Origin of the sequence: Quadrisphaera sp. RL12-1S (assembly GCF_014270065.1) — a bacterium.
GTDB lineage: Bacteria > Actinomycetota > Actinomycetes > Actinomycetales > Quadrisphaeraceae > Quadrisphaera.
Genome location: NZ_JACNME010000001.1, coordinates 457409 through 513585, shown reverse-complemented (window position 1 = coordinate 513585; position 56177 = coordinate 457409). Strand labels below are relative to the sequence as shown.

Genomic DNA, 56177 nt, shown 5'->3' with positions numbered 1-56177 from the left:
CGTCGCGGGACCGGACCGCCTCCGCTGGCTCGACTCCCTCACCTCCCAGCGCCTCCTGGACCTGCCGCCGCGGACGTCGGTGGAGTCGCTGCTGCTCAGCCCCGAGGGGCGGGTGGAGCACGCCCTGCACGTCGTCGACGACGGCGAGGCCACCTGGCTGGTGCTCGAGCCGGGCGAGGGCGCGCCCGCCGCGGCGTGGCTCGACTCGATGCGCTTCATGCTGCGCGTGGAGGTCGCCGACGTCACGGACGACTGGGCCGTGCTCGGGGAGCCGGTGGGCCGCGAGTCGCTGCCCGGCGAGCCCCTGGCGTGGGTGGACCCGTGGCCGCGCACGTCGCCGTCGTCCACCCGCTACGGACCCGCGGACGACGAGCACCCCGGCGCCGAGCGGCCCTGGCGCGAGGTGCTGGTGCCCCGCGCCGAGCTCGTGGCCGCCGTCGGCGACCGGCCGCTGGCCGGCACCTGGGCCTCCGAGGCTCTGCGCGTGGCCGCGTGGCGGCCGCGCCTGGGCGCGGAGACCGACGAGCGCACCATCCCGCACGAGGTGGACTGGCTGCGCACGGGCGTCCACCTCTCCAAGGGCTGCTACCGCGGCCAGGAGACGGTGGCCAAGGTCCACAACCTGGGCCGGCCGCCGCGGCGCTTGGTGGTGCTCCACCTCGACGGGTCGGGCGCGGCGCTGCCGGCCCCGGGCTCGGAGGTGGTCGACGTCGACCGCGGCCGCGCCGTGGGACGCCTCACGAGCGCCGTCCGCCACCACGAGCTGGGACCGGTGGCCCTGGCCCTGGTGAAGCGCAGCACCCCCGTCGACGCCCGCCTGTCCGTGGACGGCGTGGCGGCGGCGCAGGAGGTCGTCGTCGACCCCGACGCCGCGCCGGCGCACGCCCGCCCGCAGCTGGCGGCGCCCCGCCGCCCCGCGCCGTGAGGGGCTAGGAGGCGCGGGCCGGGACCTGCTCGGTCGAGGTCCGCGGGGCCGGGAGGGCCAGCGGGAGGACGGCGAGCCGGGCGCCCTCGCCGGCGGCCGGGACCGCGTGCGCGTCGCGCCGACCGGGCTCCGCCGGGCGCTCGGCGCGGGACACGACCGCGCCCACCACCAGGCTCACGGCCACCGACCCCAGCGCCCAGGCGCCTGCCACCACCAGGACGTCCACGCCCGTCACCCCCCGCTCCTCCAGGTCACCCCTGACTCCTTGCCGAGAGTAAGCAAGAGATGACTCTGAGTGCGGGAGGTGGTGGTCGGTCCTCGGTCGTGTCGCACGACGTGTCGCAGATCGCACCGGAGGGGAGCGTCGCGCACCGGCCTGCGGCCTGCGCGTCGCGACCGCGCCGGTAGTCTCGGCGGGTGAGCACCGAGGCCCTGGAGATCTTCTACCTCTGCCTGCTCGTGCTGAGCAGCGTCGTGATCATCTGGTTCTCCTTCTACGTGGTCTTCCGCCTCTTCAAGGGCCAGCGCTGAGCGGGGCCGCGCCGATGCCCCTCGAGATCGACGGCTCGCTGCCGGCGTCCCTGGTCCCCCTGCAGTGGCTGGTCGGCCACTGGGCGGGCGCCGGGGTCATCGCCACCCCGGAGACCGGCGAGGCCCAGGTCGGCCAGGAGGTCGACGTCGTGGCCGACCCGCGCGGGTTCCTCACCTGGACCTCGCGCGTGTGGCGCCTGGACGCGGAGGGCCGACGCACCGACCCCCTGGACACCGAGACCGGCTACTGGCGCACGTCGGCGGAGCAGTCCTCGCCGGGCAAGCCGGGCGTCGACGTCGAGATGCTGCTCGCCCACCCCACCGGCGTGGTCGAGGTGCTCGTCGGCCGCATGCTCGGGACGCGCGTCGAGATGGTCACCGACGCGGTGGTCCGCACCTCCGGCGCGAGCGACTACACCGCCGGCAAGCGCACCTTCGGCCAGGTCGAGGGAGACCTGCTGTGGGTGCTCGACGTCGCCAGCTCCACCGAGCAGCTGCACCCCCGCCTGTCGGCGAGGCTGCGGCGCGTCAGCTGACGCGCCGCAGCCCCACCGGGCCCGCCTCAGGAGGCGAGCCGCCCCAGCTCCACCACCACCGCGCTGTCCGGGTGGTGCGTGCTGGCGAGGTCGGGCGCGACCGCGCCCGGCACCAGCCTCACGGGGCTGGTGAGGAGCCTGGCCCAGCCGCAGCCGGTCCAGACGTGCGTCGCCTCCGCCGCCCAGGAGCCGCACGAGACGGCCACCCGCTCGGGGTCGGGCAGGGACGGGTCGAGGAAGAGGTCACCCGGTTCAGCTCCGGGGCCACGCCGCCACGGTGTCATCCCGGAATGGTGCGGTCGGCCTGCTCCGCGGCGGCGCTGACACGCGGGGCGGTGCCAGCGCCTCCTGGCCGGCCCCGGCGCGTCGCCTGCGGCGCGCCGCCGCGAAGCCCCGACCTGTGACCTGCCGCGCGGCTACTCTCGGTGCATGACGCTGGACTACCGGCCGGGCGGGCGCCGACGGCTCGACCACGTCCTCGACCCGGCGTTCTGCGACGAGCTGGCCGAGGTCGACGAAGCGGTGCTGCGCGCCCGCCGCGACGACGCGCAACAGGAGGAGGCCGACCTCTCCTACGTGCGGCGCCTCCTGCAGGGCCGCCTGGACCTGCTCGAGGCCGAGCGGGCCCACCGCAGCGGTGAGCGGCCCTCCCCGGGACGGGGGTCCGCCCGCAGCGACGCGGAGCTGGCCGAGGCGCTGTCCCGGATCCTCGCCGACGACACCCGCAGCACCCGCGGCATCGGCAGGTTCCTCTCGGTGGAGCCCAGCCGGGTCGGCGAGCACCGCCGCGAGGCGGAGCTCGCCGTGGCCGACGTGCGCACCAGCGCCCCCGCGGAGCTGTCCGACCCGGCCCTCGCCGAGGCCATCGACCACCTGCGGGGCATCGAGCACCGGCTGTCCACCACCCGCCGGCGCGTGCAGCAGGTGGAGAGCCGGCTCACCGAGGAGCTGGGCCGGCGCCTGCGCCTGGCCTGACCCTGGCCTGACCCCGGCCAGACCCCGGCCTGACCTCGGCCCGGAGCGGCGGTCGCCTCAGGAGGCCGTCTCGGCCAGCGGGGGCTCGACGGCCGCGCGGGGCGCGGGCGCCGCCGCGCCGACGGCGTGCCCCTGCACCGCCCCGAAGCCGAGCACCCGCGCCAGCTCCACCTGCGCGGGGGTGTCCACCCCCTCCGCCAGCGCCAGCACGCCGAGGTCCTTGGCGATCTCCACGACCCCGCCCAGCAGCCGCGCGCACGCGGGCTCCTCGATGCGCCGCACCAGCGACCTGTCCACCTTGAGCGAGTCCACGGGGAAGCTGACCAGGTAGTCCAGCGAGGCGTAGCCGGTGCCGAAGTCGTCCACGGCCACCCGCACGCCCTGCTCGCGGAGCACCGCCAGGCGCCGCGCGATGCCCTCCCGGTCCGAGAGCCACGACCCCTCGGTGATCTCCAGCACCAGCGCCGTGCCCGGCAGCTGGGCCCCCTGCAGCGCCTCCAGCACCACCTCGGGCAGGTCGGGCCGCAGCAGCGTGCTGGCCGACGCGTTCACGGAGACCGACGCGGCCGGGTCCACCACCCCGCTGGAGCGCCAGCGGGCGCACTCGACCAGCGCCAGGCGCAGCACCGCCTCGTCGACGTCCCGGACCACGCCCAGCCGCTCCGCCAGCGGCACCAGGCGGTCGGCGCCGAGCGTCCCCCGCTCGGGGTGCTGCCAGCGCGCCAGCGCCTCGTGGCCGGACACGCGGTCGTCGGCGCAGGTGGCGCCGAGCCGCACGATCGGCTGGTAGTGGGGGACCACCTCGCCGCCGGCCAGGGCGTCCGGCAGCCGTGCGGCGAGCGCGCGCTCGTCGTGGCGGACGGCCAGCAGGTGCGGCGTCGCGCGCAGGGCGGGAACCCGGCGGCGCACCGCCTCGGCCAGGGCCAGCTCCGCGTCGCCCAGCTGGGACGTGGCCGTCATCGCGACGGCGGCGGCGTCATCGGGGTCGTCGTCGGGGCGGCCGGGCAGGAGCACCTCGCCGACGCGCCCGCGCAGCCTCACCTGCCCGCCGGGCACGTCGAAGGGCTGCGACAGCGCCGCGAGCAGGCCCTGCGCGGTGGTGGACGGCGTGCTCCCGGGCTCGGCCGCCTCCGGGGGCACCCACGCCTGCGCGGCCGCGGCCGCTGCCGCGCCTCCCGCGGGACCCGGCGCCGTCCCCCCGCCGTCGGCGGTGCGCTCGGTGACGTCGGCCGGGGCCAGCACCGCGAAGCCGTCCCCGCTGGTGCGGTAGGTGCGCGCGCCGGGCGGGGCGGCCCGCTCGAGGCGCTGCGCCACCGCCGCCAGGGCGCGGTCCCCGGTGGCGTGCCCGCGGGTGGCGTTGACGTCCGCGAAGGCCTCCAGGTCCACCACGCACAGCACGGCCGGGGGGCTGGTGGGGTCGGCGAGGCGCCCCGCCAGGGCCTGCAGCAGCGAGCGTCGCGTGCCCAGCCCCGTCAGCGGGTCCACCGCGGGGCCGCGGCGGGCGCTGCGCGCCGAGAGCCACTGGCGCAGGACCAGCAGCGCCACCGTCGCGGCGGACGCGGCCACCAGCACGGGCGTCGGCTCGTCGGCCGTGGTCCACCGCGACAGGCCGGGCAGCACCACCAGCGTCACCCCGGCGCCCAGCACGGCCAGCGTGGCGGGGAAGCGCCGCCCGGACGGCGCCACGGGACGCCCGAGCGCCCGCATCGAGGGGTGCCAGGCGGCGGCGACGAACCCCGACCACGTCACCACCAGCGCCGCGTCGGCCGCAGACCCGGGCGCGTACCCCGTGCCGAGGGCGGCCACGATCGTCGCGACGTGCCAGGCGAGCAGGCCGCCCGCCGTGACCAGCAGCAGCCGGACGGCGGTGGAGCGGAGCCGCCCGGTCACCACGGCCCACGCCGCGGCCGCCGCGACCACCACCACGCCGGCCGCCTGCACGGCGAGCCAGGCCTCGGCCGTCGCCCCCGCACCGCGGGGGCCGCTGTGGAGCACCGACACCAGGGTCAGCGAGGAGGACGCCGCCGCGATGGCCAGCAGGGACACGTCCACGGCGTCGACCGCGGCGTCCTGCTCGCGCTGGCGGCCCACGAGCGCCACCACCCGGCCGAGCGCGAGGAAGGAGGCGGTGCAGGCCACGGCCACCACCGCGCCACCGGCGTCCAGCACCACGGCCCACCACGCGGCCCCGTAGAGCACCGCCGCGCCGAGCAGCACCAGCCACACCACGGGACGCGCCGGGCGGTTGCGCACCAGCCCCCCGAGCACCCCGGCCACGCCCACCAGCTGGACGACGGCGAGCACGTCGACGGCGGTGGACGGCGGCAGCAGGGCCACCGCCACCGTCCCCACGGCCACGGCGGCGACCCCGGCGGCGACCCCGGCGGAGGCCCCCGCGACCGCCAGCCGTGGATGCGCGCCCGTCACCCCCTGACTGTCCCGCACGGACGGCCTGCCGTCACCGCCGCACGCCCGATCCGCGATGCTGCACGGGTGACCCCGTCGCTGGACCTCTCGCTCGCCGGGCTCGCCGCACCGCTCGCCGCCGTGGTGCGGGGCCCCCTCGTGGAGTCGGTGCACCTGGGCCACGTGGTCCTCACCGGGCCCGACGGCGAGGCCGTCGCCGGCCTCGGGGACCCCCACGCGCGGGTGTGGCCGCGCTCCAGCCTCAAGCCGCTGCAGGCCGTCGCGGCGCTGCAGTGCGGGCTCGACCTCGCCGGCGACGACGACCGCTCCCGCCGCCTGCTCGCGCTGGCGTGCTCCAGCCACAGCGGCGAGCAGCGCCACCTCGACGGCGTGCTGGAGCTCCTCGCCGGTGCCGGCCTGGCGCCGTCAGCGCTGCGGAACACCCCCGACGTGCCGTACGGCGCCGAGGCGTCCGCCGCCTGGCGCGCCGCGGGGAACGGTCCTCAGCCGCTGGCGCAGAACTGCTCGGGCAAGCACGCGGCGATGCTCGCCGCGTGCGTCGCGGCCGGCTGGGACACCGGCACCTACCTCGACGCCGGCCACCCGCTGCAGCGCCAGGTCCGCGCGACGGTCGCGGACCTGGGCTCGAGCGCCCACAACCTGACCACGGTCGACGGGTGCGGGGCGCCGCTGCACTCGCTGCCCCTGTCGGGCCTGGCGCGGGCCTTCGGCCGCCTCGCCGCAGCCCCCGAGCGGGCGCCCGGCAGCCCCGAGGCGGCGGTGGCGCGCGCCATGGGCAGCCACCCCGAGATGGTCGGCGGCGCGGGCCGCGACGTCACGGCGCTCCTGGCGGGGGTGCCCGGCCTCGTGGCCAAGGACGGCGCCGACGGCGTGTACGCGGTGGGGCTGCCCGACGGGCGGGGCGCGGCGCTCAAGGTGCTGGACGGCTCCGACCGCCCCCGGCCCGCGGTGGTGGTGGCCCTGCTGAGGCTGCTCGGCGTCGACGCACCCGTGCTCGACGAGGTCGGCCGGGTGCCGGTGCTCGGGCACGGCCGCCCGGTGGGCGCGGTCAGGGCGCTGCTGCCCGACCCGCTGCCCGCGGCACCGCCGCCGCCGGCGCGGGCCCTGCCGGACGGCCTCCTGTGAGGGCGGTGGTGCAGCGCGCCTCCTCGGGGCGCGTGGTGGTGGACGGCCAGGAGGTGGCCGCCCTCGACGGGCCCGGCCTCGTGGTGCTCGTGGGCGTCTCGGTCGAGGACGGACCCGACGACGCCGCCCAGGTGGCCCGCAAGGTGGCCGACCTGCGGGTGCTGCGCGGGGAGCTGTCCGCCGTCGACGCCGGCGCCCCCGTCATCGTCGTCAGCCAGTTCACGCTGCTCGCCGACACCCGCAAGGGCCGGCGCCCCACCTGGGCGGGAGCGGCCCGCGGCGACGTGGCCGAGCCGCTGGTCGCCGCCGTGGTCGGGGCCCTGCGCGAGCGCGGCCTGAGGGTCGGCACGGGGGTTTTCGGGGCCGACATGGCGGTGGAGCTGGTGAACGACGGTCCGGTCACGATCCTGCTCGACACGCGCTCTCCGGCCTGAGCCGGCGCCCCGCGGCGCCTACGATCGGGGGGTGGACCTCATCGGCGCCGGTCAGGGCATCATCCTCCTCGTGCTCGGCCTCGCCGCGCTCGCCCTGGAGGTGTGGGCGCTGGTCCAGGCCATCAGGTTCCGCAAGGACGCCTACCCGGCGGCCGGCAAGCAGACCAAGGTGCTCTGGGTGACGCTGACCGCGGTCGGCGCCGCCGTCGGCTTCGTGTCGTTCCAGAACCCGCTCGGCTTCCTGTCGATCATCGCGGTGGCGATCGCCGCGATCTTCCTCGTCAGCGTGCTCCCCGCGCTGCGCTCGGTGCAGGGCCCGGGCGGGCGCACCTCCAACGGCCCCTACGGGGGCTGGTGACCGGCTCCGCGGAGCAGGCGGGCTGCTAGAGGCCCACCGCCGGCGCGTCCACCGAGACCTCCCCGAGCCGCCAGCGCGCGGGCCGGCCCCGCACGGGCCAGCCGTCGCCGCGGACCCGGGCCACCGCCGCGGCGAACCGCTGCCGCGCGCCGAACACCGCCAGCGGCGCCTCCCTCGCCCACGCGTCGTCCAGGGCCGCCAGCCACGCGTGCACCGGCTCACCCGGCACGTTCCGCTCGATGAGCGCCTTGGGGAGCCGCTCGGCCACCACGCCGGGGCGCTCCAGACCGGCCAGGCGCAGCGACAGCACCAGGGAGCGCGGCGCGCCGTCGTCGTCGACGACGACCCACGCGGCCCGGCGCCCGACCTCGTCGCACGTGGCGTCCAGCAGGACCCCGCCCGGCGCCAGCCGGGACGCGACGAGCCGCCAGGCGGGCGCCACCTCCTCGACCGGGTACTGGCGCAGCACGTTGGCCGCCCGCACCACCACCGGGCGCCGACCGCCCAGCACGCCCGGCGCCCCCAGCTCGAAGCCGCCCCGCGCGAACCGCACCCCCGTCCCGTTCAGGCCGGCCCGCCGGAGCCCCTCGGCGGCGGCCCGCACGCGCTCGGGGTCGATCTCGAGCCCGACCACCTCGACGTCGGGCCGCACCACCCGCAGGCGCGCGGCGAGCTCCGCCGTGGTGGTGTGGGAGGCGCCGTAGCCCAGGTCGACGACGAGGGGGTCGTCCGCGGAGCGCAGCAGCGCGGCCCCGGGCCCGGTGAGCCACCTGTCGAGGCGCCGCAGCCGGTTGGTGCCCGTGGTCCCGCGGGTGGGCCTGCCCACGGGGTGCCGCGGAGCGGGCGAGGCGGGCACGCGCACGCATGCTGCCAGGGGGCGGCCGGCGAGCTGAGGCGGGCAGGGGTGCGCACGGGGTGGTCCGGTCGGGCTCGACCGGTTGGGCGCGGGAGCCGCGCGTGGGTACCGTCGCGCCGTGCCCTCCCGCCGCAGCCGCCAGCGCGCCGCTGCCGGTGCACCGCCCCGCCGCGTGGCCATGGTGAGCATGCACACCTCCCCGCTCGACCAGCCGGGCACCGGTGACGCGGGCGGTCTCAACGTCTACGTGGTGGAGCTGGCCCGCGAGCTGGCCCGCCGCGGCACCGAGGTGGAGGTCTTCACCCGCGCGCGCTCCTCGGCGGCCCCGCCCGAGGTCGAGCTGGCACCCGGTGTGCTGGTGCGCCACGTGGCCGCCGGTCCCTTCGAGGGCCTCGCCAAGGAGGACCTGCCCGCGCAGATGTGCACCTTCGCGGCGGGGGTGCTGCGCACCGAGGCCCGCCGCGAGGCCGGCTGGTACGACCTCGTGCACTCCCACTACTGGCTGTCCGGCCAGGTGGCGGACCTGGCCGCTGACCGCTGGGGGGTGCCCCTGGTCCACTCCTCCCACACCCTCGCCAAGGTCAAGAACGCCCACCTCGCCGCCGGTGACCTGCCCGAGCCGGCCTCCCGGGTCATCGGGGAGGAGCAGGTGGTGGCCGCGGCCGACCGGCTCATCGCCAACACCGACGACGAGGCGCGAGACCTCGTGCAGCGCTACGGCGCGGCGCCCGACCGGGTGGACGTGGTGCCGCCCGGCGTCGACCTGGACAGGTTCTCGCCCGGTCCGGGTGCCGACCGCGGCCGCGGCGCCGCACGCGCGCGGCTGGGGCTCGACCCCGACGCCCTCGTGCTCGTCTTCGCCGGGCGCGTCCAGCCGCTCAAGGCCCCCGACGTGCTGCTGCGCGCCGCCGCGGAGCTGCTGCGCCGCGAGGGGGCCGCGCTGCGGCACCGGCTGGTGGTGGCGGTGGTGGGTGGCAGGTCCGGCGTCGGCGGCCATGCCCAGGACCTCGAGGGCCTCGCGAGCCACCTGGGCCTGGCGGGCGTCCCGGGCGTGCCCGACGTCGTGAGGTTCGAGCCGCCCGCCTCGCGGGACGTGCTGCCGGAGTGGTTCCGGGCCGCCGACCTCGTGGCCGTCCCCAGCTACAACGAGTCCTTCGGCCTGGTGGCCCTGGAGGCGCAGGCGTGCGGGACCCCCGTGGTGGCCGCGCGCGTGGGCGGACTGGTCACCGCGGTGGCCGACGGGACCTCCGGGGTCCTCGTGGACGGGCACGACCCGCGCTCGTGGGCCGCTGCCCTGCAGCAGCTGGCCGCCGACCCCGGCGAGCGGGAGCGGCTGGCGGCCGGCGCGCGCACCCACGCGGAGCGGTTCGGCTGGGGCGCCAGCGCCGAGGGGGTGCTGCGCAGCTACGCCGCCGCGCTCGACCGGCGCCGCCGCGCGAGCGCCTGAGCAGCGGCCCGGCGCAGGACGGCCGGCGCAGGACCGGCGCCGCGCGGGCCCGGCTAGGGTCGCGCCCATGAGCACCCTGCTGCTGCTGCGCCACGGCGAGAGCGAGTGGAACGCCCTGAACCTCTTTACGGGGTGGGTGGACGTCCCGCTGTCGGAGAAGGGACGCGCCGAGGCCGCGCGCGGCGGAGAGCTGCTGGCCGAGTCGGGCCTGCTGCCCGACGTCGTCCACACCTCGCTGCTGCGCCGCGCCATCACCACCGCGCACCTCGCCCTGGACGCCGCCGACCGCCACTGGATCCCGGTGCGCCGCTCCTGGCGCCTCAACGAGCGCCACTACGGCGCCCTGCAGGGCAAGGACAAGAAGCAGACCCTCGCCGAGTTCGGCGAGGAGCAGTTCATGACCTGGCGCCGCTCCTACGACGTGCCGCCGCCGCCCATCGAGCGCGGCAGCGAGTTCAGCCAGGACGCCGACCCCCGCTACGCGGACCTGGGGGCTGACGCGCCGCTGACCGAGTGCCTCGCCGACGTCGTGGACCGGATGCTGCCGTACTGGCACGAGTCCGTGGTGCCGGACCTGCAGGCCGGGAAGACCGTGCTGCTGGCCGCGCACGGGAACTCGCTGCGGGCGCTGGTCAAGCACCTCGACGGCATCTCCGACGCCGACATCGCCGGCCTCAACATCCCCACCGGCATCCCGCTGCTCTACGACCTCGACGCCGACCTGCGCCCCACCACCCCCGGCGGGCGCTACCTCGACCCGGAGGCCGCGGCGACCGCCGCCGCCGCGGTGGCCAACCAGGGCCGCTGACCCCGCTGACCCCCTGACGACGACGACGAGACCCCCGGCCGCTGCGGCCGGGGGTCTCGTCGTGCGGGGGAGCGGGCGCCTCAGCCCTCGGCGACCGCCGGGTCGAGGGGACCGTCGACGTCGCCGGTGACGAGGTAGCCGATGCGCTTGGCCAGCGAGACCGCGTGGTCGCCGTAGCGCTCGAAGAACCGGCTCGCCAGCGTCACGTCGGCGGTGGTCTCGGGGCTGGCGGTCCACCCCTCGCCGGACAGGGCGGCGAAGACCTGGCGGTGCAGGTCGTCGAGGGCGTCGTCGTCCTTCACCAGCTCGGCGGCCAGGGCGAGGTCGCGCGTGGCGATGACGCGGCCGGCCTTGGAGGCGATGCGCTGGGCGGTGGCGCCCATCTCCGCGAAGACCAGCTCGAGGTCGCCCGGGATGGCGGTGTGGGGGTAGCGCAGGCGCGCCAGCAGGGCGATGTGGCGGGCGAGGTCGCCCATGCGCTCGAGGCTGGAGCTCATGCGCAGCGAGGCCACCACCACGCGCAGGTCGGTGGCGACCGGGGCCTGCCGGGCCAGGATGGCGACGGCGCGCTCGTCGAGCTCGCGCTGGGCCTCGTCGATCTGGACGTCGGCGGCGATGACGCTCTCGGCCAGCCGCAGGTCGCCGGCCAGCAGGGCGCGGGTGGCGCTGCCCATGGCGGCGCCGACGAGGCCGCACATCTCCTGCAGGCGCTCGGCGAGCTGGTCGAGCTCGGAGTGGAAGAGGTCGCGCACGGGTGTGCTCTCCTGACGCTGGGGCTTCCCGGCGCAGCCGCGCGCGGGGTGACCCGCAAGAGACTGGCGCGGTGCGGTGAACGGCGCCAGGTGGTCCGGTGAACAGCGGGCCAACCGGCCACCCGGGCGGCCCTGCGGGACGGCGGTCGGCGGCCGCGGACACCCGCCCGGCCCTACGCTGGCGCCCGTGCAGGCCTCCGTCGTGGCGGCCGCCCTGCTGGGGCTGGTCGTGGGCTGCCTGGTCGCCCTCGCCGTCCGCCGCGACGAGACCGGGGTCTCCCAGGCACCGCCCCCGGGTCCCGGCGACCTCCCCGCCGGGGTCCCGGAGCTGCTGGCCGTCCTCGGCGGCCCCGCGGTGGTGCTGGACGTCTCCGACGCGGTGGTGCGCGCCTCCCCGGCCGCCCACGCCGTCGGGCTGGTGCGCCGCGGCGCCGTCACCGACCCCGACGTGCTGGCCGCCGTGCGCGCCGTGCGCGCCGATGGCGAGGTCCGCGAGGTGGACGTCGACCTGCGGGTCCCGGCCGGCGGGACCGCCCGGCGGGCCCTGTCGGTGCGGGTCGCGCCGCTCGGCCCGCTCCACGTGGTGGTGCTCGGCAGCGACCGCACCGAGGCGCGCCGCCTGGAGCAGGTCCGCCGCGACTTCGTGGTGAACGTCGGCCACGAGCTGAAGACGCCCGTGGGCGCCATGTCCGTGCTGGCGGAGGCGATGGCCGACGCCGCCGACGACCCCGAGGCCGTGCGCCGCTTCTCGGCGCGCATGGGGGTGGAGGCCCGCCGCCTCGCCGTCCTCGTCCACGACGTCGTGGAGCTGTCGCGCCTGCAGGACGGCGAGCCCCTGGCCGCCGCCGTCCGGGTGGACGTGGACGCCGTGGTCGCCGAGGCCGTGGACCGGTGCAGTACCACCGCGGGCTCGCGGGGCATCGCGCTGGAGGTCGGCCCGGAGACGGCCGCGGAGGTGGTGGGCGACGCGGAGCTGCTCACCACGGCCGTGCGCAACCTCGTGGACAACGCCATCCGCTACTCCGACGCGGGCACCCGCGTGGCGGTGGGCGTGCGCGTCGACGAGGCCGCCGGCACGGTCGAGGTGGCCGTCAGCGACCAGGGCCTCGGCATCGCCCCCGCGGACCGGGAGCGGATCTTCGAGCGGTTCTACCGCGTCGACCCGGCCCGCTCGCGCCAGACCGGTGGCACCGGTCTGGGGCTGAGCATCGTCAAGCACGTCGTCGCCGGCCACGGCGGCGACGTGCAGCTGTGGAGCCAGGAGGGCCAGGGCTCCACGTTCACGCTGAGGGTGCCGCAGGCACCCCCGCGTCGGCCCGCTCGCGCGGACGCCGACACCGAGCAGGAGGAGTTCTCAGGATGACGAGGGTGCTGCTGGTCGAGGACGAGGAGTCGTTCAGCGACCCCCTGTCGTACCTGCTCCGCCGCGAGGGGTACGAGGTGGAGGTGGCCGCGGACGGCCCGTCCGCCCTGGCCGCCTTCGACCGCAGCGGGGCCGACCTCGTGCTGCTCGACCTCATGCTCCCGGGCGTCCCCGGGACGGAGGTCTGCCGGCAGCTGAGGGTCCGCAGCGCCGTGCCGGTCATCATGCTCACCGCCAAGGACTCCGAGGTCGACGTGGTGGTGGGCCTCGAGCTGGGCGCCGACGACTACGTCACCAAGCCGTACTCGGCCCGCGAGCTGCTCGCCCGGGTGCGGGCGGTGCTGCGGCGCCGCAGCGAGCCGGAGGACCTCCTGCCCTCCGCCGTGGAGGTGGGCCCGGTGCGCATGGACGTGGACCGCCACGTCGTCACGGTGCGCGGCGAGGCGGTCCGGCTCCCGCTCAAGGAGTTCGAGCTGCTCGAGCTGCTGCTGCGCAACGCCGGCCGCGTGCTGACCCGCGGCCAGCTCATCGACAGGGTCTGGGGCTCGGACTACGTGGGCGACACCAAGACCCTCGACGTCCACGTCAAGCGCCTGCGCGCCAAGGTCGAGGAGGACCCCTCGGACCCGCGCTTCCTGGTGACCGTCCGCGGACTGGGCTACAAGGTCGAGGCCCCGGGCGCCTGACGGCGCCCGGGGCCCTCCCCGGCGGTGCTGGTGGTGCTGGCGGCGGCTCAGCCCTGCGTGGGCGTGCCGCTGGAGGTCTCGCTGGCGGCGCCGGTGGCGCTGCGACCGGAGCTGGCCGAGGCCGACGGGGAGCCGGTGCGGGTGCCGGTGGCGGACGGCGAGCCCGTCACCAGCGGGGTCGGCGAGCTCGTGGGCGTGGGGGTGGGCACGTACTGGGCGTACTGCTCCAGCGTGCCGTCCAGCACGGGCACGGCGAGGTCCGCCGAGTCGCTGCCCGCCGTCACCTTCATGGTGACGACCTGGCCGGGCGGCGTGGCGAGCGACGACGTCGTCACGGTCCGCTCCCCGGCCGGCCCGACGTCGTAGGTGCTGGCCGGCTGGACCTCGAAGGTCCCGGACAGGGCGGAGGCGTCTCCGGTGCCGGCGATCTGCACGCTGACCGCGTCGCTCCCGGAGTTGACGATCCGCGCGACCAGGGACGCGGGTCCCTCGCCGTCAGCGGCCACGAAGAGGCCGGCCACGTGCACCGTGCCGAGCGAGACCGCGGCGGCGGCCCCGGGGGCGTAGCTCTGCGCGGTCTGCTGGGCGTTGGTGTAGGTGCAGCCGGTGGCGGCGGTCAGGGAGGCCAGCGCCAGCGCGCTCGCGGCCAGGGCGCGTCGTGGGAGGTGCACGCCGCGGAGCCTACCGGCGCCGCGCGGCCGCGCCCGGCCCAGCACGCCGGTGGCGGCCCTGTCAAGCCTGCAGGCGGGGACCTCCTCCGCGCCCCAAGACCACCCGCACGGCCCTGACCTGCGGGAACGAGCCTCTCGGGCTGCCGGACCACCGCCGCGCCGTGGTAGGATCGAGGTCGCGAAAGGGGATCTGCTGATGGCATTCAAGGTCGGCGAGACGGTCGTCTACCCCCACCACGGGGCCGCCCTCATCGAAGAGATCAAGAACCGCACGATCCGTGGCGAGGACAAGGTCTACCTCCGCCTCAAGGTCGCCCAGGGCGACCTGACCATCGAGGTCCCGGCGGAGAACTGCGACCTCGTCGGCGTCCGCGACGTCGTGGACCGCGCCGGTGTCGACAGGGTCTTCGGGGTGCTGCGCCAGCCGTACACCGAGGAGCCGACCAACTGGTCGCGCCGCTACAAGGCCAACCTGGAGAAGCTCGCCTCGGGCGACGTCATCAAGGTGGCCGAGGTCGTCCGCGACCTCTACCGCCGCGACCAGGACCGCGGCCTGTCCGCGGGTGAGAAGCGCATGCTCGCCAAGGCGCGCCAGATCCTCGTCTCCGAGCTCGCGCTCGCGGAGAAGACCGAGGAGTCGCGCGCAGAGGCCCTCCTCGACGAGGTCCTCGCCAGCTGAGCACGGGCTGCGTCCTCGTCGCCGCCGGGTCCGGGACCCGGCTGGCGGCGGGGTCACCGAAGGCGTTCGTCGTCCTCGACGGACGCCCCCTGCTCGTCCACGCCGCGGAGCGCGTCCTGCGCTCCGGGGTGTGCCAGCACCTGGTCCTGGTGGTGCCCGACGGCCGCCAGGACGAGTCCACCGCCCTCGTCTCCGGCCTCGCCGGGGCCGAGGGCGTCGTGCTGCGGGCCGTGGCGGGCGGCGCCGACCGGCGCTCGTCGGTCGCCGCTGGCCTGGCGGCGCTGCCCGCGGACGTCGACGTCGTGCTCGTCCACGACGCCGCCCGCTGCCTCACCCCGCCCGAGCAGGTGGCCGAGGTGGAGCGGGCGGTGCGCACGGGCGCGGCGGCCGTGGTCCCGGGCGTCCCCGTCAGCGACACCGTCCGCGCCGTCGACGTCGAGGGGGTGCCCCGAGGGGGACCCATCGACAGGACGTCGCTCCGGCTCGTGCAGACCCCGCAGGGCTTCCGGCGCGAGGTCATCGAGCGGGCGCACGCCCTGGCCTCCGAGCACGGGCTTCCCGCGGCCCTGGCGGCCACCGACGACGCGTCGCTGGCGGAGCTGCTGGGCGCGCCCGTGACCGTCGTCCCCGGCCGCGAGGAGGCCTTCAAGGTGACCCGTCCGCTCGACCTGGCCCTCGCCACGGCCGTGCTCGCCCAGGAGCGCGCCGCGGGAGCCACCTCGTGAGCCTCCCGAGGGTGGGGGTCGGGGTGGACGTCCACGCCCTCGCCCCTCCGGGGTCCGACCGGCCTCTGCGCGTGGCGGGACTCGACTGGCCCGGCGAGCGCGGGCTCGACGGCCACTCCGACGCCGACGTCGCCGCGCACGCCGCGTGTGACGCGCTGTTCTCGGCCGCCGGCATCGGGGACCTCGGCGCGCACTTCGGCACCGCCGAGCCCCGGTGGGCCGGTGCCGCCGGCGTGGTGCTGCTCGCCGAGGCCGCCCGCCGCGTGCGGGAGACCGGCTACGAGATCGGCAACGTCGCCGTCCAGGTGGTCGGCAACCGTCCCAAGATCGGCAGCCGTCGCGCTGAGGCCGAGGCGGCCCTGTCGGCGGCCTGCGGGGCCCCCGTGTCGGTCTCCGGCACCACGACGGACGCCCTGGGCCTCACCGGGCGCGGCGAGGGCGTCGCCGCCATCGCCACGGCCCTCGTGGTCGCCGTCGGGTCCTCTGCCTGACCCTCAGCGCGACCATGGGCGTCCACCACCCCCGCAGGGTGGCGGACGCCCATGGTCACGGGCGGGTGGCGCGTCAGGCGGGGACGACCAGGCCGGAGGTCTTGGTCCGGGCGGCCTCGAAGCGGGCGGCGACGTCGGCCCAGTTGACGATGTTCCACCAGGCCTTGACGTAGTCGGGCTTGACGTTCTTGTAGTCCAGGTAGAACGCGTGCTCCCACATGTCGAGCATGAGCACCGGGGTCAGGCTGACCGGGACGTTGCCCTGCTGGTCGTACAGCTGGACGATGACCAGGCGGGAGCCGACGGAGTCCCAGGCGAGGATGGACCAGCCCGAGCCCTGGATGCCGAGGGCGTTGGCGGTGAAGTGGGCGCGGAAGCCGTCGAAGGAGCCGAAGAACTCGTCGATGGCGGCGGCCAGGTCTCCGACGGGCTTGTCGCCGCCGTCGGGGGACATGTTGGGCCAGAAGATGGAGTGGTTGATGTGCCCGCCGAGGTTGAAGGCGAGGTTCTTCTCCAGCCCGGTGATGGAGCCGAAGCTGTTCTTCTCGCGGGCCTCGGCCATCTGCTCCAGGGCGGTGTTGACTCCGGCGACGTAGGTGGCGTGGTGCTTGTCGTGGTGCAGCTGCATGATCGCGCCGCTGATGTGCGGCTCGAGCGCGGTGTAGTCGTAGGGCAGGTCGGGCAGCGTGTACTCCGCCACGGTTCTCCTCCTCGTGCTCCTCGCCGCCCGCAGCGGGGACTGCCAGGCGGCCCGTCAGGTGCGTCGCGCCCGTCCACCTGCAGCGGCGCGGGCGCGCCGACCCTCCGAGCATTCCGCGCCCCCCACCGGGGGGCAACAGCGGGGTGGGCTCCGGCGGCCCGCTCCACGGGTGCGCCCGGTCTGGGAGCACACCAGGGGGTCTGCCGGAAGAGGGGCGGTTCGTCCCGGTCTGCTCCCATCCCGGGGCCCGGCTGCTCCGAACGGGTGGCGGGAGAGGGCCGACGGCGACCCTCGCCAGCACCCGAGGAGATGTCGATGTTCGGCAAGCAGCTCGTCACGGACATGATCTCGCGCAGCGCGGAGAGCGGCGCAGACCGCCGCGCCTTCCTGCGCACGGCCGGCGTGGTCGGCCTCGGCGTCGTCGGGACCACCGCTGTCGCGGCCCCCGCCTCGGCGCACGGCACGACGCCAGGGGGCGGGGGTGGAGGAGCGGGTGGCATCAGCGACGGGGCGATCCTCAACTTCGCCCTCAACCTCGAGTACCTCGAGGCGGAGTTCTACTCCCGCGCGTTCTACGGCCGCGGCCTCGACGACGGCCTCACCACGGGCAAGCTGAACCGCGGGGACGTCAACGGCGGCCACAAGGTGCAGTTCAAGAGCAAGCTGGTGCGCGGCATCGCCGAGGAGATCGCCAACGACGAGATCGCGCACGTGAAGTTCCTGCGCGGAGCTCTCGGCGGGGCCGCCGTCGCCCGCCCTGCCATCGACTTCACCGGCGCGTTCACCGCGGCGGCGAAGGCGGCGGGCCTCATCAAGGACGGCCAGACCTTCGACGCCTTCGCCGACGACACGAGCTTCCTCCTGGGCGCCTTCCTCTTCGAGGACGTCGGCGTCACCGCCTACAAGGGCGGCGCGCCGCTCATCAGCAGCAAGACCTACCTCGACGCCGCCGCGGGCATCCTCGCCGTGGAGGCGTACCACGCGGGGGCGGTGCGGACCGTCATCTACACCGAGGGCCTGGCCGACGCCGCGAACAAGATCTCCGACGCCCGCGACTCCCTCGACGGCAAGACCGACCTCGACCAGGGCGTCTCCCAGGCCGGCGGGCGCATCAACATCACCCCCGTCGACGGCAACGCCATCGCCTTCAGCCGCACCCCGCAGCAGGTGCACAACATCGCCTACCTCACCCCGGCGCAGGGCGTCCGCAAGGGCGGCTTCTTCCCCGCCGGCACGAACAACCAGGACTCCCGCCTCACCACCACCTGAGCACCGGGCGAGCCCCCGGGCCCGGACGGAGGTCCGGGCCCGGGGCCGGCCTCACCGGCCTCGGGCGGCCGCGAGGGCCCCGCGCAGGAGCGACAGCGCGGCGTCGTCGTCGAGACCCGCCGCGAGGCACTCGCGCGCCAGCGACGCCGCCGCCGCGCGGGCTGCGGCGTCACCCCGCTGCGCGGTGCGGTCGCGCACCACGGTTCCCGCTCGGCTCGCGGTGCTCACGACGTCGGACGCCTCCAGCGCCCGGTAGGCGCGCGCCACGGTGCCGGCGGCCACGCCGAGCTCCTCGGCCAGCGCCCGCACCGTGGGGAGCCGGTCACCGGGGACCAGCCGCCCGTCGTCGACCGCGGCGACCACCTGGTCGTGCACCTGCTGCCACGGTGCGGGCGCCCCGGCAGCGCGGTCGAGGCGCACCTCGAGGCCCGCGCCGCCGGCGCTCCCCGCGGGCCCAGCGGCCCCGCGACCGTCTGCCACGTCAGTGGCCCCTGTCGATCCACTCCTGCAGGTGCGGGGCCTCGTCGCCGACCGTCGTCGTCGCGCCGTGCCCGGGCACCACGGTGGTGCCCGGCGGCAGCGCGAGCACCCGCTCGCGGATCGAGGTGATGATCGTCGGGAAGTCGCTGAAGGACCGTCCCGTGGCGCCGGGGCCGCCCGCGAACAGCGTGTCGCCCGTCAGCACCGTCTCCAGCGCGGGGACGTAGAGGCAGACCGAGCCGGGGGAGTGGCCCGGCGTGTGCAGCACGTGCACCTCGGCACCGGCCACGGTGATGACCTGCCCGTCCTCGAGGAGCTCGGTCGGAGCCGCCGCCGGGTGCGTCAGCGTCCACAGGGCGAGGTCGTCGCGGTGCAGCAGCACCGGTGCGGCGAAGCGCTCACCGGCCGCGGGGGCCAGGCGCACGTGGTCGTCGTGGGCGTGGGTGCAGACGACGGCCACCACGCGCCGGTCCCCGACGACCTCGGCGATCGCACCGAGGTCGTGCGGGGCGTCGACGACGAGGCACTCCGCGTCGTCCCCGAGCACCAGCACGTTGTTCTCGACGTCGAAGGTCTGCCCGTCGAGGCTGAAGGTGCCCTCGGAGGTGCTCCGGTCCAGGCGCAGCCCGCCCGTCGTGGAGGGCTGGGGGGCGCTCACAGCACCACCACCGACCGCAGCACGTCCCCGCGGCCCATGGCGGCGAACGCGGCCTCGACGTCGCCCAGGCCCACGGTCTCGGTGACGAAGTCCTGCAGCGGGAAGCGGCCCTGCAGGGCGAGGGCGGCGAGCATCGGGAAGTCGCGCTCGGGCAGGCAGTCGCCGTACCAGCTGGACTTCAGGGCACCACCGCGGCCGAAGACGTCGAGCAGGGGCAGCTCGAGCGTCATCTGCGGCGTCGGCACGCCCACGAGGACCACGGTGCCGGCGAGGTCGCGGGCGTAGAACGCCTGCTTGTAGGTCTCGGGGCGCCCCACGGCCTCGACGACGACGTCGGCGCCGTTCCCACCGGTCAGCGCCCGGATCTGCTCGACGGCGTCGCCGCCGGTCCGGCTGTTGACGGTGTGCGTGGCGCCGAAGCGCTTCGCGACCTCGAGCTTGCGGTCGTCGACGTCGACGGCGATGACGGTGGTGGCGCCCGCCAGCTTGGCGCCGGCGATGGCGGCGTCACCCACGCCGCCGCAGCCGATGACCGCCACGGAGTCGCCGCGGGTCACCGCGCCGGTGTTCACAGCGGCCCCGAAGCCCGCCATGATCCCGCAGCCGAGCAGGCCGGCCGCGGACGCCGGGAGGGCCGGGTCGACCTTGGTGCACTGCCCGGCGTGCACGAGCGTCTTCTCGGCGAAGGCGCCGATGCCCAGCGCGGGGGACAGGGGCGTCCCGTCGGCCAGGGTCATCTTCTGCTCGGCGTTGTGGGTGGCGAAGCAGTACCAGGGCCGGCCGCGGCGGCAGGCGCGGCAGCTGCCGCAGACCGCGCGCCAGTTCAGGACCACGTAGTCGCCCACGGCGACGTCGGTGACGGCCTCGCCCACGGCGCTGACCACGCCAGCGGCCTCGTGGCCCAGCAGGAAGGGGTAGTCGTCGGAGATGCCGCCCTCGCGGTAGTGCAGGTCGGTGTGGCAGACGCCGCAGGCCTGCACGTCGACCACGGCCTCGAAGGGGCCCGGGTCGGGGACGACGACGTCGACGAGCTCGACGGGAGCTCCCTTGCTGAGGGCGACGACGCCCTTCACGGTGCTTGGCATGGGGCGACCGTAGCGATCGCCGCAGTGGCGCACCACCAGCGGCAGCCCTCGACGGAGGACTGATGCATCAGTGTGAGGTCCAGCCTCGGGTGAACGGACGGCAAAGGCGGGTCAAGGACCGGCAAAGGTTCGGCCCGGAGGCGCCTGACCTCGCGGGTCGTGGTGCCGCTCCTGGTCAGTCGCGCCCTACAGTCCGCGGAACCGCATCGACGAACCCTGTCCGCGGCTCCTGCGAGCACCACGGAGACCACGAGTGCCCTACGCCATCCCACCCGCCGACCTCGAGGGCCGGGTGCCCTTCCGCGGTCACGAGACCTGGTACCGGGTCACCGGCCGGCTGCCGGGCGCCGGCGAGGCCGGCGCCCCGCTGCCCGTCGTGGTCCTGCACGGGGGTCCCGGCGCCGCGCACGACTACACGCTGTCGATGGCCAACCTCGCCACCGGCGGCCGCGCCGTCGTCCACTACGACCAGCTGGGCTGCGGTCGCAGCACCCACCTGCCCGAGGCCGACCCGGCCTCCTGGACGGTGCGGCTCTTCGTGGACGAGCTGGTCTCGCTGCTGGACCACCTGGGCCTGGACCGCGTGCACGTGGTGGGCCAGTCGTGGGGAGGCATGCTCGGCCCCGAGTTCGCCCTCGCCCACCCCGAGCGCGTCCAGTCGCTGACCATCTGCGACTCCCCGGCCTCCATGGCCACCTGGCGCCAGGCCGCGGAGGAGCTCATCGACGCCCTGCCCGAGCCGCACCGCTCGGACCTGCTGCGCCTGGAGGCCGCCGGCGACTACGCGCACCCGGACTACAAGGCCGCCAGCGACGTCTTCTACGCCCGCCACGTCTGCCGCGTGCAGCCGCTGCCGGCCGAGGTCGCGGCCACGTTCGCGCAGATCGACGCCGAGCCGACCGTCTACCACGCGATGAACGGGCCCAGCGAGTTCACCATCACCGGCTCCAACCTCGGGTGGACCGTCGAGGACCGCCTGCCCGGCATCACCGCCCCCACCCTCGTGGTGGCCGGCGCCCACGACGAGGCCACGCCCGCCACGTGGGCGCCGTTCGTGGAGCGCATCCCCGACGTGCGCAGCCACGTCTTCCCCGAGTCCAGCCACATGCCGCACGTCGAGGAGCACGCGAGCTTCCTCGAGGTGGTCGGTGGCTTCATCGCCGAGCACGACCCCCGAGGAGACCAGCAGTGAGCACCACCAGCCAGACCGGCCAGACGCCGCCGGGCGGCGGCGGCGAGGGGGAGGCCGCCCTCGCCGACCTCGGCTACAAGCAGGAGCTGCGACGCTCCCTGAGCACCACGGACCTGCTCGTCTACGGGCTCGTCTTCATGGTGCCGATCGCGCCGTGGGCCATCTACGGGGGTGTCTACAACTCCGCGGCCGGCATGGTGCCGCTCGTCTACATCATCGGTCTGGTCGCCATGATCTTCACGGCGCTCGCCTACGCCCAGATGTCCAGGGCCTTCCCGGTGGCCGGCTCCGTCTACGCCTACGTCGGCCGTGGTGTGCACCCCAACCTGGGGTTCCTCGCCGGCTGGACGATCCTGCTCGACTACCTGCTGGTGCCGACCCTGCTCTACGTCATCGCCGCGGTGTCGATGAAGGGCATCGTGCCGGGCGTGCCCAGCTGGGTCTGGATCGTCGTCTTCCTCGTCGTCAACACCACGATCAACTACGTCGGCATCTCCTTCACCGCCGTGGTGAACCGCATCTTCCTGCTCGCCGAGCTGCTGTTCATCGTGGCCTTCGTGGTCATCGCCGTGCTGGCGATCAGCAGCGGCACGGGCGGTGCCCGCTTCACGACGACACCGCTGTTCAACGCCGCCGAGTTCAGCCCGGCGCTGCTGGCGACGGCGCTGTCCATCGCGGTGCTGAGCTTCCTCGGGTTCGACGGCATCGCCACCCTGTCGGAGGAGAGCCGCGGCGGGCGCTCGTCCGCCGGGAAGGCGATGATCCTCGGCCTCGTCGTGGTGGCGCTGCTCTTCGTCACCCAGACCTGGCTCGCCGGCATGCTCGTGCCGGACACCGCCTCGTTCCCGGAGGGTGACGCGACCGACAACGCGTTCTTCAACATCGTCCAGGGTGCGGCCGGCCGGGGCTGGCAGGTGGCCTTCCTGGCGATGAACGTGCTGGCGGTGGGCATCGCCAACGCCGTCGCGGCGCAGTCGGCCACGGCGCGCCTGCTGTTCTCCATGGCGCGCGACCGGCGTCTGCCGGGCTTCCTGGCGCACGTCAACCCCAGGAACCAGGTGCCCGGTCGCGCCATCCTGCTCGTGGGTGGGCTGACCCTCGTCCTGGGCCTGGTCTTCAACCAGCTGGGGATCGTGGCCATCAGCTCGCTGGTGAACTTCGGCGCGCTGACGGCCTTCCTGCTGCTGCACGTCTCGGTGGTCTCGTACTACGCCGTGCGCCGGCGCAGCTCCAACGTGCTGCTCCACGTCGTCGTCCCCGTGGTCGGGTTCCTCGTCATCGGCTTCGTGCTGGTGAACGCCGACAGCACCGCCCAGATCGGTGGCCTGTGCTGGCTGGCGGTCGGCGTCGTCGTCCTGCTGGTGCAGCGCGCCCGCGGGCGCAGCGGCATCGAGGTGGCCCCGGAGCACGCCGCCCGCTGACACCCCCCCCGACGGCCCCGGCCGGCCTGCACCCCGCAGCGCTGGACGGGGCCGTCCGTCTGCGCCGATAGCCTGGTGGGGTGCCACTCCGCCTGTACGACACCGAGGCCGCCGCCGTGCGCGACTTCGTCCCCCTGCGCGACGGAGCGGCCTCCATCTACCTCTGCGGCGCCACCGTGCAGGCGCCGCCGCACATCGGGCACCTGCGCTCGGGCGTCGCCTTCGACGTGCTCGCCCGCTGGCTCGAGGCCGGCCACGGCCTCGACGTCACCTTCGTGCGGAACGTCACCGACATCGACGACAAGATCCTCACCAAGGCCGCTGACGCCGGGCGCCCCTGGTGGGCGTGGGCGTACACCCACGAGCAGGCCTTCAGCGCCGCCTACGACGCCGTGGGCGTGCGCCGGCCCACCTACGAGCCCCGCGCCACCGGGCACGTGCCCGAGATGGTCGAGCTCATGGAGCTGCTGGTCGAGCGGGGCCACGCGTACGCCGCCCCCGACGGCTCCGGTGACGTCTACTTCGACGTCAGGTCGTTCGCCGAGTACGGCGCGCTGACGCACGTCAGGCTCGACGACGTCGCCCCCGCCGAGGACGCCGACCCCCGCGGCAAGCGCGACCCGCGCGACTTCGCCCTCTGGAAGGGCTCCAAGCCCGGCGAGCCCGCCACCGCCTCGTGGCCGACCCCCTTCGGCCGCGGCCGCCCCGGCTGGCACCTGGAGTGCTCGGCGATGGCCCGCCGCTACCTCGGCGACGCCTTCGACATCCACGCCGGCGGTCTGGACCTGCGCTTCCCCCACCACGAGAACGAGCAGGCGCAGAGCCGCGCCGCCGGCCTCGGCTTCGCCTCGTGCTGGCTGCACAACGGCTGGGTCACCCAGGGCGGGGAGAAGATGAGCAAGTCGCTCGGCAACTCCCTGCAGGTCTCCACGGTGCTGGAGACCACCACGCCGCTGGCGCTGCGGTACTACCTGGGCTCGGCGCACTACCGGTCCAACCTGGAGCACTCCGCCACGTCCCTGGCGGAGGCCGAGGCCGCGATCGGCCGCGTGGAGACGTTCCTGCGGCGCGTGCAGCCCGTGGTGCAGGCCTACGCCGCGGGCCGCGGGCCCTCCCCGGCCCTGCGCATCCCCCCGGCGTTCGCGGCCGCCATGGACGACGACCTCAACGTCCCCGGCGCGCTGGCGGTCCTGCACGACACCGTGCGCGCCGGCAACGTCGCCCTGGACGCCGGCCGCGAGCAGTTCGCCGTCGCGGCCGCCAACGACGTCACCGCGATCGTGCGCACCCTCGGCGTCGACCCGCTCGACCCGCACTGGTCCGGGGCCTCCGGCGCCGCCGGCAGCGCCCAGGCGTCCGCGCTGGACGTCCTCGTCCAGGCCCAGCTCGACGCCCGGGCCCGGGCCCGCGCCGAGAAGGACTTCGTCACCGCGGACGCCATCCGGGACCTGCTGTCCCGGGCCGGCGTGGTGGTCCAGGACTCGGCCGACGGCGCCCGCTGGTCGCTGGGCTGACGCCCACCCCCGCGCGACCCCTCGAAACCCCCTCACGCAGCAGACCCGACAGGAGCACCCATGGCCGGCAACTCGTCCCGGCGCGGCGCCGTGCGCAAGGCCGGCTCCAAGAAGTCGCCCACCACCGGCACCGGTGGCAAGAACCGCCGCGCCCTCGAGGGGCGCGGTCCCACCCCGCCCGCCGAGGAGCGCACCGGGCACCCCGCCGCCCGCCGCGCCGCCAGCGCGGCGCGCCGGGCCGCCGAGGGCGGCCCCGCCGGCGCCGGTGCGGGACCGTCTCGACCCACCCGCGACGACGGGCTGCGCGCGCAGCGCCCCACCGGCCGGACCACCACCAGCCGCGCCGGCAACGAGGCCGTGGCCGGGCGGAACCCGGTGGTGGAGGCGCTGCGCACCGGCATCCCCGCCGTGGCGCTGCACGTGGCCACCCGCATCGAGACCGACGACCGCGTGCGCGAGGCCCTGCGCACCGCCGCCGACCGCGGCCTGCCGGTGCTGGAGGCCGCCCGCCCCGAGCTGGACCGGATGGCCGGTGGCGCGGTCCACCAGGGCCTGGTGCTCACGGTGCCGCCCTACCAGTACGCCTCCCTGGCCGACGTCCTCGAGGCCGACACCACCGCCGGGCGCGCACCCCTCGTGGTCGCCCTCGACGGCGTCACCGACCCCCGCAACCTCGGTGCCGTGGTCCGCACGGCCGCGGCGTTCGGCGCCTCGTGCGTGCTGGTGCCCGAGCGCCGCTCCGCGGGCATGACGGCCAGCGCGTGGAAGACCTCCGCCGGTGCCGCCGCGCGCCTGCCGGTGGCCCGGGAGACCAACCTGACCCGCGCCCTGGAGGCGGCCAAGGCCGCCGGGTGCTTCGTCATCGGCCTCGACGCCGACGCCGACGCCCCGATCGGCTCCGACGAGGTGGCGCGCATCGCCGAGGGCCCGGTGGCCGTGGTGGTCGGCTCGGAGGGCCGCGGCCTGTCGCGCCTGGTGCGGGAGACGTGCGACCTGGTCGCCTCGATCCCCATGGCCGGGTCTGTGGAGTCCCTCAACGCGGGGGTCGCCTGCAGCATCGCGCTGTACGAGGTGGCCCGGGCGCGCGAGGCCGCGGGGGCGCGCGCCCGCCTCTGACGGGTGACGGCGGCTCAAGGTGGGCCCGGGCCGCACCGACCACTGTCGTGTGCGACCCGTTCCACGACAGGCCGCGCGCGAGGTCGCGCGCGAGCTCGCGCACGCCGTGCTCGAGGTCTTCACCACGAGCCGGCCCGGAGTCACGGCGGAGGTCATCAACCGCGCCAGCGCCGTCCTCTACGCGGTCGGCGCCGTGACGGTGCTCGTGGGGGCGGTCGTGCGACCCGACCTCCAGCACCGCGGGACCCTCGTGGCCTTCGCCGTGGCGGGGCTCTGCGCCGGAGCGGTGGTGCACGCGACGCGCCACCGGACGCGCGTGTGGCACTTCCACCTCTCCCAGCTGCTGGCCATCACCATGATCACGGCCGGCGTGGCGCTCATCGGTGGCCGGCACGGGTGGGCCGACGCCTGGTTGTTCGCCATCGTGGCGGCGGAGTCCGTCTTCTTCTTCCCCGCGGCCGCCGCCGCGGTCCACCTCGCGGCCGTCCTCGCCGGGCTGCTCCTGGCCCTCGGCGCTGTCGGCGGAGCCGCCCTCGGAGACCTCCTGGTGGTCGGCTGCGTGCTGGCCGGTCTGTCCGGTGCGATCCGCTTCCTGGCCAGGGCCACCGAGACCTCCGGCATCGACCCCCTCACGCGGCTCCCCGACCGCACCGCCACCACCGAGCACCTCGGACGGGTGCTGGCGCAGGTCCAGCAGACGGGTGAACCGGCGGTGCTGGTGCTCCTCGGCATGGACCACCTCCAGGCCACCAACCAGCGCGAGGGGCACGCCGCCGGTGACGCGCTGCTGCGGGCCACCGCCGCCGCGTGGAGGTCCCGCCTGGGCCGGCGCGGCGTGCTCGGGCGGTGGGGCGGGGACCAGTTCGCGCTGGTGCTCCCCGCGGACGTCGACACCGCGTGGGCGCTCGTCGAGGGCCTGCACGCCCTGGTCCCGGGGCCGCGCACCGCCAGCGCGGGCCTCGTGCTCGCCGAGCTGGGCGACGAGGTCCAGGACGTGGTCGACCGGGCTGAGGGGGCGCTCGCGGCTGCCAAGCGGCAGCGGCGGGGCTCCAGCCACCTGTGGACGCCGGGCCTGCCCACCGTCCGCGGGCTGTACGAGGCCCTGGCCGACGGCTCCGTGGAGGTCCACTACCAGCCGGTGGTCCGCCTGCGCGACGGCGCCACCACCGGGGCGGAGGCGCTGGTCCGCTGGCGCCGCGGAGGCGGGTTCGTGCCGCCGGGTGACTTCCTGCCCCAGGCCGAGGCCAGCGGCGCCGTGGTCCAGCTCGGCCGGCACGTGCTCGAGCGCGCCTGCCTGGACGCCGCCTCCTGGCCGGTGCCCGCCGGTGGTGCGCCGCTGTCCGTGGCTGTCAACGCGTCCGGCCCGGAGCTCGCCGAGGACGACTACGCCGCGTGGGCGGTGGCCGCGCTCCACCGCGCGGGCCTGCCCGGCCACCGCCTGGTGGTGGAGGTGGTGGAGGGGCTCCTCGACGAGCAGTCCGAGGCGGTGGTGGCCAACCTGCACGCCCTGCGGGCCGCCGGCGTGCGGATCGCCGTGGACGACTTCGGCACCGGGTGGTCGAGCCTGTCGCGGCTCGGCCGGCTGCCGCTGGACCTGCTCAAGGTGGACCGCAGCTTCGTCGCGGCGGTGCAGCCGGGCACCGCGGCGCCCGTGTGCGAGGGCGTGGTCGCGCTGGCCCACGCCCTGGACCTGGCGGTGGTCGCCGAGGGCGTCGAGACCGACCACCAGGCGGCGTGGCTGGCGCAGCTCGGCTGCGAGGAGGGGCAGGGCTGGTTCTGGGCTCCCGCCCTGCCCACCGGCGCGTTCGTGGAGCGGCTGCGGGGACAGGACCTGCGTGCCGGCACGAGCACCGGGGCCGAAGGATGAGCGGACGCCGGGCGGGGGTGCTCTCCGGCGAGCTCTCGCGGGCGCAGCCCGCCGCGAGCCTGCGGGTCATGGCGTGGACGACGTCGACCACCATGAGCGCCTGCGGGCTGTACGTCGCCGTGGCCTGCCTGCTGCGCAGCGGAGTGGCGTCCCCGGGGGCCCCGTTCTGGGTGGCCGCCTCCGCGGTGCTCGGCGGCGCGGTGGTGTTCGCCGTCCGCCGCCACCTCCGCACCCGGCACTTCCACCTGGTGCAGCCGGCCACCGCCGTGGCCGTGGCCGTGGGCATCCACCTCGACGGCGGGGGCACCGCCAGCGTCGCCGATGCCAGCCTCCTCGTGCTCCTCGCGGCCCTGGCGTCGTTCTTCTTCCCCTGGCGCACCGCCGCCGTGCACATCGGGGTCAGCTCGGTCCTGCTCGTGGTGGTCCTCTCGGCGTCCGGCGCGCCAGCGGGGGACGTGCTCGTCCTGACCTGCACCACCCTCGCGGTCGGGGTGCTGGTCGGGGTGCTGTCGCGGGTGACCGCGCACGCCGTCCGGGCCGCCGAGCTCGACGTCCTCACGGGGCTGCCCAACCGGCGCGGCGCCGAGCGTCTGGTGGTCGCGGCCCTGGGGGCCCACCGCCCCGACCTCCCGCAGTCCCTCGCCGTGGTGGACCTCGACCACTTCAAGCAGGTCAACGACACCCTCGGGCACGCCGCCGGGGACGAGCTGCTGCGCTGCGCCGCGGCGGCGTGGACGGCCCAGCTGCCGCCGGGGGCGGTGCTGGGGCGCTGGGGCGGGGACGAGTTCGTGCTCCTCGCCCCGCTCGACCCCCACCGCCTCGCCGGGCTCGTCGACGCCCTGCGCTCCGCGCTGCCGGCGGGGCGCAGCTGCACCGCGGGCGTCACCGGCCTGGCCGCCGGCGACCACCTGGACGCCGCCCTCAGCCGGGCCGACCAGGCCCTCTACGCGGCCAAGCGCGAGGGGCGGGGGCGCACCCGCGTGTGGTACCCGCCGGACGCGGCGGCTCAGCCGTGGCTGGAGAGCCAGCCGTCGATGCGGTCGGACTCGGGGTCGTCGGGGTCGTCGTGCCCCGAGCCGCCCAGCAGCGGCGCCTCGTCCCGGTCCATGCCCACCGCCGCCATCTGACCGGTGTCCATGAGACCGGTCTGCAGGATCAGCGCCTGCTCGTCGGGGCGCTGGGAGAGCACGTCGTCGACGTAGGAGCGCGCCGCCTCCAGCAGGGGGATGTCGCGCTGCGCCTCCTGCGAGCGGTACCAGCGGTGCTCCAGCACCTCGTGGAAGATCTCCGCCGGCTCCAGCTTGCGGCGCATCCGGCGCGGCACCGCCCGCACCACCGGGTCGAAGACCTGGGCCAGCCAGTCGTGCGCGGAGATCTCCTCGTCGTCGTTCTGGCGGTCCGTGGCCGCCACGTAGGCGTCGAGGTCGTTGAGGAGGCGGCGGGCCTGGTTGTTCTCGGCGTCGATGCCGGTCAGGCGCAGCAGGCGCCGCGAGTGGTGGCCCGCGTCGACCACCTTCGGCTGGATCTGCACCACCGAGCCGCCGACGTCGGTGGAGATGGACAGCTCGCCCACGTCGAAGCCGAGCTCGTTGAGGCGCTCGATGCGCGCCTGCACGCGCCACCGCTCGCCCTGCTCGAACGACTCCAGGCCCGTCAGCTCCTGCCACAGGGAGTGGTAGCGCTCGACGATGCTGTTCGCGACCTCCACCGGGTCGACGCTCTCGTCGAGGTACTCGGCGGCCTCGAGGTCCATGAGCTCGCCGGCGATGTTGATGCGGGCCACCTCGACGTCGTTCTCGCGCTGCCCGTCGGACAGCTCCTGGTGCAGCTCGCCGGTCTCGGCGTCCACGAGGTAGGCCGCGAACTCCCCGGCGTCGCGGCGGAACAGGGTGTTGGACAGCGAGACGTCCCCCCAGTAGAAGCCGGCCAGGTGCAGGCGCACCAGCAGCACCGCGAGGGCGTCGACCAGGCGCGTGGCGGTGTCGGGGCGCAGCGACTGGCTGAACAGCGCGCGGTAGGGCAGGGAGAACTGCAGGTGCTGGGTGACCAGGCCCGGGTCGAGCTGCTCCCCCTCGGGCGTGGTGCGCCCGGTCACCACGGCGACGGGGACGACGCAGGGCACGTCGAGGCGGCGCAGCACCCGCAGGAGGCCGTACTCGCGGCGCACCAGCTCCTCGGTGTTCTCCTTCACCGCGACCACGGCGTCCGCCAGGCGCACGAACCTCACGACGTGGCGCGAGATGCCGCGGGGGAGCGCGGCGAGCGTCTCCGCCGGCCACCGGCTCAGCGGCGCGTCCCACGGGAGGTCGGGCAGGGCCAGCGCCGACCGCTCGGCGGTGAGGGCGGTGATCTGCAGCGGCGCCATGCTCCGATCCTCCCGCACCCCGGCACCGGCGGGGACTCAGCCGGTCGGGCGACACGGCCGCCGCCGGTAGAGTCCTGTGCCGTTCCGTGCCCCGCGCCCTCGCGCGGCGACCTGCACGACGACACGAAGCACTGCGCAGGAGGTGCCCCCGGTGGGCCTGGTCGTCCAGAAGTACGGCGGCTCGTCCGTCGCCGACGCCGCGGGCATCAAGCGGGTGGCCGCGCGCATCGCCGAGACGCGCCGCGCCGGCCACGACGTGGTGGTCGTGGTCTCGGCGATGGGCGACACCACCGACGAGCTGCTCGACCTCGCCGAGCAGGTCAGCCCGCTGCCCCCGGCGCGCGAGCTCGACATGCTGCTCACCTCGGGTGAGCGGATCTCGATGGCCCTGCTGGCCATGGCCACCGCCAACCTCGGCATCCAGGCGCGCTCCTTCACCGGCAGCCAGGCGGGCGTCATCACCGACTCCGCCCACGGCCGGGCGCGCATCATCGACGTCAGCCCCGGCCGCATCCGGGACGCCCTCGACGCTGGCGACGTCGCCGTGGTGGCCGGGTTCCAGGGCGTCTCGGTGGACACCAAGGACATCACCACCCTCGGCCGCGGTGGCTCCGACACCACGGCGGTGGCCCTGGCCGCGGCGCTCGGCGCCGACGTCTGCGAGATCTACACCGACGTCGACGGCGTCTTCACCGCCGACCCGCGCATCGTGCCGGCCGCCCGCCGCCTCGAGACCGTCACCTACGAGGAGATGCTCGAGCTGGCCGCCAGCGGCGCCAAGGTGCTCATGCTCCGCTGCGTCGAGTACGCCCGCCGCTACGGCGTGCCCGTGCACGTGCGCAGCTCGTTCAGCCCCAGGCCCGGGACGCTCGTGGCCGGATCGATGGAGGACCTTCCCGTGGAGCACGCGATCATCACCGGCGTCGCGCACGACCGGAGCGAGGCGAAGATCACCGTGGTGGGCGTCCCGGACAAGCCGGGCACGGCCGCGGAGCTGTTCGAGCACGTCGCCGCCGCCGGCATCAACATCGACATGATCGTGCAGAACGTGTCGGCCGCCGCGACGGGCCTCACCGACGTGTCCTTCACGCTGCCCAAGGCCGACGGCCAGGCGGCGATGACGGCGCTGTCGCAGGTGCAGGGCTCGGTGGGCTTCGGCTCGCTCCGCTTCGACGACCAGGTCGGCAAGCTGTCCCTCATCGGCGCCGGCATGCGCAGCAACCCGGGGGTGTCCGCGAGGTTCTTCAAGGCGCTGGCCGACAGCGGCATCAACATCGAGATGATCTCCACCTCGGAGATCCGGATCTCGGTGGTCACGCGCGACAGCGCGCTGGACGACGCGGTGCGCGCCGTGCACACGGCCTTCGGGCTGGACGCCAGCGCCGACGAGGGCAGGGCCACCGTCTACGGAGGGACCGGACGATGAGCGAGAGCACCCCCAGCAGCGCGCCGGCGGCGGGCCGCAAGCCCGTCCTCGCCGTCGTCGGCGCCACCGGCGCCGTCGGCACCGTGATGCTCGGCATCCTCTCCACCCGCGAGGACGTCTGGGGCGAGATCCGCCTCGTGGCCTCGGCGCGCTCCGCGGGCAAGAAGCTGCGCGTCCGCGGCGAGGACGTCGAGGTGCAGGCCCTGGCGCCGGAGGTCTTCGACGGCGTGGACGTGGCCATGTTCGACGTCCCGGACGAGGTCAGCGCCCAGTGGGGTCCCGTCGCGGCCGCTCGCGGCGCCGTCGTCGTCGACAACTCCGGCGCCTTCCGCATGGACCCGGACGTCCCGCTGGTGGTGCCCGAGGTCAACCCGGCGGCCATCCGCAACCGGCCCAGGGGGATCATCTCGAACCCCAACTGCACGACGCTGACGATGATGGACGCCCTGGGCGCCCTCCACCGCCAGTGGGGCCTCACCGAACTGGTGGTGGCCTCCTACCAGGCCGCGTCCGGCGCCGGCCAGCCCGGCATCGACCGGCTCCACGCGGAGCTCGAGGCGGTCTCCGGGGACCCGGCGCTCGGCACCCGCTCCGGTGACGTGCGCACCGCCATCGCCGAGCGCCTCGGGGACGACCCCTCCCCGTTCCCGGCGCCGCTGGCGCTCAACGTAGTGCCGTGGGCCGGCTCCCTCAAGGACGACGGCTGGTCCAGCGAGGAGCTGAAGGTCCGCGCGGAGAGCCGCAAGATCCTCGGGATCCCCGACCTCAAGGTCTCCGCCACCTGCGTCCGGGTGCCCGTGGTCACCACGCACTCCCTCGCGGTGCACGCGACGTTCCAGAAGCCCATCAAGGTGGAGGCGGCGCGCCAGGCGCTGGTCGAGGCCCCCAGCGTCGTCGTCCTGGACGACCCGGCCAACGGCGACTTCCCCACGCCCGCCGACGTGGTGGGCTCCGACCCGACGTGGGTGGGGCGCATCCGGCAGGCGCTGGACTTCCCGCACACGCTGGACCTGTTCGTGTGCGGTGACAACCTGCGCAAGGGCGCGGCGCTCAACACCGCGCAGATCGCCGAGCTGGTGGCCGCGGAGCTCACCGGCCGCTGACCTGCTCGCTGAGTCTCGCGATCATGCAGAAGACCCGCACCTGAGGCTCTCAGGTGCGGGTCTTCTGCATGATCAGCGGGCTGGGTGGGCGGCGCGCAGCTCCCGCCGGCCGACGGCCCAGAACGCCACGGCGAGGGCGGTGAAGACCAGCAGCGGCACCAGCTCCACCAGCAGGTAGGTCCACCGCTCGGAGAACTCCCAGCCGTCAGCGCGGAAGTCCTCGGTGAACCAGCCGTCGCCGAGGCCCGGGAAGAGGATCTGCACGGTGCAGAACACGATCCACGCGGTGGAGACGACCGTCAGCAGGCCGAGCGCCGGGGCGCGGTAGGGGCGCGGGGCGTCCGGCAGCCGGCGCCGCAGCACCCAGGCGGCCGGGAAGATGCCCAGGTAGCTGATGAGCGTGGTGGAGACCGCCAGCGCCAGCGCCACCGTGAAGAACTTCCCGGCGTCACCGGAGGTGATGGTGTTGGCCGCCACGAAGACCAGCGTGGAGATGACCCCGGAGAGCACGTTGACGCGCAGGGGGGTGCCGAAGCGCTCCGAGAAGCGGCCCAGGGAGCGCGGGCCGGCGCCGTCGTAGCAGGAGACCGCCAGGGTGCGGTCCGAGCCCATGATCCAGGTCAGGCCTGAGGTGAAGGCCACGAGCACCACGAGGAGCCCCATCACGTAGCCGACGGCGGTGGAGAAGGGCGTCAGGGTGACCGCGACGGTGCCGTCCGCGGCGGGTGCGACGCTGCCGCCGAAGACGGTGAGCGCCTGGCGGACGGCGTCGGGGAAGCCCGCCAGACCGCTGGCCTGCTGCTCGGGGAGGACCAGGAGGATGCCGAGCACGGGCAGTCCGTAGAGCAGTCCCGTGGCGATGACGGACTTGGCGATGCCGGAGGGCACGTCCTTGGTGGCGTCCTCCATCTCCTCCCCGGCGGCGCTGGGCAGCTCGAAGCCCACCAGGCTGAAGAGGATGAGGGGCACCAGCACCACGAAGCCGGAGAAGCTCGGTGCGTAGCTGCTGGCCGAGGGGCCGTGGAAGCCGTGCGCGAAGCCGTAGGCGATGACCAGCACGCTGAACAGGCCCAGCAGCGCGAAGCGGGCCAGGGCGCCGACGGTCGCCACCCACTTGCCCACGCGGAAGCTCAGGACGGCGAAGAGCACGCCCGCCCAGATGAACGCGAAGGCGAACACGTACTGGAAGGTCGTCGAGAACTCCTCGCCGCCGTGGAAGAACGTCATGAGCCCGCCGAGGGCCGTCCCGACCAGCGTGCCGCCCATCCACACGGGGTTGGTGACCCAGTAGAAGACGTTGTTGATGGCACCGGCCAGGCGCCCGAACGCCATCCGCACCCACACGTAGGGACCGCCCTCGTCGGGGAAGGCCGCCCCCAGCTCCGCCAGGAGCGCGGCGGAGGGCACGGCGAAGAGGAGGACGCACACCACCAGCCAGGTGAAGCCCTCGCCGCCCTTGGTGGCCAGCGTGCCCAGCCCGTCGATGCCCACGAGGGTGCACACGAGGAAGAAGAAGATGTCGGCCCTGCCGAAGTGCTTCTGGAGCTTGCTCTTCTCGGCCTGTGCTCCGAGGGCGCCGTCGCCCTCGTCCGCCCTCAGGTCTGCCACTGCCATGACCGCCACCTGACCCGTCGTCCTCGATGAGACCCGGTGCGTTGCCTGCGGCACCGGGTGCGAGGGGGAGGGTGCCACTGCACGTGTGTCGTGCGCATGAACGCGCGCTGGGAGGGCTCCGAACGGGTGAGGGCCCCCGCTCAGCGGGGGCCCTCGTGACCGTGGTCGGGGTGACAGGATTTGAACCTGCGGCCTCTTCGTCCCGAACGAAGCGCGCTACCAAGCTGCGCCACACCCCGGAGCAGCGCAGACCACTCTAGCCGAGGTCTGGGGCTTCCCTCGACGCGGCTGCGCCGTGCGGGCCCCGCAGCCCCCGGATCACGCCGGGACCAGGCCGGGATCACGCCGGGACGAGCTCCAGCAGGGTCGCCTCGGGTGCGCAGGCGAACCGCACCGGGGCGTACGGGCTGGTGCCCAGGCCGGCGCTCACGTGCAGCCAGGAGGACCGGCGCCCGCGCTCCCACCGGTGCAGCCCCTTGGCCATGGACCGGGGCAGGTCGCAGTTGGTGGTGAGCGCGCCCAGGAACGGCACGCAGAGCTGGCCGCCGTGGGTGTGGCCCGCGATGAGCAGCTGGTGCCCGTCGGTGGTCATGGCGTCCAGCACCCGGCGGTAGGGGGCGTGGGAGACGCCGAGCGACAGGTCCGCGGCGGGGTCGGCGGCGCCGGCGACGTCGAGGTACCTGTCCCGCTGCAGGTGGGGGTCGTCCACGCCCACGAGGTCCAGCCGGCGCCCGTCCACCTGCAGCCGTCCCCGGGCGTTGGTGAGGTCCAGCCAGCCGGCGGCGTCGAACGCGTCCGTGAGCTCGCCCGTGGGCAGCGGGGTGGGCCTGGTGTGGGCGCGCGAGGGCCGCCACAGGTAGGCGGCGGGGTTCTTGGGCTTCGGGGCGAAGTAGTCGTTGGACCCGAGCACGTAGGCGCCGGGCAGCTCCAGCAGGGGCGCCAGCGCGTGTAGCACCTCGGGCACCGCCTGCGGGGAGGTGATGTTGTCGCCGGTGTCGATGACGAGGTCGGGCTCGAGGCGGGCCAGCGAGCGGACCCAGTCCTGCTTGGCGCGCTGGCCGGCGATCATGTGCAGGTCCGAGACGTGCAGGAGCTTCAGCGGCGCCTGCCCGGAGGGGAGCACGGGCACCTGGAACCGGCGCAGCCGGAAGGAGCGCACCTCGTACCCGGCGCCCCAGGCCACCGCTGCGGCCCCGGCGGCGGCCACCGCGCCGGCGCCCAGCGCCGCGGACCGGAGGGCGGCGGTGCGGGGGAAACCGAGGCGACTCACGCTCGCCCACCCTGCCAGACTCGAGGGCGTGAGCACCCCCAGCCCCTCCCTGGCCGAGCGCCTGCGCGCCGACCTCAACACCTCCATGCGGGCCCGTGACGAGGTGCGCACCGCTACCCTGCGGATGGCGCTGACGGCCGTGAAGACCGCGTCGGTGGCGGGCACCGAGGCCCGCGAGCTGTCCGACGACGAGGTGCTGGCGGTGCTGCGCACCGAGGTGAAGAAGCGCAAGGAGGCCGCGGAGGCCTTCGCCGGCGCCGGCCGCGCGGAGTCGGCAGAGCGCGAGCGCGCCGAGGAGGCGGTGCTCACCGCCTACCTGCCCGCCCAGCTCGACGACGACGCGCTGTCCGCCGCCGTCGACGCCGCCGTGGCCCAGGTCGCCGCCGCGGGGAAGACGGGGCCGTCGGCCATGGGCGCCGTCATGGGCGTGCTGCGCCCGCAGGTGGGCTCCACCGTGGACGGCGGACGCCTGGCCGCCGCCGTGAAGCGCGCGCTCGCCTCCTGAGGCGCCGCCGCTACAGGGACAGGACGACGGCGGCGACCGCGGCGTTGGCGAGGTTGGCCATGGCCCCGGCGAGCAGCGCCCGCGGCGCCAGCTGCGCCACCTCGCCGCGCCGCTCCGGGCACAGCGACCCGAGCACGCCGATCATGATGGCGATCGAGCCGAGGTTGGCGAAGCCCGCCAGGGCGATGCTCACCACGGCCACCGTCAGCGGGTCCAGCGAGGCGGTCTTCGGGCCGAAGTCGGAGTACGCGACGAACTCGTTGAGGAACGTCTTCTGACCGATCCACGAGCCCGCCTGGCCCGCTTCCGACCACGGCACCCCCAGCAGCCAGGCCAGCGGTGACAGCAGCCACCCGAGGATCCCCTGCACGGTGACCCCCTGGGCGCCGAACAGGCCCGCGACGCCCCCGACGATCCCGTTGGCGAGCGCCAGCACCGCGATGAACGCGATGAGCAGGGCGCCGACGACGACGGCGATGCGCCCGCCCGCCAGGGCCCCGCGCCCCAGGGCGTCGATGGCGTTGGCCGACTCGGTGTCGCGGACCTTCCTCACGTCGTCGTCGCCGGTCGTCTCCTGCACGGGCTCGGTCTCGGGGAGCAGCAGCTTGGCCATGAGCAGCGACGCGGGGGCGTTCATGGCCGTGGCGGCCAGCAGGTAGGGCAGCGGCGCGCCCAGCTGCGCGTACCCGAGCAGGGTGGAGCCGGCCGCCGCGGCGAAGCCGCCCGTGATGACGGCGAACAGCTGCGAGCGCGTCAGCCGCCTCAGGTACGGCGCGATCATCAGGGGCGCCTCGCTCTGCCCCAGGAAGATGACGACGGCCGCGAAGAAGCTCTCCAGCCGCGAGACGCGCAGCAGCCACCCCAGGGCACCGCCGAGGGCCCAGGCCACGTGCTGCACCACGCGGAGGTAGAAGAGCAGCTGGATGATCGCCCCGAGGAAGATGATCACAGGGAGCACCCCGAAGGCGAACACCGACCCGAGCGACGGGCCGACCTGCGTCAGCGGGCCGAAGAGGAACGTGGTGCCCTCGTCGGCGTAGCCGATGAGCGCCTCGACGCCGCTGGCGACGGCGTCCAGCGCCGTCCGGCCCGGTCCCCACCGCAGCACGAGGGACGCGAAGACCACCTGCAGCGCGAGGGCCGTGCCCACGGTCCGCCAGGGGATGCGGCGCCGGTGGGCGGAGAAGAGCACCCCGACGCCCACCAGCACCGCCAGGCCCAGGAGTCCGCGCACGGGGCACACCCTCCAGCGGGTGGCGGGCCGCTGCCAGTCAGGCGACGGGTGGTCGCCCGTGGCCCCGGACGGCGACGAGGTCCGCACCCCCTCGGGAGTGCGGACCTCGTCGTGTCACGCGTGGGTCGGTGTCAGCCTTGGCCGCCGCCGCCGCCGCCGCCCTGGCCGCCACCGCCGCCGCCGCCCTGCTGGCCGCCCTGGTCACCGCCGCCCTGCTGGCCGCCGCCGCCACCGCCGCCGCCGCCCTGCTGGCCGCCCTGGTCACCGCCGCCCGGCTGACCGCCCTGGCCGCCCTGGCCGCCGCCCGGCTGGCCGCCCTGGCCGCCGCCCTGCTGGCCGCCAGGGGAGGGAGCGGCGTTCTGGCCGCCGCCGCTCGGGCCGGGGGTGTAGGCCGGGCGCGGCGGCGCGGGCGGGCTGCCGATGATGCTGTACGGCGGGTCGTTGAAGTCCTGCTGGTCCACGCCGTCGAGCGCGCGGTTCATGTACTTCTGCCAGATCGGGGCCGAGACCGTGGCGCCGTACATGGTCGGGTAGCGGCGTCCGGCGATGGTGGCCCCGTTGAGCGACATGCTGCGCTCCGGCACCCCGATCCACACCGCGGTGGCCAGCTGCGGCGTGTACCCGGTGAACCAGGTGGCCACGGACTTGTCGGTGGTGCCCGTCTTGCCCGCGGCCTCGCGTCCTCCGGCCAGCCCGTTGCCGGAGGCCGTGCCGCCGGACTGCAGCACGCGCTGCAGCGCGTAGTTGACGCCGTTGGCGACGTCCTTCGAGATCGCCTGGTTGCACTTGGCGGCGGGGACCGGCAGGCCCTTCCCGTCAGCGTCGGTGACCTTCGCGATGGCCGTGGGGACGCAGTAGTTCCCCTCCGCGGCGAAGGCCGCGTACGCCGTCGCGACCGACAGCGGGGCCACCTCGTCGACGCCCAGCATCATCGCGGGCGTCACGTTGATGTCCGTGCTCGTCTTGCCCGTGATGTTGCGCGTGTCCGCCTTGGCCTTGTGCATGCCGAGCGCCTGGGCGGTGGCACCGACGTCGCAGAGGTTGAGCTGGTTCTCCATGGCGGCGTAGCCCGTGTTGATGGACTTGGCCGTGGCCTCCAGGACCGGCATGGTGCCGCTCTCCTCGCCGTCGCCGGCGTTGCCGGGGGCGTAGGGCTCCCCGCCGTACCCGGACCCGGAGTAGCAGCTGCCGTACTTCCAGCTGCCGTTCGGGTAGGCGCGCTGGGTGCCGTTCACGGTGGCGTTCAGCGTGCGTCCGGAGGCCAGCCACGTCGCCAGCACGAAGGGCTTGAAGTTCGAGCCCGGCTGGAACCCGGCCGACCCTCCCTCGGTGTAGTCCGTGTTGTAGTTGATGGCGGTCGCCCCCGCCGGGGCGTCCGGGGACGTGTTGTAGGTGCGGTTCTGCGCCATCGCGATGATCTTGCCGGTGCCCGGCTCCACCGAGACGATCGAGGCTCCCAAGTTGGACGTGCCCTGGTCGCGGACCACCTTGCCGGTGCCGTCGAGGTGGTTGGTCGGCACCGTGGAGTCCGCCGGGACGCCGGCTGCCACCTCCTGGAACGCCGCGTCCTGCCGGCCCCGGTCGAGGGTGGTGGTGATGGTCAGGCCGCCGCGGTACAGCTGCTTGAGCCGGTCCTCCTTGGAGCCGCCGAACGCGTCGTCGTCGCGGAACTCCTTCACCACGTAGTCGCAGAAGAAGCCCGCCGAGCCCGCCTGCTCGCAGCCGTTCGGGGTCTGCTGGACGTCCAGCACCTTCTCCAGCGGGGTCGCCACCGCGGCGTCGTGGTCGGCCTGGGAGATGGTGCCCAGCTGCAGCATGCGGGCCAGGACCGTGTCACGACGGGTCTGGGCCTCCTGGGGCCTGTTCACGGGGTCGTACCCGACGGGGTTCTGCACGATGCCGGCCAGCAGGGCCGCCTGGGACAGGTCGAGGTCGGCCGCCGACTTGTTGAACCAGTGCCGGCTGGCGGCCTCGACGCCGTACTGGCCGCCGCCGAAGTTGGCGATGTTGAGGTAGTTCTCCAGGATCTGGTCCTTGGAGAACTTCTTCTCCGCGGCGATCGCCAGCTTCATCTCGCGCAGCTTGCGCACGTAGCCGTCCAGACCCGAGCGCACCGTGACGCCGTTGAAGGCCTTCTGCCGGTCGGCGGCCGTCGCGTTGGTGGGCAGGGCGGACAGCGCCTCCTCCACCTGCACGTTCTTGATCCACTGCTGCGTGAGCGTGGAGGCGCCCTGGGTGTCCCCGCCCTGGGAGTTCTGCACGAAGGCGCGGGCCAGGCCGCGCGGGTCGACGCCGCCGTGCTCGTAGAAGCGGCTGTCCTCGATGTCGACCATGGCCTTCTGCATGATCGGGGAGACCTTGTCCAGGGGGACCAGGATGCGGTTCTCGTAGTAGAAGGTGGCCATCAGCGACCCGTCGGAGTACAGGATGCGGGTCTGCTGGCTCAGCGGCGGCTGGTCGAGCGAAGCCGGCAGGCTGTTGAACGCGGCGACGGTGTTGTTGCTGGTCTGACCTGCGGCGATGACCGCAGGCGCCGCCAGGCCCGCGACGAGCACGCCGGCGCCGACGCTGGCCGCCAGGAACCCCGCGAGGAGCTTGGTCGCCCGCCCGAAGGACGCGCTGCGCCGCGTCGACCGGCCGTCCGCGTCGCCGTCGTCGGGACGGGGGCGTGGGGCGCGGGCCGGCATGCCTCCAGCGTACGGGGCCGGTGCGTCCGACCCGGCCACTCACGAGGTCCCTTACCAGACCGTGATGTGCGCAGCCGTGGGCCACGGTGACTAGTCACCGGTGGTCCTGGAAATGGCCCGCACGAGGGGTGGGAACCAGCGTGACCAGTTCGTAACTTCATCCGTGTCACTCGTCCGGACGGGTGGAACGGGGCAGAAGCCCTCGTCCTCCTGGCCGGCTCGGGCCCCACCGATCGGCGCTTCCCCGCCGCTCCACCGACCGGAAGGCACCACCATGAGCGAGACCCTCTACCTCGAGCCCGCCGAGTGGACCACCCAGGCCGCGTGCCGCACCACGGACCCGGACGCCCTCTTCGTCCAGGGCGCTGAGCAGAACCGGGCCAAGGTCGTCTGCCAGGCCTGCCCGGTCCGCACCGAGTGCCTCGCCGACTCCCTCGACAACCGCATCGAGTTCGGCGTCTGGGGCGGCATGACCGAGCGCGAGCGCCGCGCCATCCTCAAGCGCCGCCCGAACGTGCAGTCCTGGAGCCGCCTCCTGCAGGCCGCCAAGGCCGAGCACGCCCGCGCCGAGGCCGCCGCCTCCGCCCGCACCGCCTGACCGAGCGGTCAGGTCGAGCGCCCCGACCGCGGGGCCGCGCCGGCCAGGGCCGCACCCACCGCCCGAAGCCCCTCCAGGTCCGCGACGTCGCCGTCCAGGGCCGGCACCAGCGCGGTGGCCGTCCCGGAGCCCGCCAGGTGCTCGTCGACGAGGCGCCGCTCCCGCTCCACCCGCTCCAGCAGCTCCACCTGCAGGTCCAGCACCTGCGCCGCCCGCCGCTGGTCGGCGGTGCCGTCCCGCAGCGAGTCCGCGGCCCGTCGGGCCGCGGCGGCGTCCAGCCCCTCGGCGGCGCGCGTCGCGCGGTTGACCACCACCGCCGCCGGCACCAGCTCCGCCGAGCGGAGCCGGCCCACGAGGAAGACCGCCTCCGCGAGGGGCTCGGTCTCCGGCGCGGTGACCACCACGAAGGCCGTCCGGGAGTCCCGCAGCGCCGCGGACGTCGCCTCGGCCCGCTCCCGGAAGCCTCCGAAGACCTCGTCCAGCCCCTCCACGAGCGCCTGGACGTCGCGGAGCAGCCGGCCCCCCAGCACCCGGTCCATCGCGGTCGCCACGCCACCGGCCAGCGCCCCGACCACGCGGCCCCCGGCGGCCCGCAGGCCCGAGCCCGTGCGCGCCGAGCCCGCGAAGCGCACCGGGGCCATGAGCAGCCGCGCGAACCGGCCGTCGAGGAAGGACGCCAGGCGCGTGGGCGCGTCCAGGAAGTCCAGCGCGGAACGGCTCGGCGGGGTGTCGACCACCACGAGGTCCCACCCCGAGGGGGTGCCCCTGCCGGCGCGCAGCTGCCCCAGCCGCTCCATGGCCATGTACTCCTGCGTGCCGGAGAACGACGTCGCCAGCGAGCTGTAGACGGGGTTGGACTTCACCTGCTCCGCGCGGGCCGGGGGCAGGGCGGAGTCCACCAGGGCGTCGAGGGTGCGACGGGCGTCGAGGACGAGGGCGTCCAGGCTCCCGCCCCGGCTGGTGTCCACGCCCGGCACCCGGCGCGGCTCGTCGGGCGCGGGACCGTCGTCCTCCTTCTGGTCGGGACCCGCGTGGCCTTCGGTGCCCAGGGCCTGCGCGAGCCGGCGGGCCGGGTCCACCGTGAGCACCGCCACCCGGCGGCCCCGCTCGGCGGCCCGCAGCGCCACCGCCGCTGCCGTGGTGGTCTTGCCGACGCCACCGGACCCCGCGCAGACGACCACCTCCACGCCGCGGTCGTCCAGGAGCGCGTCCAGGTCCCAGCCGCCCGCCGCGCCCGGTCCCGCGCTCACGCCGCACCTCCCGCGGGGGCGGGCGCGTCCTGCGGGGACGGCAGCGGCGAGGCGGCGAGGTCGTCCGCGAGGCGGTACAGGCCCTCGAGGTCCACCCCGCCGGGCAGGTCGGGCAGCTCGCGCACGCCGCGGCCCGCGCCGCGGACCACCTCCAGCCAGTGCCGCTGCTCGGCCACCCGGGCGGCGCGCACCCGCTCCTGGGCCTCCAGGGCCGCCACCAGGTCCTCGGCGCCGCCCCCGCTGCCGCCCCCGCCGTCGTCGTCCTCGGGGGAGAGGGCCCGCCGCAGCGCCGCGCGCACCCGGGCCCGGGAGCCCCCGCCGTCCCCGGCGCCGGCCAGCACGCGGTTGGCGACGACGGCGCCCAGCGGCAGCCCGGCGGCGCGCAGCTCCGCCGCGGCCTCCAGCGTCTCGGTCACGGGCAGCTCCTCCGGCAGGCAGACCAGGTGCACCGCCGTCTGCTCCGAGCGCAGCAGCGCCGCCACGGACGCCGCGCGCGCCGCGATCGGGCCACCGGCGGCGAGCTGCGCCAGCTCGTCGCCGATGCCCAGGAAGCGGGTGATGCGGCCGGTCGGCGGGGCGTCCAGCACCACGGCGTCGTAGGCCGGCTCCCCGCCGTCGGAGCGACCCGTGCTCGTGCGGCGCACGGCCTCGTAGACCTTGCCCACCAGCAGGACGTCGCGCAGGCCCGGCGCCACATCGGCGATGAACTCCACCGCGCCGGCGCGGTCCAGCACCGTGGAGGCGCGGGCGCCCCGGCCTCCGAGGACGCCGCCGTGGAAGGTGTCGAGGTAGTCCACCAGCGCGGCGCGCGGCTCCACGGCCAGGCCCACCACCTGGCCGCCGCCGGCGCCCTCGGCCAGCTCGACCTCCTGGTAGGGCAGCGCCTCGGTGCCCAGCAGGCGCGAGACGCCCTGGCGCCCCTCCACCTCGCACACGAGCACCCGCCTGCCCTCGTCGGCGAGCGCCAGCGCCAGCGCCACGGCGACCGTGGTCTTGCCGGTCCCGCCCTTGCCGGTGACGACGTGCAGCCGGGGCTGCTCGCCCCGGGCCTCGGTGCGTGCGATCACCCACCGACAGTACGGACGGGGCCGCCGCCGCGCCCCCGGACAGCACCCCCGGGACTAGGCTCGCCAGGCGTGACCCAGTGGGAGTACCTGACAGCGCCGCTCATCGTGCACAGCACCAAGGCGATCCTCGACAACTTCGGCGAGGAGGGCTGGGAGCTCGTGCAGGTGGTGCCCGGCCCCGGCGGCAACGGCCTCGTGGCCTACCTCAAGCGCCCGAAGCAGGGCTGACCCGGTGACCGCGCGGGAGAACCTCGCAGCCCTCGGCCTCGAGCTGCCGCCGGTGGCGGCGCCCGTCGCCTCCTACGTGCCGACGGTGCGGACCGGCTCGCTGGTGTTCACCTCCGGCCAGCTGCCCTTCGTCGGCGGCGCCCTGCCCGTGACCGGCCTGGTGGGCGAGGGCGACGGCCTCGTCGACCCCGCCGCCGCGAAGGAGCAGGCGCGCACCGCGGCGCTCAACGCCGTGGCCGCGCTCGACGCGGAGGTCGGGCTGGACGCGGTGGCGCGCATCGTCAAGCTCACGGTCTTCGTGGCCAGCGCCGACGGCTTCACCGGCCAGCCCGGGGTCGCGAACGGCGCCAGCGACCTCTTCGCGGAGGTCTTCGGCGAGGCCGGGCGCCACGCCCGCTCCGCCGTGGGCGTGGCCCAGCTGCCCCTCGGCGCCCCCGTCGAGGTGGAGGTCGTCGCCGAGGTCTCCTGACCGCCCCAGGCCCGGCGTCGCCCGCACGGGTGGTGCGCCTGAGGCCGACCGGGGGCGCGTGCGGCACACTGCCAGCGTGGATCAGGACGTTCTGCGACGCGCCCCCCTGTTCGTGGGGGTCGACGAGGAGGCCTCCGAGGTCCTGCTGTCGCTGGCACGGGTGGTGGAGCTCAAGCGCGGGCAGGTCCTCTTCGCCCAGGGCGACGAGCCCGCCGACCTCTTCGTCATCCAGGCCGGCAAGATCAAGCTCGGACGCACCTCGGGGGACGGGCGCGAGAACCTCCTCGCGGTGCTCGGCCCGGGGGAGATGTTCGGCGAGCTCAGCTGGTTCGACCCGGGGCCCCGCACCTCCAGCGCGGTGGCCGTGGGACCGGCGCGCCTCGTGGCGCTCGACTACGAGCAGCTGTACGCGTGGATGGCCCCCCGCCCCGAGGTCGCCCAGCAGCTGCTCCGGGCACTGGCCCGCCGGCTCCGGCGGGCGAACACCGCCCTCGCCGACCTCGTGTTCACCGACGTGCCCGGACGCGTCGCCGGGACCCTGCTCGACCTGGCGCTGCGGTTCGGGCGCACCACCGAGACGGGTCTGCTCGTCCAGCACGACCTCACCCAGGAGGAGCTCGCCCAGCTGGTCGGCGCCTCCCGCGAGACGGTGAACAAGGCCCTGGCCGACTTCGCCGCCCGCGGCTGGGTGCGGCTGGAGGCCCGGTCGGTCAACCTGCTCGACGTGGAGCGCCTGCGCCGCCGCGCGCGCTGACCACCCCGAGTTCCCGGGTGCGGTCAGCCCGCGCCCGTACCCTTCGCTGGTGAGGCCACCGCGATCGGGGAGCCCCGGCAGCGGGGAGCGCGAGACTCCCCTCGCCCTCGTGCGCAGGGCCCGGCGCATGCACCGGGCCCTGGCCGAGCGCTACCCCGACGCCCGCTGCGAGCTCGACTTCGCCTCACCGTTCCAGCTGCTCGTGGCGACCGTCCTGTCCGCGCAGACCACGGACGTGCGCGTCAACAGCGTCACCCCCGAGCTGTTCGCCACCTGGCCGGCCCCGGCCGACCTCGCGGGCGCCGACCGCACCGCGCTGGAGGAGGTGCTGCGGCCGGTGGGCTTCTACCGCGCCAAGGCCGCCTCGGTGCAGGGCCTGGCGGCGCGCCTCGTGGAGGTCTACCGCGGCGAGGTGCCGCGCCGCCTGGAGGAGCTCGTCACGCTGCCGGGCGTGGGCCGCAAGACCGCCAACGTCGTGCGCGGGGACGCGTTCGGGCTCCCCGGCATCACCGTCGACACGCACGTGGGGCGGTTGTCGCGCCGGTTCGGCTGGACCACCCACGAGGACCCGGTGGACGTCGAGGAGGACCTCGCCGCGATCTTCCCCCCCAGGGACTGGACCCCGCTGAGCCACCGCGTGATCTTCCACGGCCGGCGCACCTGCCACGCCCGCCGGCCCGCGTGCGGGGCGTGCCCGATCGCCCGGGACTGCCCCTCCTACGGCGTCGGCGAGACCGACCCCGTGAAGGCGGCCGCCCTCGTCAAGCCCGGTCCGCCGGCCGCTGCCGGGCTGTCCGCCGCGGAGCTGGCGGGTCCGGGGTGACGCCGGAGGTGGCCTCGGAGGTGGCGCGGCCCGACTGGCTGGAGCGGCTCGCGGGTTCCCTGCCGCAGGTGGGCGCGGCCGTGGCCGAGCACCTGGGGGCGCGCACCCGCGCCGCACGCGCCGAGGGCGTCCGCCTGGGCGCCCGCAGCGGCCGCCGGGCGGCGGTGCTCGTGCTCTTCGGTCCCGGCGCCGACGGCGCGGGTGACGTGGTCCTGCTCGAGAGGGCGTCCGGCCTGCGCTCGCACTCCGGGCAGATCGCCTTCCCCGGCGGGGGCGTCGAGGACGACGACGGCGGCGACCCCGTGCGCGCGGCGCTGCGCGAGGCGCGCGAGGAGGTCCGCCTGGACGCGGCGGGCGTGGAGGTGCTGGGCGTCGCGCCGGCGCTGGACGTGCCGCCCACGGGCGCCTCGGTGGTGCCCGTGCTGGCCTGGGAGCCCGAGCCGTCCGCGCTGGGGGTGGGGGACCCCGTCGAGGTGGCGCGCGTGCTGCGCGTCCCCCTGCCCGTCCTCACCGACCCCGCCTCCCGGGCGGTCGTGCGGACCCGGTCCGGCTGGACCGGGCCCACGTTCGCGCTGGGGGGAGACCTCGTGGCGTGGGGCTTTACCGCGGCGGTGCTCGACGCGCTGTTGCGCGTGGCCGGCCTGGAGCGGCCGTGGGACGCCTCCCGCGCCCTCCCGCTGTCCGCCGTCACCGGTGGCGTGCCGGAGGCGGGCCGGTGAGCACCCTCGACGTCGTCCTGCTGCTCCTGCTCATCGTCTACGGGCTGTCCGGCCTCAAGCAGGGCCTGGTGGTGGGCCTGCTCTCGGTGGGCGCGTTCATCGCGGGAGCGGGCCTGGGCATGTGGCTGCTGCCCCTCGTGGTCGGCTCGATGCAGCCGGGGCGCACCCGCACCGTGGTGGTGGTGGCGGGCGTGCTGCTCGTCGCCTGGGGCTGCCAGCTGCTGGGGTCCCTGGTCGGCCGCCGCCTGCGCGACGTCATCACGTGGCAGCCCGCGCAGGTGGTCGACTCGGCGCTCGGGGCGGTCGCCGCCGTCGTCGCCGTCGCCCTGGTCTCCTGGTTCGTGGCCGGCGCGGTGCGCGCCGGGCCGATGCCCTCCCTGGCCCGTGCCGTGGCCTCGTCCCAGGTGATCTCCACCATCGGGACCCTGGTGCCCCCGCAGGCGGAGTCCCTCTTCGCCGGGTTCCGGTCCGTGGTGGAGGCCAACGACTTCCCCCGCGTCTTCAGCGGCACCGGCGAGGAGCCGGTGCGGGAGGTCGCGGCCCCCAACGACGCCGTGGTGGGCGGTGCCGCCTCCACCGCGCAGGGCAGCATCGTCAAGATCACGGGGACCGCCGAGGCCTGCCGCAAGGGCAGCGAGGGCAGCGGCTTCGTGGTGGCGCCGCAGCGGGTGGTCACCAACGCGCACGTCGTGGCGGGCGTCACCGCCCCCCAGGTGCAGGTGGGCGGTCAGGGGGAGCGGCTGGACGCGACCGTGGTGCTCTTCGACCCCGCCGAGGACCTCGCCGTGCTCGCCGTGCCGAGGTTGCGCGCCGAGCCGCTGGGCACCGGCCGGCAGCTGGGCGCCAGCGCGGACGCCGTGGTGGCGGGCTTCCCGCAGGACGGGCCCTTCACGGCCGTCCCCGCTCGGGTGCGCGAGGTGCTGCGGGCCGAGGGCAAGGACATCTACGGCAGGGCCACGGTGGTCCGCCAGGTCTACTCCCTCGCCGCCGACGTCGAGCCGGGCAACTCCGGCGGGCCGCTGCTCGACCCGGGCGGCAACGTGGTGGGCGTGGTGTTCGCGAGGTCGCTGACCGACCGCGGCACCGGTTACGCGCTGACACTCGACGAGGCGCGGCCGGTGCTGCAGAAGGCCCAGGAGGCCACGCGGCAGGTCTCCACCGGGGCCTGCACCACCGGCTGACGGCAGCCGGGGTCAGCCGGCGTCAACCGGCGTCAGCCGAGGTCGAGCCCTCCGAGCCAGTCCAGCAGCAGGTCAGCGGTGGTCTCCGGGGCCTCCTCGCCGAGGAAGTGGCCGGCTCCGGGCACCTCCGCCCACCGGAAGCCCGCACCCGCCCACGGCGCGCTGCGGCGCACCGCCCCGGGCACCACGGCCCCGTCGAGCGTCCCCTGCGCCGTGAGCACCGGCACGCCCGCCGGCCGGGAGACGGCGCGCGCGAAGGCGTGGCCGTCAGCGCGCACCCTCGACCGCGCCACCCACCGGTAGCACTCCAGTGCCGCGTGCGCGGCGAAGGGCACGCGCAGCGCCGCCGCGTGCTCGGCCACCACGGTCTCGTCCGCCCAGCCGGGGGCGCCCCAGGCGCGCAGCACCTGCTCGACCATCGACCCGTCGCGCACCGCCCACTCGGGGAAGGTGGGCACCTGCACGCGGGCCAGGTGCCGCGCGGCCGACGACGTGAGCACCCGCCACGGCTCGCGCAGCACCAGCAGGGGGTGCGGCTCGCCGAAGGAGGCGACGGCCGCGGTGGTGGCCGGCTGCAGCGCGGGGGAGGCCCACGCCGCCCAGGCGCCCCAGCCGCTGCCCACCAGCACCGCCCGCTGGGCGCCGAGGGCCCGCACCACGCCGGAGGTGTCGGCGGCGAGGGTGGCGGTGTCGTAGCCCCGGGGAGGCTTGTCGGAGGCGCCGCTGCCGCGCAGGTCGAGCGCCGCGGCGCGGTAGCCAGCTCCGGCCAGGGCCACGAGGTGGTGCTTCCAGGCGCGCCAGGACTGGGGGAAGCCGTGCAGGAGCAGCACCAGGGGCGCTGAGCCGTCGTCGGGACCGGACTCGGCCACGTGGAAGCGGCAGCCGTTCGCGGTGACGTAGCGGTGGCGCCACGGGCCGGGGTCGAGCAGCTCGGCGGCGTCCACCGGTGGCCCCGCGCGCAGACCTCGGGGGAGGGCCCTCACGGACCCTCCCCCGGAGCCTGGACCGGCCGGCCCACCGCGCGGGCGGGCTGACCGGTGGTGGTCAGCGGTGGCCCTTCAGGGCCTCGATCGACTGCTTGGACGTGGCGATCGTGCGCTCGGGCGCGCCGACCTTGCTGATGCGGCCCTTGCCGATGAGCGCCAGCACGCCGGCGCCCAGGAACAGCACCACGGCGACGATGAGGAAGGCCACCCAGTAGGGCATCCACAGCGTCAGCAGCCACGCGACCGCCAGCAGCAGGAACAGCGCGCCGATGCCGCCGAACACGGCGGCCCCGACGAACAGGCCGGCGCCGATGGCGCCCTGCTTCACCTCGGCGGTGATCTCGGCCTTGGCGAGCGCGATCTCGGCGCGCACCAGCGCCGAGAGGTCGCGGCTGGCGTCAGCGACGAGCTGGCCGATGGTGCGCTCGCTGGCGCCTGCGCTCTGGCTCACGGCTGGTGCCTCCTCAAGCTCTGACCCGCGCGCCCGGCCACCGGTCGGCGGCGCGCTGCGGGGGGGCGGTCCTGGTCGGCGAGCCTAGGGGTGCCTCAGTGCTCCCGCGCGGCGGAGGGGGCGGGGTCGGGGCCGTTGACCACCCGGTCGGACGCGTCGACCTGCTCGTGGTCGGGGATGCCGTCGAGGTCGTGGTCACCGGCCGCCTCCGCCGCCTGCCGGTAGGCCCGGTTGCGGGACGCGAGGACCACCGAGGCGAGCACCGCCGCGGTCACCGAGGCGGTGAGGACGGCGATGCGCACGTGGTCGTCCACCTCCGACCCCGGGCCGAAGGCCAGCTCGCCGATGAGCAGCGAGACCGTGAAGCCGATGCCCGCCAGGAGGGACATGCCGAACAGGTCCACCCAGCGCAGGCCCGGGTCGAGCTCGGCGCGCGTGAAGCGGGCCACCAGCCAGGTGGTGCCGAGCACGCCGAGCACCTTGCCCGCCACCAGGCCGACCGCGATGCCGATGGCCACCGGGTCCGCGGCGGCCGCCCGCGCCGTCTCGCCGTTGACCGCCACCCCGGCGGCCATGAGCGCGAAGACCGGCACGCAGAAGCCCGCCGACAGCGGCCTGAACCGGTGCTCGAGGTCCTCGGTGAGCCTGCGACCGCGCTGGCCCGGGCGCAGCACCGGCACGAGCAGGCCCAGCACGACCCCGGCGACCGTGGCGTGCACGCCGGAGGCGTGCACCAGCGCCCAGGCGGCGATCCCCAGCGGCCACAGCAGCCACCACGTGGTGCGGCGGCGCCCCACGACCACGCGGAACAGGGCGATGGGCACCAGCGCCAGCACGAGGGGCAGCCAGGCGAGGTCGGAGGTGTAGAAGACGGCGATGACGGTGATGGCCAGCAGGTCGTCGACGACGGCGAGGGTCAGCAGGAAGCTGCGCAGCGCCAGCGGGAGGTGGGAGCCGACCACCGCGAGCACGCCCAGGGCGAAGGCGATGTCGGTGGCCGTGGGCACGGCCCAGCCGCTGAGCGGACCGTCGCCGACGAGGTTCACCGCGGTGTAGATGAGCGCCGGGACCGCCATGCCGCCCACCGCGGCCATCATCGGCAGCGCGGCGCGACGCGGGTCCCGCAGGTCGCCGACCACGAACTCGCGCTTGAGCTCCATGCCGACCACGAAGAAGAAGACGGCGAGAAGGCCGTCAGCGGCCCACGTGGCCAGGTCGAGCCGCAGGTGCAGCGGCTCGGGTCCGAACGTCACGCCGCGCAGCGCCTCGTAGGACCCGCCCCACGGCGAGCTGGCCCACGCCACGGCCACCAGCGCGGCGGTCAGCAGCAGCAGGCCGCCGACGGTCTCGGTGCGCAGCAGCTGCACCACGTAGTGCGGGTCGGCCGGGGCGGCCAGGAGGCGGCGGATGCGGGTGGGCTGGGAGCGGGCGTCGACCACGTCGAGGGTCCTTCCGGGCAGGCGTCAGCGACCGCCGACCAGGCTTCCCGGCACACCGCTGCCCATCTTCTCGCAGGAACGGCGTCCCGCGCGCCACAGGACGCAGCGGCGGACGACGACGACGTCGGGCCCGCGCCCCGGTCGGGGCACGGGCCCGGCGCGCTGGCGCGCTGAGGCCGTCAGAGGCTCAGCTCAGTCGTCCGACCCCTTGCCGGAGCGCATGCCCGCCTGGATCGAGGCCATGACGCTGGAGTCGGCCAGGGTGGTGACGTCACCCACCTGCCGGTCCTCGGCGACGTCGCGCAGCAAGCGCCGCATGATCTTGCCCGAGCGGGTCTTGGGCAGCTCGGTGACCACGAGCACCTGGCGCGGCTTGGCGATCGGGCTGATCTCGCGGGCCACGTGGTCGCGCAGCTCCTTGCCCACCGCCGCGGCGTCCGCGCCGTGGGCCGACTCGCGCAGGATCACGAACGCCACGATGCCCTGGCCGGTGGTCGGGTCCGAGGCGCCCACCACCGCGGCCTCGGCCACGCTGGGGTGGCTCACCAGCGCCGACTCCACCTCGGTGGTGGAGATGCGGTGGCCGGAGACGTTCATGACGTCGTCCACGCGGCCCAGGAGCCACACGTCGCCGTCGGCGTCGCGGCGGGCGCCGTCACCGGCGAAGTACCACCCCTGGTCGCGGAACCGCGACCAGTACGTGTCGCGGTACCGCTCGTCGTCGCCCCAGATGCCGCGCAGCATGCCCGGCCACGGCTCGGTGAGCACCAGGTAGCCCGCGCCCTCGTGGCCGGCCGGGAGCACGCGGCCCTCGTCGTCGACGACCTCCACGCCGATCCCCGGCAGCGGCACCTGGGCCGAGCCCGGCTTGAGGCTCGTCACGCCCGGCAGCGCGCTGATCATGATGCCGCCGGTCTCGGTCTGCCACCACGTGTCGACCACCGGCGTGCGGTCGCCGCCGATGACGCGGCGGTACCAGGTCCACGCCTCGGGGTTGATGGGCTCGCCGACGCTGCCGAGCACCTGCAGCGTGGACAGGTCGTGCCCGGAGACCAGCTCCTCGCCCCACTTCATGAAGGTCCGGATGGTGGTGGGGGCCGTGTAGAGCTTGGTGACGCCGTAGGTCTCGACGATCTGCCACCAGCGGTCCTGCGTGGGCGTGTTCGGCGTGCCCTCGTACATCACGGACGTGGCGCCGTTGAGCAGCGGCCCGTAGACGATGTACGTGTGGCCGGTCACCCAGCCGATGTCCGCGCCGCACCAGTAGACGTCGGTCTCGGGGTGCAGGTCGAAGACGTTCCTGTGGGTGTACGCGGCCTGGGTGAGGTAGCCGCCGGTGGTGTGCAGGATGCCCTTGGGCTTGCCCGTGGACCCCGACGTGTAGAGCACGAACAGCGGGTGCTCGGCCTCCACGCTCACTGGCTCGTGGACCGCTGAGGCGGCCTCGAGGGCCTCGTGCCACCAGTGGTCGCGGCCCTCGGTCCACGCCACCTCCCCGCCGGTGCGGCGGACCACCAGGACGGCCTTCACCGAGCTGGGAGCGCGATCGGCGCCGTCCGGTCCCGTCGTCGCCAGCGCGGCGTCGACGGCGGGCTTCAGCGGCGCGGGCTCGCCCCGGCGGTACCCGCCGTCGGCGGTGATGACGGCCACGGCCTGGGCGTCGTCCACGCGGTCGCGCAGGGCCTGCGCGCTGAAGCCCGAGAACACCACGCTGTGCGGGGCGCCGATGCGGGCGCACGCCAGCAGCGCCACCACGGCCTCGGGCACCATCGGCAGGTACACCGCCACGCGGTCGCCCGTGCGCACCCCGAGCTCGGTGAGGGCGTTCGCGGCGCGCTGGACCTGCTCGTGCAGGTCCGCGTAGGTGACGGTGAGGGTGTCGCCGGGCTCGCCGACCCAGTGCAGCGCCACCCGGTCGCCGTGGCCGGCCGCGACGTGGCGGTCCACGCAGTTGGCGGCGGCGTTGAGCTTCCCGTCGGCGAACCACCGCGCGAACGGCGCGTCGGACCAGTCGAGCACCTGCGTGGGAGCGGTGTCCCACGTCAGCAGCTCGGCGGCCTGGCGGCCCCAGAAGGCGAGCCGGTCGGCCGCTGCCTCCTCGTACAGGGCCGCGGTGGCCACCGCACCGGCGGCGAGGTCCGCCGGCGGCGGGTAGCTCTGGGGCTGCTCGTGGGAGTCGGTCGCGGGCTGCGTCATCGCGTCCTCCGGGTCGTGCACGCGTCGTGGTGCTTCACGGTCGGCAGGGAACGGCCGCTGCCGACACTAGCCAGCGGGTCTGCTGCCGCCGAGGGTGGTGGGGTCCGGTTGGTCACCGGTCGGTCGGGTCTGCCGTGCGGCCGCGGTGCTGCCAGCCGCCCACAGGACGACCTCGCGCAAGCTCCGGCGGCCCTGCGTCCACAGGTGCCGCGTCGGGCCGGCGCCGCCGGCCCCCGCCGCGCCAGGGTCGCGGGGTGGACGAGGTGCTGCTGGTGACCCGACGGTCGGTGCTGGTGGAGCAGGTGCGCCGCCTGGCGGCGGCGGCCGGCGCGACGCTGAGGGTGGTGGCCGTCGCCGAGGACGCCGGCGCGTCCTGGCGCAGCGCGGCCGCCGTGCTGCTGGGGGACGACGCCGCCGCGCAGGGCGTGCCGCAGCGGCGGCCCGGGGTGCTCCTCCTGGCGCCCGCCTCGCCCGGGCTCGACACCGCTCCGCTGTGGCGCAGCGCGGTGGAGGTGGGCGCCGAGGGCGTCGCGCTCCTGCCCGACGACGCGCCGGCCGTGGCCTCCGTGCTGGCCACCGCCGCCGACGGCCCCGGTGGCGGCGGCCTCGTCGTGGGGGTGGTCGGCGGCTGCGGAGGGGCCGGTGCCTCGGTGCTGGCGGCGGCCGTCGCCCGCACAGCGGTGGTGGCGGGCCCGGCGAGACCCGTCGTCCTGCTCGACGCGGACCCGCTCGGAGGCGGCCTCGACGCCCTCGTCGGCGCGCACGACGAGCCCGGCCTGCGCTGGCACGACGTCCTGGACGCCCCGGCGCCCCTGCGCTCCGCGGCCCTCGCGGACGGCCTGCCCCGCGGCCGGGACGGTCTCGGGGTCCTGTCCTGGGCCCCCTGGCCCGAGCCCCGGACCGCTCCGCCCGCCGCCGTCGAGGCGGTGGTGGAGAGCGCCGCGCGCGCCAGCGGGCTGGTGGTGGTGGACCTGCCGCGCCACACCGGGACCTCCCTGCTCTGGCGGCTGGACCTCCTGGTGCTCCTGGTCCCTGCCCACCTGCGCGCCGTCGCGGCCGCGAGCACCCAGCTGCCGGTCCTCCTGGGGCACGCCGGTGACGTGAGGCTGGTGGTGGCCACCCCGCCCGGCGCTCCGCTCGCACCGGCCGACGTCTCCGACGCCCTCGCGCTCCCGCTGCTGGGACGCCTCCCGCCCGACCGCGACGTGCGCGCCGCCCTGGGGCGCGGTGACCCGCTGCCGCGGCCGCGCGGCGGCCTCGGCCGCTGCGCGCGGGCAGTGCTGCACGCCCTCGCCGACCCCGACGGACGCCCCGGGGAGCAGCGGTGAGCGCCGGGCCCCTGCAGCAGCTGCTCGACCTGCCCGGCACCACCGACGTGCTGGTCAACGGCCCGGGCTCGGTGTGGGTCGACCGCGGCGAGGGCCTCGTGCGGGTGGACCTCGACGTGGGCCCGGAGCACCAGGTCCGGGCCCTCGCCGTGCGCCTGGCCGCCGGTGCCGGGAGGCGCCTGGACGACGCCAGCCCCTGCGTCGACGCCGTCCTGCCCGACGGGACCCGGCTCCACGCGGTGCTCCCACCGGTCTCCAGCAGCGGGACCCTCCTGTCGCTGCGGGTGCCTCGGCGGACGCCGCTGTCCCTCGCCGAGCTCGAGGCCGCCGGCTCGCTGCCGCCCGGGTGGGCGGCGGTGCTGCGCGCCGCGGTCCACCACCGCTGCTCGCTGCTCGTCTCCGGCGGCACCGGCAGCGGCAAGACCACGCTGCTCGCCGCGCTGCTGGGCCTCGTCGACGTCCGCGAGCGGCTGGTGCTGGTCGAGGACTCCGGGGAGCTGTCACCCGTCCACCCCCACGTGGTCCGGCTGCAGGCGCGCCACGGCAACGTGGAGGGCGCCGGCGAGGTGGGGCAGCGCGAGCTGGTCCGGCAGGCCCTGCGGATGCGGCCCGACCGGCTCGTCGTCGGCGAGGTGCGCGGGGCCGAGGTGGCGGACCTCCTCATGGCGCTCAACTCCGGGCACGAGGGCGGGTGCTGCACGGTGCACGCCAACTCCGCGGCGGCCGTCCCCGCGCGGCTCACGGCGCTCGCCGCGCTCGCGGGCATGGGGCCGGACGTCCTCGCGGCGCAGGCAGCGGCAGGGCTGCAGGTGGTGGTGCACCTGCGGCGCGAGGGTCCGCTGCGCCGCGTGGTCGAGGTCGGCGTGGTCGAGCTGGCCCCCGGGCCTGCGGGGTCGACCGGTGCGGGCGGCCTCGTGGTGCGGCCCGCCCTGCGCGCCGGCAGGGCACCGGACCACCCCGGAACGCGCGAGGACGGCTGGCCGCGCCTCGCGGAGCTGCTGCGCCTCGCGGCCGTCCCCGTCCAGGCCTCGCGGCGCCGGGCGTGAGCGGGGGAGGCGCGCTCGAGCCCGCGGCGCTGCTCGCGGCACTGCTGGCGGGAGCGGGCGCCTGGCTGCTGCTGCGGGGTCCCGCGCTCCCCGCGGGCCGGGGGCTCGCGCAGCGGCGCGAGGGCGCCGGACGCGGTCCCGGCGGGCCGCGTCGGCGCGGTCACCGCGTCCGGCGCCTGCTGCCGGGCGGTCCGGGTGAGGAGCCCCCCGAGGTGCGGGTGGCTCGCGCGGCCTCCGAGGTGGCCGCGCTGCTGCGCGCCGGCGCCGTCCCCGCCGCGGCGTGGGCGCCCCAGCGGCTGCAGCCGCAAGGGCCGCAAGGGCCGCACGGACTGCACGGGCTCCGCGGGGGCCGCGGGCCGGGGGCGGGAGCCGGGGGCGCGCCGGACGGGGTCGCTGTCGCGCTCGACGCGGCGGCGCGGGCGTCCGCCGCGGGGGAGGACCCCGCCGAGGCCCTGCGGCGCCATCCGGCCGGGGGCGGGCGGGCCTGCGCGGCCCTGGGCTCGCTGTCCCTGGCGTGGCGCACGAGCGAGGTCACCGGAGCCCCCGCGGCGGCCGTCCTCGACGGGCTGGCCTCGGCGCTGCGTGACGAGGCGGCGGCCACCGACTCGCGTGACGCGGCGCTGGCGGGGCCGCGCGCCACCGCGCGGCTGCTGCTGGCCCTGCCGCCGCTGGGGCTGGCGGCCTCCACAGCGCTCGGAGCCGACCCGGTCGCGGTGCTCGTGGGCACCGCGGCAGGACGGTGGAGCGCCGCCCTCGGCGCTGCCTTCGCCCTGGCCGGGTGGTTGTGGACCGCTGCGCTGGTGCGCGCCGCGGTCCGGGCCCGCTGATGGGCCCGCTGGTGGGCCCGCTGGTGGGCCCGGTGGTGGTGTCCGCGGCGCACCCGCCACTGGTCTGGGGCGCCGCTGCGCTCGTCGGCCTCGCCGTCCTGGTGCTGCCCGGCCGCCCGCGCCCGCCGCGGCGGCCGCGGGCGGCGCCGCGCGGAGGCGGCGGAGCCGTCGTGGACGTCGACCCCCCGCTGCTGCTGGACCTCGTCGCCGCCGTCGTCTCGGCGGGATCGGCTCCGGTGGCGGCCGTGTCCGCCGTGGCCCGCGTGCTCCGGGAGGCGGGCGGTCCGGGGGTCGGGGCCGCGGAGGCCCTGGACGCGGCCGCCGCGGCCGGTGCCGGTCCCGCGGCGAGCTCGCTCGGCGCGCCCCGGCCGACCGGCGCCGCCGGCCCGGAGCACCTGGCGGACGCGCTCGCGGCGCTGCAGCGCTGCCTGTGGATCGCCGAGCAGACCGGCGCCCCGGTGGCGGCGCTGCTGTCCTCGGCGGCCACCGAGCTGCGCCGCCGCCGACGGCGCGCCGCCGCGCTGGCCGCCGCACGGCTGGGCGTGAGGGTGGTCGCGCCGCTGGGCCTGTGCACCCTGCCCGCCTTCGGGCTGCTCGCGGTGGTGCCGGTGCTCCTCTCCCTGGGGCGGGACCTGCTCGGCTGACAGCGCTGCGGGACGGCGCGGAGCGACCGGGGAGACCCTGCTGAGCGGGTCGTGCGCCCACAAGCGGTCCGTGCGGGCCCGCCGTCCACAGGTCGGCACCGCTGCGGCGCCCGCGAGCACCGCGAGCGACCACGGTGGGCCGAGGGCCGGCGTCGGGTCGGCCCACCACCCGCACGAGGAGGACGACGTGTCCCACCGCACCACCGCAGCTCCAGAAGCTCCCGCCGGCTCTTCGGCCCCTGCCGCTGAGCACCCCCCGCTGCCCACCCGGAAGGTCCCGGCCGGCCGGGACCGGCGCGACGCGGGCATGGCGACCGCGGAGTACGCCATCGCCACGCTCGCCGCGTGCGGCTTCGCTGCGCTGCTGCTCGCGGTCCTGTCCAGCGGTGAGGTGCGGGGCATGCTCCTCGCCCTGGTCCAGCGCGCGCTGAGCCTGGTGTGACGGGTCGCCTCCGCCGCCGGCGGACCCGCCGCCCCCGCCAGGACGGGTCGGTGACGGCCGAGCTGGCGGTCGGCCTGCTCCCCCTGGCGGTGGTGCTGCTGCTGGCCGCCTGGCTGGCGGCGGCGGGCACGGCCCACGTGCGGGTCCAGCTGGCGGCGGGGGCGGCAGCGCGGGCGCTGGCCCGCGGTGAGGAGGCCGCCGTCGTCGCGGGGCGGGTGGCGGCCGCCTCTCCCGGAGCGGTGATGACCGCCCGGCGCGACGGCGAGGTGGTCCTCGTGGAGGTGGCCGCTCCGCTCGACGCCCCGGTGCTCGGTCGTGTCGGCGAGCTGTCGGGCAGCGCCGTGGCTCCCGTCGAGCTGCTCGACGGCGAGGACGGGTGACCCCAGGGCGGCGGTCCGACCTTCCTCGCGGGACCGGGAGCGACGCCGGGTCGG

The 56177-nt window shown here is 75.9% G+C and carries 57 protein-coding genes, 1 tRNA gene and 1 pseudogene (2 of these 59 running past the window's edge); 37 read left to right on the top strand and 22 right to left on the bottom strand.

The genetic code is table 11. The features are described 5' to 3' along the window. Window positions 1-925 carry the 3' portion of a CAF17-like 4Fe-4S cluster assembly/insertion protein YgfZ gene (gene ygfZ, locus H7K62_RS02415; RefSeq protein ID WP_186715932.1) on the top strand. It extends 173 nt beyond the left edge of the window, so the window shows 925 of its 1098 coding nt (coding positions 174-1098); its start codon lies off the left edge, out of view; it ends in the stop codon at window positions 923-925. Window positions 926-929: 4 nt separating this feature from the next. Here the strand turns inward: ygfZ and H7K62_RS02410 are convergent, their stop codons facing one another. After that, a complete protein-coding gene (locus H7K62_RS02410; RefSeq protein ID WP_186715931.1) occupies window positions 930-1160 on the bottom strand; it encodes a hypothetical protein in 231 nt (76 codons plus the stop codon). Between the two features lie 310 nt (window positions 1161-1470). On the opposite strand from H7K62_RS02410, the gene H7K62_RS02405 reads away from it, so the two are divergent. Then, window positions 1471-1992, top strand: a complete 522-nt coding sequence (locus H7K62_RS02405) for a heme-binding beta-barrel domain-containing protein (RefSeq protein WP_186715930.1) — start codon at window positions 1471-1473, stop codon at window positions 1990-1992. 26 nt (window positions 1993-2018) lie between these two features. Here the strand turns inward: H7K62_RS02405 and H7K62_RS02400 are convergent, their stop codons facing one another. Continuing rightward, window positions 2019-2276 (bottom strand): hypothetical protein, encoded by a 258-nt coding sequence (locus H7K62_RS02400; RefSeq protein WP_186715928.1) that lies wholly within the window; start codon window positions 2274-2276, stop codon window positions 2019-2021. A gap of 145 nt (window positions 2277-2421) precedes the next feature. Here H7K62_RS02400 and H7K62_RS02395 point away from each other — a divergent pair, with 145 nt between their 5' ends. Next, window positions 2422-2967: an RsiG family protein gene (locus H7K62_RS02395; protein WP_186715926.1), complete on the top strand. Its 546-nt coding sequence runs from the start codon at window positions 2422-2424 to the stop codon at window positions 2965-2967. Between the two features lie 57 nt (window positions 2968-3024). Here H7K62_RS02395 and H7K62_RS02390 read toward each other — a convergent pair whose 3' ends face one another. Then, the gene (locus tag H7K62_RS02390) at window positions 3025-5394 is read right to left on the bottom strand and encodes a putative bifunctional diguanylate cyclase/phosphodiesterase (protein WP_186715924.1); all 2370 of its coding nucleotides are present in this window, start codon (window positions 5392-5394) and stop codon (window positions 3025-3027) included. A 66-nt stretch (window positions 5395-5460) separates the two neighbouring features. On the opposite strand from H7K62_RS02390, the gene H7K62_RS02385 reads away from it, so the two are divergent. The 3 genes from H7K62_RS02385 to H7K62_RS02375 are packed head-to-tail and all read left to right on the top strand — an operon-like array spanning window position 5461 to window position 7311. Next, window positions 5461-6519: an asparaginase gene (locus H7K62_RS02385; protein WP_222436899.1), complete on the top strand. Its 1059-nt coding sequence runs from the start codon at window positions 5461-5463 to the stop codon at window positions 6517-6519. Further along, window positions 6516-6953 (top strand): D-aminoacyl-tRNA deacylase, encoded by a 438-nt coding sequence (dtd, locus tag H7K62_RS02380; protein WP_186715920.1) that lies wholly within the window; start codon window positions 6516-6518, stop codon window positions 6951-6953. The genes H7K62_RS02385 and dtd overlap by 4 nt, the downstream gene beginning before the upstream one ends. A gap of 31 nt (window positions 6954-6984) precedes the next feature. Further along, entirely contained in the window at window positions 6985-7311 is a 327-nt protein-coding gene (locus tag H7K62_RS02375; protein ID WP_186715918.1) for a DUF2516 family protein, read from the top strand. Between the two features lie 25 nt (window positions 7312-7336). Here H7K62_RS02375 and H7K62_RS02370 read toward each other — a convergent pair whose 3' ends face one another. Continuing rightward, window positions 7337-8167, bottom strand: a complete 831-nt coding sequence (locus H7K62_RS02370; RefSeq protein WP_186715917.1) for a class I SAM-dependent methyltransferase — start codon at window positions 8165-8167, stop codon at window positions 7337-7339. Between the two features lie 178 nt (window positions 8168-8345). Between H7K62_RS02370 and mshA the strand changes: the two genes are divergently transcribed. Together mshA and H7K62_RS02360 are read left to right on the top strand one after the other, a co-directional pair. Continuing rightward, window positions 8346-9614, top strand: coding sequence for a D-inositol-3-phosphate glycosyltransferase (mshA, locus tag H7K62_RS02365; protein WP_186716538.1), 1269 nt, complete (start codon window positions 8346-8348; stop codon window positions 9612-9614). Window positions 9615-9681: 67 nt separating this feature from the next. Further along, a complete protein-coding gene (locus tag H7K62_RS02360) occupies window positions 9682-10422 on the top strand; it encodes a phosphoglyceromutase (protein ID WP_186715916.1) in 741 nt (246 codons plus the stop codon). An 80-nt stretch (window positions 10423-10502) separates the two neighbouring features. On the opposite strand, the gene phoU is transcribed toward H7K62_RS02360, so the two are convergent. Beyond that, window positions 10503-11174 (bottom strand): phosphate signaling complex protein PhoU, encoded by a 672-nt coding sequence (gene phoU / locus H7K62_RS23445; protein ID WP_186715915.1) that lies wholly within the window; start codon window positions 11172-11174, stop codon window positions 10503-10505. Window positions 11175-11361: 187 nt separating this feature from the next. Here phoU and H7K62_RS23440 point away from each other — a divergent pair, with 187 nt between their 5' ends. Further along, window positions 11362-12537, top strand: coding sequence for a sensor histidine kinase (locus H7K62_RS23440; protein ID WP_370591573.1), 1176 nt, complete (start codon window positions 11362-11364; stop codon window positions 12535-12537). Further along, the gene (locus H7K62_RS02345; protein WP_186715913.1) at window positions 12534-13223 is read left to right on the top strand and encodes a response regulator transcription factor; all 690 of its coding nucleotides are present in this window, start codon (window positions 12534-12536) and stop codon (window positions 13221-13223) included. Before H7K62_RS23440 ends, H7K62_RS02345 begins: the two co-directional genes overlap by 4 nt. A 47-nt stretch (window positions 13224-13270) precedes the next feature. Here H7K62_RS02345 and H7K62_RS02340 read toward each other — a convergent pair whose 3' ends face one another. Continuing rightward, window positions 13271-13894, bottom strand: a complete 624-nt coding sequence (locus H7K62_RS02340; protein ID WP_186715912.1) for a hypothetical protein — start codon at window positions 13892-13894, stop codon at window positions 13271-13273. Window positions 13895-14090: 196 nt separating this feature from the next. Here H7K62_RS02340 and H7K62_RS02335 point away from each other — a divergent pair, with 196 nt between their 5' ends. From H7K62_RS02335 to ispF, 3 genes are read left to right on the top strand one after another with little or no spacing between them, the layout of a single operon-like run. Further along, complete coding sequence (locus H7K62_RS02335) at window positions 14091-14573, top strand: CarD family transcriptional regulator (protein WP_139714448.1); 483 nt, start codon at window positions 14091-14093, stop codon at window positions 14571-14573. Beyond that, window positions 14570-15298: a 2-C-methyl-D-erythritol 4-phosphate cytidylyltransferase gene (gene ispD, locus H7K62_RS02330; RefSeq protein ID WP_186716536.1), complete on the top strand. Its 729-nt coding sequence runs from the start codon at window positions 14570-14572 to the stop codon at window positions 15296-15298. Before H7K62_RS02335 ends, ispD begins: the two co-directional genes overlap by 4 nt. Continuing rightward, window positions 15295-15789, top strand: coding sequence for a 2-C-methyl-D-erythritol 2,4-cyclodiphosphate synthase (gene ispF / locus H7K62_RS02325; RefSeq protein WP_186715911.1), 495 nt, complete (start codon window positions 15295-15297; stop codon window positions 15787-15789). Before ispD ends, ispF begins: the two co-directional genes overlap by 4 nt. 73 nt (window positions 15790-15862) lie before the next feature. Here ispF and H7K62_RS02320 read toward each other — a convergent pair whose 3' ends face one another. Beyond that, complete coding sequence (locus H7K62_RS02320; protein ID WP_186715910.1) at window positions 15863-16489, bottom strand: superoxide dismutase; 627 nt, start codon at window positions 16487-16489, stop codon at window positions 15863-15865. 315 nt (window positions 16490-16804) lie between these two features. Between H7K62_RS02320 and H7K62_RS02315 the strand changes: the two genes are divergently transcribed. Further along, window positions 16805-17758, top strand: a complete 954-nt coding sequence (locus tag H7K62_RS02315) for a ferritin-like domain-containing protein (RefSeq protein WP_186715908.1) — start codon at window positions 16805-16807, stop codon at window positions 17756-17758. 51 nt (window positions 17759-17809) lie between these two features. Here the strand turns inward: H7K62_RS02315 and H7K62_RS02310 are convergent, their stop codons facing one another. From H7K62_RS02310 to H7K62_RS02300, 3 genes are read right to left on the bottom strand one after another with little or no spacing between them, the layout of a single operon-like run. After that, complete coding sequence (locus H7K62_RS02310; protein ID WP_222436896.1) at window positions 17810-18238, bottom strand: GntR family transcriptional regulator; 429 nt, start codon at window positions 18236-18238, stop codon at window positions 17810-17812. A 1-nt stretch (window position 18239) separates the two neighbouring features. Next, window positions 18240-18896 (bottom strand): MBL fold metallo-hydrolase, encoded by a 657-nt coding sequence (locus tag H7K62_RS02305; RefSeq protein WP_370591572.1) that lies wholly within the window; start codon window positions 18894-18896, stop codon window positions 18240-18242. Next, complete coding sequence (locus tag H7K62_RS02300; RefSeq protein ID WP_186715906.1) at window positions 18893-19981, bottom strand: S-(hydroxymethyl)mycothiol dehydrogenase; 1089 nt, start codon at window positions 19979-19981, stop codon at window positions 18893-18895. The genes H7K62_RS02305 and H7K62_RS02300 overlap by 4 nt, the downstream gene beginning before the upstream one ends. Before the next feature lie 253 nt (window positions 19982-20234). On the opposite strand from H7K62_RS02300, the gene H7K62_RS02295 reads away from it, so the two are divergent. From H7K62_RS02295 to H7K62_RS21870, 6 genes and pseudogenes are all read left to right on the top strand, one after another. Further along, a complete protein-coding gene (locus tag H7K62_RS02295; protein ID WP_370591571.1) occupies window positions 20235-21173 on the top strand; it encodes a proline iminopeptidase-family hydrolase in 939 nt (312 codons plus the stop codon). Continuing rightward, window positions 21170-22594: an APC family permease gene (locus H7K62_RS02290; protein WP_186715905.1), complete on the top strand. Its 1425-nt coding sequence runs from the start codon at window positions 21170-21172 to the stop codon at window positions 22592-22594. The genes H7K62_RS02295 and H7K62_RS02290 overlap by 4 nt, the downstream gene beginning before the upstream one ends. Window positions 22595-22674: 80 nt before the next feature. After that, on the top strand, window positions 22675-24108 hold the full coding sequence (gene cysS / locus H7K62_RS02285; RefSeq protein WP_186715904.1) for a cysteine--tRNA ligase: 1434 nt from the start codon (window positions 22675-22677) through the stop codon (window positions 24106-24108). A 60-nt stretch (window positions 24109-24168) separates the two neighbouring features. Further along, on the top strand, window positions 24169-25224 hold the full coding sequence (gene rlmB, locus H7K62_RS02280; protein WP_186715903.1) for a 23S rRNA (guanosine(2251)-2'-O)-methyltransferase RlmB: 1056 nt from the start codon (window positions 24169-24171) through the stop codon (window positions 25222-25224). A 49-nt stretch (window positions 25225-25273) separates the two neighbouring features. Next, on the top strand, window positions 25274-27091 hold the full coding sequence (locus H7K62_RS02275) for a putative bifunctional diguanylate cyclase/phosphodiesterase (RefSeq protein WP_186715902.1): 1818 nt from the start codon (window positions 25274-25276) through the stop codon (window positions 27089-27091). Further along, a pseudogene (locus tag H7K62_RS21870) lies at window positions 27088-28062 on the top strand (GGDEF domain-containing protein); the annotation flags it as partial. The gene H7K62_RS02275 and the pseudogene H7K62_RS21870, both read left to right, overlap by 4 nt. A gap of 35 nt (window positions 28063-28097) precedes the next feature. Here the strand turns inward: H7K62_RS21870 and H7K62_RS02270 are convergent. After that, window positions 28098-29456: a DUF4032 domain-containing protein gene (locus tag H7K62_RS02270; protein WP_186715901.1), complete on the bottom strand. Its 1359-nt coding sequence runs from the start codon at window positions 29454-29456 to the stop codon at window positions 28098-28100. 151 nt (window positions 29457-29607) lie between these two features. Here H7K62_RS02270 and H7K62_RS02265 point away from each other — a divergent pair, with 151 nt between their 5' ends. Together H7K62_RS02265 and H7K62_RS02260 are read left to right on the top strand one after the other, a co-directional pair. Continuing rightward, window positions 29608-30882: an aspartate kinase gene (locus H7K62_RS02265; RefSeq protein ID WP_186715900.1), complete on the top strand. Its 1275-nt coding sequence runs from the start codon at window positions 29608-29610 to the stop codon at window positions 30880-30882. Further along, on the top strand, window positions 30879-31985 hold the full coding sequence (locus tag H7K62_RS02260) for an aspartate-semialdehyde dehydrogenase (protein ID WP_186715899.1): 1107 nt from the start codon (window positions 30879-30881) through the stop codon (window positions 31983-31985). The genes H7K62_RS02265 and H7K62_RS02260 overlap by 4 nt, the downstream gene beginning before the upstream one ends. Before the next feature lie 72 nt (window positions 31986-32057). Here H7K62_RS02260 and H7K62_RS02255 read toward each other — a convergent pair whose 3' ends face one another. The 3 genes from H7K62_RS02255 to H7K62_RS02245 form a co-directional block, all read right to left on the bottom strand. After that, window positions 32058-33599: an APC family permease gene (locus H7K62_RS02255; protein WP_186715894.1), complete on the bottom strand. Its 1542-nt coding sequence runs from the start codon at window positions 33597-33599 to the stop codon at window positions 32058-32060. A 162-nt stretch (window positions 33600-33761) separates the two neighbouring features. Continuing rightward, window positions 33762-33838: transfer RNA gene (locus H7K62_RS02250), tRNA-Pro, on the bottom strand. A 101-nt stretch (window positions 33839-33939) separates the two neighbouring features. Then, window positions 33940-34869, bottom strand: a complete 930-nt coding sequence (locus tag H7K62_RS02245) for a metallophosphoesterase (RefSeq protein WP_370591570.1) — start codon at window positions 34867-34869, stop codon at window positions 33940-33942. A gap of 28 nt (window positions 34870-34897) precedes the next feature. On the opposite strand from H7K62_RS02245, the gene H7K62_RS02240 reads away from it, so the two are divergent. After that, window positions 34898-35374, top strand: a complete 477-nt coding sequence (locus H7K62_RS02240) for a GatB/YqeY domain-containing protein (RefSeq protein ID WP_370591569.1) — start codon at window positions 34898-34900, stop codon at window positions 35372-35374. Window positions 35375-35384: 10 nt separating this feature from the next. Here H7K62_RS02240 and H7K62_RS02235 read toward each other — a convergent pair whose 3' ends face one another. Both H7K62_RS02235 and H7K62_RS02230 read right to left on the bottom strand, forming a co-directional pair. Further along, window positions 35385-36608 (bottom strand): NupC/NupG family nucleoside CNT transporter, encoded by a 1224-nt coding sequence (locus H7K62_RS02235; protein ID WP_222436895.1) that lies wholly within the window; start codon window positions 36606-36608, stop codon window positions 35385-35387. 131 nt (window positions 36609-36739) lie between these two features. Continuing rightward, window positions 36740-39295, bottom strand: a complete 2556-nt coding sequence (locus H7K62_RS02230) for a transglycosylase domain-containing protein (RefSeq protein ID WP_186715889.1) — start codon at window positions 39293-39295, stop codon at window positions 36740-36742. Between the two features lie 274 nt (window positions 39296-39569). On the opposite strand from H7K62_RS02230, the gene H7K62_RS02225 reads away from it, so the two are divergent. Next, a complete protein-coding gene (locus tag H7K62_RS02225; protein WP_186715888.1) occupies window positions 39570-39893 on the top strand; it encodes a WhiB family transcriptional regulator in 324 nt (107 codons plus the stop codon). A gap of 8 nt (window positions 39894-39901) precedes the next feature. On the opposite strand, the gene H7K62_RS02220 is transcribed toward H7K62_RS02225, so the two are convergent. Together H7K62_RS02220 and H7K62_RS02215 are read right to left on the bottom strand one after the other, a co-directional pair. Beyond that, complete coding sequence (locus tag H7K62_RS02220; RefSeq protein WP_186715887.1) at window positions 39902-41143, bottom strand: ArsA family ATPase; 1242 nt, start codon at window positions 41141-41143, stop codon at window positions 39902-39904. Then, window positions 41140-42210 (bottom strand): ArsA-related P-loop ATPase, encoded by a 1071-nt coding sequence (locus H7K62_RS02215; RefSeq protein WP_222436894.1) that lies wholly within the window; start codon window positions 42208-42210, stop codon window positions 41140-41142. Before H7K62_RS02215 ends, H7K62_RS02220 begins: the two co-directional genes overlap by 4 nt. Window positions 42211-42279: 69 nt before the next feature. On the opposite strand from H7K62_RS02215, the gene H7K62_RS02210 reads away from it, so the two are divergent. The 6 genes from H7K62_RS02210 (at window position 42280) to H7K62_RS02185 (ending at window position 46384) form a co-directional block, all read left to right on the top strand. Further along, entirely contained in the window at window positions 42280-42438 is a 159-nt protein-coding gene (locus H7K62_RS02210) for a DUF4177 domain-containing protein (RefSeq protein ID WP_170131469.1), read from the top strand. 4 nt (window positions 42439-42442) lie between these two features. After that, window positions 42443-42907 (top strand): RidA family protein, encoded by a 465-nt coding sequence (locus tag H7K62_RS02205; RefSeq protein WP_186715886.1) that lies wholly within the window; start codon window positions 42443-42445, stop codon window positions 42905-42907. 76 nt (window positions 42908-42983) lie between these two features. Next, on the top strand, window positions 42984-43661 hold the full coding sequence (locus tag H7K62_RS02200; protein ID WP_186715885.1) for a Crp/Fnr family transcriptional regulator: 678 nt from the start codon (window positions 42984-42986) through the stop codon (window positions 43659-43661). Between the two features lie 127 nt (window positions 43662-43788). Then, window positions 43789-44484 (top strand): endonuclease III, encoded by a 696-nt coding sequence (gene nth / locus H7K62_RS02195; protein ID WP_186716529.1) that lies wholly within the window; start codon window positions 43789-43791, stop codon window positions 44482-44484. After that, window positions 44481-45203 (top strand): NUDIX hydrolase, encoded by a 723-nt coding sequence (locus tag H7K62_RS02190; protein WP_222436893.1) that lies wholly within the window; start codon window positions 44481-44483, stop codon window positions 45201-45203. The genes nth and H7K62_RS02190 overlap by 4 nt, the downstream gene beginning before the upstream one ends. Next, entirely contained in the window at window positions 45200-46384 is a 1185-nt protein-coding gene (locus tag H7K62_RS02185; protein ID WP_186715884.1) for a MarP family serine protease, read from the top strand. The genes H7K62_RS02190 and H7K62_RS02185 overlap by 4 nt, the downstream gene beginning before the upstream one ends. A gap of 32 nt (window positions 46385-46416) precedes the next feature. Here H7K62_RS02185 and H7K62_RS02180 read toward each other — a convergent pair whose 3' ends face one another. The 4 genes from H7K62_RS02180 to acs form a co-directional block, all read right to left on the bottom strand. Next, window positions 46417-47367 carry an alpha/beta fold hydrolase gene (locus H7K62_RS02180; RefSeq protein ID WP_370591568.1) on the bottom strand — a complete coding sequence of 317 codons (951 nt, stop codon included), beginning with the start codon at window positions 47365-47367 and terminating at the stop codon, window positions 46417-46419. A 61-nt stretch (window positions 47368-47428) separates the two neighbouring features. Beyond that, a complete protein-coding gene (locus H7K62_RS02175; RefSeq protein WP_186715879.1) occupies window positions 47429-47821 on the bottom strand; it encodes a phage holin family protein in 393 nt (130 codons plus the stop codon). A 95-nt stretch (window positions 47822-47916) separates the two neighbouring features. Continuing rightward, on the bottom strand, window positions 47917-49260 hold the full coding sequence (nhaA, locus tag H7K62_RS02170) for a Na+/H+ antiporter NhaA (RefSeq protein WP_186715878.1): 1344 nt from the start codon (window positions 49258-49260) through the stop codon (window positions 47917-47919). A 192-nt stretch (window positions 49261-49452) separates the two neighbouring features. Beyond that, window positions 49453-51456, bottom strand: coding sequence for an acetate--CoA ligase (gene acs / locus H7K62_RS02165; protein ID WP_186715877.1), 2004 nt, complete (start codon window positions 51454-51456; stop codon window positions 49453-49455). 254 nt (window positions 51457-51710) lie between these two features. Here acs and ssd point away from each other — a divergent pair, with 254 nt between their 5' ends. The 7 genes from ssd to H7K62_RS02130 form a co-directional block, all read left to right on the top strand. Next, the gene (ssd, locus tag H7K62_RS02160) at window positions 51711-52784 is read left to right on the top strand and encodes a septum site-determining protein Ssd (protein ID WP_186715876.1); all 1074 of its coding nucleotides are present in this window, start codon (window positions 51711-51713) and stop codon (window positions 52782-52784) included. Next, a complete protein-coding gene (locus tag H7K62_RS02155; protein ID WP_370591567.1) occupies window positions 52781-53830 on the top strand; it encodes a TadA family conjugal transfer-associated ATPase in 1050 nt (349 codons plus the stop codon). The genes ssd and H7K62_RS02155 overlap by 4 nt, the downstream gene beginning before the upstream one ends. After that, window positions 53827-54657: a type II secretion system F family protein gene (locus tag H7K62_RS02150; RefSeq protein ID WP_186715875.1), complete on the top strand. Its 831-nt coding sequence runs from the start codon at window positions 53827-53829 to the stop codon at window positions 54655-54657. Before H7K62_RS02155 ends, H7K62_RS02150 begins: the two co-directional genes overlap by 4 nt. 11 nt (window positions 54658-54668) lie before the next feature. After that, window positions 54669-55301: a type II secretion system F family protein gene (locus H7K62_RS02145; RefSeq protein WP_186715868.1), complete on the top strand. Its 633-nt coding sequence runs from the start codon at window positions 54669-54671 to the stop codon at window positions 55299-55301. A gap of 187 nt (window positions 55302-55488) precedes the next feature. Then, window positions 55489-55743 carry a DUF4244 domain-containing protein gene (locus tag H7K62_RS21440; protein ID WP_370591566.1) on the top strand — a complete coding sequence of 85 codons (255 nt, stop codon included), beginning with the start codon at window positions 55489-55491 and terminating at the stop codon, window positions 55741-55743. A gap of 50 nt (window positions 55744-55793) precedes the next feature. Further along, on the top strand, window positions 55794-56123 hold the full coding sequence (locus H7K62_RS02135; protein ID WP_186715864.1) for a TadE family type IV pilus minor pilin: 330 nt from the start codon (window positions 55794-55796) through the stop codon (window positions 56121-56123). Next, on the top strand, window positions 56120-56177 hold the 5' end (the start) of the coding sequence (locus H7K62_RS02130) for an Rv3654c family TadE-like protein (protein ID WP_186715863.1). The gene runs 350 nt beyond the window's last position; the window shows 58 of its 408 coding nt (coding positions 1-58); its start codon is at window positions 56120-56122; its stop codon lies off the right edge, out of view. Before H7K62_RS02135 ends, H7K62_RS02130 begins: the two co-directional genes overlap by 4 nt.

Bases quoted from the DNA above. Each gene is read 5' to 3' on its own strand.
- H7K62_RS02405 (WP_186715930.1), top strand. From the start codon at position 1,471: ATGCCCCTCGAGATCGACGGCTCGCTGCCGGCGTCCCTGGTCCCCCTG.
- H7K62_RS02400 (WP_186715928.1), bottom strand. From the start codon at position 2,276: ATGACACCGTGGCGGCGTGGCCCCGGAGCTGAACCGGGTGACCTCTTC.
- H7K62_RS02395 (WP_186715926.1), top strand. From the start codon at position 2,422: ATGACGCTGGACTACCGGCCGGGCGGGCGCCGACGGCTCGACCACGTC.
- mshA (WP_186716538.1), top strand. From the start codon at position 8,346: ATGGTGAGCATGCACACCTCCCCGCTCGACCAGCCGGGCACCGGTGAC.
- H7K62_RS02360 (WP_186715916.1), top strand. From the start codon at position 9,682: ATGAGCACCCTGCTGCTGCTGCGCCACGGCGAGAGCGAGTGGAACGCC.
- H7K62_RS02345 (WP_186715913.1), top strand. From the start codon at position 12,534: ATGACGAGGGTGCTGCTGGTCGAGGACGAGGAGTCGTTCAGCGACCCC.
- H7K62_RS02335 (WP_139714448.1), top strand. From the start codon at position 14,091: ATGGCATTCAAGGTCGGCGAGACGGTCGTCTACCCCCACCACGGGGCC.
- H7K62_RS02315 (WP_186715908.1), top strand. From the start codon at position 16,805: ATGTTCGGCAAGCAGCTCGTCACGGACATGATCTCGCGCAGCGCGGAG.
- H7K62_RS02300 (WP_186715906.1), bottom strand. From the start codon at position 19,981: ATGCCAAGCACCGTGAAGGGCGTCGTCGCCCTCAGCAAGGGAGCTCCC.
- rlmB (WP_186715903.1), top strand. From the start codon at position 24,169: ATGGCCGGCAACTCGTCCCGGCGCGGCGCCGTGCGCAAGGCCGGCTCC.
- H7K62_RS02270 (WP_186715901.1), bottom strand. From the start codon at position 29,456: ATGGCGCCGCTGCAGATCACCGCCCTCACCGCCGAGCGGTCGGCGCTG.
- H7K62_RS02260 (WP_186715899.1), top strand. From the start codon at position 30,879: ATGAGCGAGAGCACCCCCAGCAGCGCGCCGGCGGCGGGCCGCAAGCCC.
- H7K62_RS02255 (WP_186715894.1), bottom strand. From the start codon at position 33,599: ATGGCAGTGGCAGACCTGAGGGCGGACGAGGGCGACGGCGCCCTCGGA.
- H7K62_RS02230 (WP_186715889.1), bottom strand. From the start codon at position 39,295: ATGCCGGCCCGCGCCCCACGCCCCCGTCCCGACGACGGCGACGCGGAC.
- H7K62_RS02225 (WP_186715888.1), top strand. From the start codon at position 39,570: ATGAGCGAGACCCTCTACCTCGAGCCCGCCGAGTGGACCACCCAGGCC.
- nth (WP_186716529.1), top strand. From the start codon at position 43,789: ATGCACCGGGCCCTGGCCGAGCGCTACCCCGACGCCCGCTGCGAGCTC.
- acs (WP_186715877.1), bottom strand. From the start codon at position 51,456: ATGACGCAGCCCGCGACCGACTCCCACGAGCAGCCCCAGAGCTACCCG.